Origin of the sequence: Bdellovibrio bacteriovorus (genome assembly GCF_001592745.1) — a bacterium.
Lineage (GTDB): Bacteria > Bdellovibrionota > Bdellovibrionia > Bdellovibrionales > Bdellovibrionaceae > Bdellovibrio > Bdellovibrio bacteriovorus_B.
Genome location: NZ_LUKD01000005.1, coordinates 56,672 through 114,342, shown reverse-complemented (window position 1 = coordinate 114,342; position 57,671 = coordinate 56,672). Strand labels below are relative to the sequence as shown.

At 45.2% G+C, this 57,671-nt stretch carries 53 protein-coding genes (2 of these 53 running past the window's edge); 20 read left to right on the top strand and 33 right to left on the bottom strand.

The genetic code is table 11. From position 1 onward, the window contains the following. Positions 1-600, top strand: partial view of a VC0807 family protein gene (locus AZI87_RS11150; RefSeq protein ID WP_063206855.1) — the 3' portion only. The gene continues 117 nt to the left of window position 1, outside the view; 600 of the gene's 717 nt are visible here — the last part of the coding sequence; its start codon lies off the left edge, out of view; the stop codon is at positions 598-600. Here the strand turns inward: AZI87_RS11150 and AZI87_RS11145 are convergent. Then, positions 597-1,346: a hypothetical protein gene (locus AZI87_RS11145; protein WP_063206852.1), complete on the bottom strand. Its 750-nt coding sequence runs from the start codon at positions 1,344-1,346 to the stop codon at positions 597-599. The two genes, AZI87_RS11150 and AZI87_RS11145, sit on opposite strands and share 4 nt — an antisense overlap. A 107-nt stretch (positions 1,347-1,453) precedes the next feature. Between AZI87_RS11145 and sohB the strand changes: the two genes are divergently transcribed. From sohB to AZI87_RS11115, 6 genes are read left to right on the top strand one after another with little or no spacing between them, the layout of a single operon-like run. Then, positions 1,454-2,473, top strand: coding sequence for a protease SohB (gene sohB / locus AZI87_RS11140; RefSeq protein ID WP_063206849.1), 1,020 nt, complete (start codon positions 1,454-1,456; stop codon positions 2,471-2,473). Between the two features lie 15 nt (positions 2,474-2,488). Continuing rightward, positions 2,489-3,454, top strand: coding sequence for an ABC transporter ATP-binding protein (locus AZI87_RS11135; protein WP_413570732.1), 966 nt, complete (start codon positions 2,489-2,491; stop codon positions 3,452-3,454). Positions 3,455-3,468: 14 nt separating this feature from the next. Beyond that, a complete protein-coding gene (locus AZI87_RS11130; protein ID WP_063206843.1) occupies positions 3,469-4,440 on the top strand; it encodes an ABC transporter ATP-binding protein in 972 nt (323 codons plus the stop codon). Between the two features lie 42 nt (positions 4,441-4,482). Further along, a complete protein-coding gene (locus AZI87_RS11125; protein WP_063206840.1) occupies positions 4,483-6,174 on the top strand; it encodes a peptide ABC transporter substrate-binding protein in 1,692 nt (563 codons plus the stop codon). Between the two features lie 57 nt (positions 6,175-6,231). After that, complete coding sequence (locus AZI87_RS11120) at positions 6,232-7,203, top strand: ABC transporter permease (protein ID WP_063206837.1); 972 nt, start codon at positions 6,232-6,234, stop codon at positions 7,201-7,203. A gap of 11 nt (positions 7,204-7,214) precedes the next feature. Further along, the gene (locus AZI87_RS11115; protein WP_063206834.1) at positions 7,215-8,432 is read left to right on the top strand and encodes an ABC transporter permease; all 1,218 of its coding nucleotides are present in this window, start codon (positions 7,215-7,217) and stop codon (positions 8,430-8,432) included. Here AZI87_RS11115 and AZI87_RS11110 read toward each other — a convergent pair. Next, a complete protein-coding gene (locus AZI87_RS11110; protein ID WP_063206831.1) occupies positions 8,419-9,321 on the bottom strand; it encodes a TIGR02285 family protein in 903 nt (300 codons plus the stop codon). The genes AZI87_RS11115 and AZI87_RS11110 overlap by 14 nt on opposite strands. A 195-nt stretch (positions 9,322-9,516) precedes the next feature. On the opposite strand from AZI87_RS11110, the gene AZI87_RS11105 reads away from it, so the two are divergent. Both AZI87_RS11105 and AZI87_RS11100 read left to right on the top strand, forming a co-directional pair. Then, positions 9,517-9,993, top strand: a complete 477-nt coding sequence (locus tag AZI87_RS11105; protein WP_063206828.1) for a hypothetical protein — start codon at positions 9,517-9,519, stop codon at positions 9,991-9,993. Positions 9,994-10,069: 76 nt separating this feature from the next. Continuing rightward, positions 10,070-10,306: a twin-arginine translocase TatA/TatE family subunit gene (locus AZI87_RS11100; RefSeq protein WP_063206825.1), complete on the top strand. Its 237-nt coding sequence runs from the start codon at positions 10,070-10,072 to the stop codon at positions 10,304-10,306. 19 nt (positions 10,307-10,325) lie between these two features. Here the strand turns inward: AZI87_RS11100 and AZI87_RS11095 are convergent, their stop codons facing one another. The 3 genes from AZI87_RS11095 to greA are packed head-to-tail and all read right to left on the bottom strand — an operon-like array spanning position 10,326 to position 13,639. After that, entirely contained in the window at positions 10,326-11,126 is an 801-nt protein-coding gene (locus AZI87_RS11095) for a glycerophosphodiester phosphodiesterase (protein WP_063206822.1), read from the bottom strand. Then, positions 11,126-13,099 carry a hypothetical protein gene (locus tag AZI87_RS11090; protein WP_253696729.1) on the bottom strand — a complete coding sequence of 658 codons (1,974 nt, stop codon included), beginning with the start codon at positions 13,097-13,099 and terminating at the stop codon, positions 11,126-11,128. The genes AZI87_RS11095 and AZI87_RS11090 overlap by 1 nt, the downstream gene beginning before the upstream one ends. A gap of 51 nt (positions 13,100-13,150) precedes the next feature. Further along, positions 13,151-13,639: a transcription elongation factor GreA gene (gene greA / locus AZI87_RS11085; RefSeq protein WP_063206819.1), complete on the bottom strand. Its 489-nt coding sequence runs from the start codon at positions 13,637-13,639 to the stop codon at positions 13,151-13,153. 127 nt (positions 13,640-13,766) lie between these two features. Here greA and AZI87_RS11080 point away from each other — a divergent pair, with 127 nt between their 5' ends. Next, entirely contained in the window at positions 13,767-14,024 is a 258-nt protein-coding gene (locus AZI87_RS11080) for a (2Fe-2S)-binding protein (RefSeq protein WP_063207862.1), read from the top strand. Here the strand turns inward: AZI87_RS11080 and AZI87_RS11075 are convergent. Beyond that, positions 14,021-14,458, bottom strand: a complete 438-nt coding sequence (locus AZI87_RS11075; RefSeq protein WP_063206817.1) for a (2Fe-2S)-binding protein — start codon at positions 14,456-14,458, stop codon at positions 14,021-14,023. The two genes, AZI87_RS11080 and AZI87_RS11075, sit on opposite strands and share 4 nt — an antisense overlap. A 110-nt stretch (positions 14,459-14,568) precedes the next feature. Here AZI87_RS11075 and gloB point away from each other — a divergent pair, with 110 nt between their 5' ends. Continuing rightward, positions 14,569-15,327, top strand: a complete 759-nt coding sequence (gloB, locus tag AZI87_RS11070) for a hydroxyacylglutathione hydrolase (protein WP_063206815.1) — start codon at positions 14,569-14,571, stop codon at positions 15,325-15,327. A gap of 7 nt (positions 15,328-15,334) precedes the next feature. On the opposite strand, the gene AZI87_RS11065 is transcribed toward gloB, so the two are convergent. From AZI87_RS11065 to AZI87_RS11020, 10 genes are all read right to left on the bottom strand, one after another. Next, positions 15,335-17,482 (bottom strand): TonB-dependent receptor, encoded by a 2,148-nt coding sequence (locus AZI87_RS11065; protein ID WP_063206812.1) that lies wholly within the window; start codon positions 17,480-17,482, stop codon positions 15,335-15,337. 8 nt (positions 17,483-17,490) lie between these two features. After that, on the bottom strand, positions 17,491-18,762 hold the full coding sequence (locus AZI87_RS11060) for a lysine N(6)-hydroxylase/L-ornithine N(5)-oxygenase family protein (protein WP_063206809.1): 1,272 nt from the start codon (positions 18,760-18,762) through the stop codon (positions 17,491-17,493). Next, positions 18,759-20,507 carry an IucA/IucC family protein gene (locus AZI87_RS11055; RefSeq protein WP_063206806.1) on the bottom strand — a complete coding sequence of 583 codons (1,749 nt, stop codon included), beginning with the start codon at positions 20,505-20,507 and terminating at the stop codon, positions 18,759-18,761. The genes AZI87_RS11060 and AZI87_RS11055 overlap by 4 nt, the downstream gene beginning before the upstream one ends. After that, the gene (locus AZI87_RS11050) at positions 20,504-21,493 is read right to left on the bottom strand and encodes a GNAT family N-acetyltransferase (RefSeq protein WP_063206803.1); all 990 of its coding nucleotides are present in this window, start codon (positions 21,491-21,493) and stop codon (positions 20,504-20,506) included. Before AZI87_RS11050 ends, AZI87_RS11055 begins: the two co-directional genes overlap by 4 nt. Further along, positions 21,490-23,247: an IucA/IucC family protein gene (locus tag AZI87_RS11045; protein WP_063206800.1), complete on the bottom strand. Its 1,758-nt coding sequence runs from the start codon at positions 23,245-23,247 to the stop codon at positions 21,490-21,492. Before AZI87_RS11045 ends, AZI87_RS11050 begins: the two co-directional genes overlap by 4 nt. Beyond that, complete coding sequence (locus AZI87_RS11040) at positions 23,240-24,433, bottom strand: MFS transporter (protein ID WP_063206798.1); 1,194 nt, start codon at positions 24,431-24,433, stop codon at positions 23,240-23,242. Before AZI87_RS11040 ends, AZI87_RS11045 begins: the two co-directional genes overlap by 8 nt. Further along, a complete protein-coding gene (locus AZI87_RS11035; RefSeq protein ID WP_063206795.1) occupies positions 24,430-25,737 on the bottom strand; it encodes a PepSY-associated TM helix domain-containing protein in 1,308 nt (435 codons plus the stop codon). The genes AZI87_RS11040 and AZI87_RS11035 overlap by 4 nt, the downstream gene beginning before the upstream one ends. 257 nt (positions 25,738-25,994) lie before the next feature. Beyond that, a complete protein-coding gene (locus tag AZI87_RS11030; RefSeq protein WP_063206792.1) occupies positions 25,995-26,504 on the bottom strand; it encodes a hypothetical protein in 510 nt (169 codons plus the stop codon). A gap of 153 nt (positions 26,505-26,657) precedes the next feature. Continuing rightward, the gene (locus tag AZI87_RS11025; protein ID WP_063206789.1) at positions 26,658-28,022 is read right to left on the bottom strand and encodes a TIGR01777 family oxidoreductase; all 1,365 of its coding nucleotides are present in this window, start codon (positions 28,020-28,022) and stop codon (positions 26,658-26,660) included. 6 nt (positions 28,023-28,028) lie between these two features. Next, positions 28,029-29,339 carry a cryptochrome/photolyase family protein gene (locus AZI87_RS11020; protein ID WP_063206786.1) on the bottom strand — a complete coding sequence of 437 codons (1,311 nt, stop codon included), beginning with the start codon at positions 29,337-29,339 and terminating at the stop codon, positions 28,029-28,031. Between the two features lie 45 nt (positions 29,340-29,384). Here AZI87_RS11020 and AZI87_RS11015 point away from each other — a divergent pair, with 45 nt between their 5' ends. Continuing rightward, positions 29,385-30,785, top strand: coding sequence for an ABC1 kinase family protein (locus AZI87_RS11015; protein WP_063206783.1), 1,401 nt, complete (start codon positions 29,385-29,387; stop codon positions 30,783-30,785). Continuing rightward, entirely contained in the window at positions 30,786-31,277 is a 492-nt protein-coding gene (locus AZI87_RS11010; protein WP_253696726.1) for a TlpA family protein disulfide reductase, read from the top strand. A gap of 82 nt (positions 31,278-31,359) precedes the next feature. Here AZI87_RS11010 and AZI87_RS11005 read toward each other — a convergent pair whose 3' ends face one another. The 5 genes from AZI87_RS11005 to AZI87_RS10985 all read right to left on the bottom strand — a co-directional run bounded on the left by AZI87_RS11005 (position 31,360) and on the right by AZI87_RS10985 (position 38,170). Continuing rightward, a complete protein-coding gene (locus tag AZI87_RS11005) occupies positions 31,360-32,607 on the bottom strand; it encodes a hypothetical protein (protein WP_063206780.1) in 1,248 nt (415 codons plus the stop codon). Positions 32,608-32,624: 17 nt separating this feature from the next. Beyond that, entirely contained in the window at positions 32,625-33,629 is a 1,005-nt protein-coding gene (locus AZI87_RS11000) for a type II secretion system protein (RefSeq protein WP_063206779.1), read from the bottom strand. After that, positions 33,626-34,066, bottom strand: coding sequence for a hypothetical protein (locus AZI87_RS10995; RefSeq protein WP_063206776.1), 441 nt, complete (start codon positions 34,064-34,066; stop codon positions 33,626-33,628). Before AZI87_RS10995 ends, AZI87_RS11000 begins: the two co-directional genes overlap by 4 nt. Beyond that, positions 34,066-37,089, bottom strand: coding sequence for a hypothetical protein (locus AZI87_RS10990; RefSeq protein WP_063206773.1), 3,024 nt, complete (start codon positions 37,087-37,089; stop codon positions 34,066-34,068). The genes AZI87_RS10995 and AZI87_RS10990 overlap by 1 nt, the downstream gene beginning before the upstream one ends. Positions 37,090-37,228: 139 nt before the next feature. Next, entirely contained in the window at positions 37,229-38,170 is a 942-nt protein-coding gene (locus AZI87_RS10985; RefSeq protein WP_063206770.1) for a cation diffusion facilitator family transporter, read from the bottom strand. 88 nt (positions 38,171-38,258) lie between these two features. Here AZI87_RS10985 and AZI87_RS10980 point away from each other — a divergent pair, with 88 nt between their 5' ends. Then, positions 38,259-39,200, top strand: a complete 942-nt coding sequence (locus AZI87_RS10980; RefSeq protein WP_081112204.1) for a COX15/CtaA family protein — start codon at positions 38,259-38,261, stop codon at positions 39,198-39,200. Here the strand turns inward: AZI87_RS10980 and AZI87_RS10975 are convergent. After that, complete coding sequence (locus AZI87_RS10975) at positions 39,190-39,807, bottom strand: LON peptidase substrate-binding domain-containing protein (RefSeq protein ID WP_063206767.1); 618 nt, start codon at positions 39,805-39,807, stop codon at positions 39,190-39,192. The two genes, AZI87_RS10980 and AZI87_RS10975, sit on opposite strands and share 11 nt — an antisense overlap. Before the next feature lie 55 nt (positions 39,808-39,862). On the opposite strand from AZI87_RS10975, the gene AZI87_RS10970 reads away from it, so the two are divergent. Then, positions 39,863-40,273, top strand: a complete 411-nt coding sequence (locus AZI87_RS10970) for a thiol-disulfide oxidoreductase DCC family protein (protein WP_063206764.1) — start codon at positions 39,863-39,865, stop codon at positions 40,271-40,273. On the opposite strand, the gene AZI87_RS10965 is transcribed toward AZI87_RS10970, so the two are convergent. Continuing rightward, entirely contained in the window at positions 40,262-40,669 is a 408-nt protein-coding gene (locus tag AZI87_RS10965) for a (deoxy)nucleoside triphosphate pyrophosphohydrolase (RefSeq protein ID WP_063206761.1), read from the bottom strand. The genes AZI87_RS10970 and AZI87_RS10965 overlap by 12 nt on opposite strands. 79 nt (positions 40,670-40,748) lie before the next feature. Between AZI87_RS10965 and AZI87_RS10960 the strand changes: the two genes are divergently transcribed. The 4 genes from AZI87_RS10960 to AZI87_RS10945 are packed head-to-tail and all read left to right on the top strand — an operon-like array spanning position 40,749 to position 45,071. Beyond that, on the top strand, positions 40,749-41,492 hold the full coding sequence (locus tag AZI87_RS10960; protein ID WP_063206758.1) for a YoaK family protein: 744 nt from the start codon (positions 40,749-40,751) through the stop codon (positions 41,490-41,492). Continuing rightward, a complete protein-coding gene (locus tag AZI87_RS10955; protein ID WP_063206755.1) occupies positions 41,489-43,093 on the top strand; it encodes a Na/Pi cotransporter family protein in 1,605 nt (534 codons plus the stop codon). Before AZI87_RS10960 ends, AZI87_RS10955 begins: the two co-directional genes overlap by 4 nt. Beyond that, on the top strand, positions 43,093-43,437 hold the full coding sequence (locus AZI87_RS10950) for a DMT family protein (RefSeq protein WP_063206752.1): 345 nt from the start codon (positions 43,093-43,095) through the stop codon (positions 43,435-43,437). Before AZI87_RS10955 ends, AZI87_RS10950 begins: the two co-directional genes overlap by 1 nt. A 44-nt stretch (positions 43,438-43,481) precedes the next feature. After that, positions 43,482-45,071, top strand: a complete 1,590-nt coding sequence (locus AZI87_RS10945; RefSeq protein ID WP_063206749.1) for a hypothetical protein — start codon at positions 43,482-43,484, stop codon at positions 45,069-45,071. Between the two features lie 35 nt (positions 45,072-45,106). Here the strand turns inward: AZI87_RS10945 and AZI87_RS10940 are convergent, their stop codons facing one another. Genes AZI87_RS10940 through AZI87_RS10930 form a run of 3 tightly spaced genes read right to left on the bottom strand, consistent with a single transcriptional unit; the run spans position 45,107 to position 50,835 of the window. Further along, positions 45,107-46,492, bottom strand: coding sequence for a sigma-54-dependent transcriptional regulator (locus AZI87_RS10940; protein ID WP_063206746.1), 1,386 nt, complete (start codon positions 46,490-46,492; stop codon positions 45,107-45,109). Next, a complete protein-coding gene (locus tag AZI87_RS10935) occupies positions 46,492-48,591 on the bottom strand; it encodes a sensor histidine kinase (protein WP_063206743.1) in 2,100 nt (699 codons plus the stop codon). The genes AZI87_RS10940 and AZI87_RS10935 overlap by 1 nt, the downstream gene beginning before the upstream one ends. Before the next feature lie 57 nt (positions 48,592-48,648). After that, positions 48,649-50,835, bottom strand: coding sequence for a heavy metal translocating P-type ATPase (locus AZI87_RS10930; protein ID WP_063206741.1), 2,187 nt, complete (start codon positions 50,833-50,835; stop codon positions 48,649-48,651). Between the two features lie 130 nt (positions 50,836-50,965). Between AZI87_RS10930 and AZI87_RS10925 the strand changes: the two genes are divergently transcribed. After that, the gene (locus AZI87_RS10925; RefSeq protein ID WP_063206739.1) at positions 50,966-51,382 is read left to right on the top strand and encodes a hypothetical protein; all 417 of its coding nucleotides are present in this window, start codon (positions 50,966-50,968) and stop codon (positions 51,380-51,382) included. Here the strand turns inward: AZI87_RS10925 and AZI87_RS10920 are convergent. The 7 genes from AZI87_RS10920 to tgt all read right to left on the bottom strand — a co-directional run. Beyond that, a complete protein-coding gene (locus AZI87_RS10920; protein ID WP_063206737.1) occupies positions 51,379-51,945 on the bottom strand; it encodes a DUF366 family protein in 567 nt (188 codons plus the stop codon). The genes AZI87_RS10925 and AZI87_RS10920 overlap by 4 nt on opposite strands. Further along, complete coding sequence (gene queC, locus AZI87_RS10915) at positions 51,945-52,643, bottom strand: 7-cyano-7-deazaguanine synthase QueC (protein WP_063206735.1); 699 nt, start codon at positions 52,641-52,643, stop codon at positions 51,945-51,947. Before queC ends, AZI87_RS10920 begins: the two co-directional genes overlap by 1 nt. After that, on the bottom strand, positions 52,640-54,370 hold the full coding sequence (recJ, locus tag AZI87_RS10910; protein ID WP_063206733.1) for a single-stranded-DNA-specific exonuclease RecJ: 1,731 nt from the start codon (positions 54,368-54,370) through the stop codon (positions 52,640-52,642). The genes queC and recJ overlap by 4 nt, the downstream gene beginning before the upstream one ends. 10 nt (positions 54,371-54,380) lie before the next feature. Next, entirely contained in the window at positions 54,381-55,313 is a 933-nt protein-coding gene (gene secF / locus AZI87_RS10905) for a protein translocase subunit SecF (RefSeq protein WP_063206731.1), read from the bottom strand. Positions 55,314-55,323: 10 nt separating this feature from the next. Further along, positions 55,324-57,018: a protein translocase subunit SecD gene (gene secD, locus AZI87_RS10900; RefSeq protein WP_063206730.1), complete on the bottom strand. Its 1,695-nt coding sequence runs from the start codon at positions 57,016-57,018 to the stop codon at positions 55,324-55,326. Continuing rightward, entirely contained in the window at positions 57,018-57,356 is a 339-nt protein-coding gene (yajC, locus tag AZI87_RS10895) for a preprotein translocase subunit YajC (RefSeq protein ID WP_253696725.1), read from the bottom strand. The genes secD and yajC overlap by 1 nt, the downstream gene beginning before the upstream one ends. A gap of 67 nt (positions 57,357-57,423) precedes the next feature. After that, positions 57,424-57,671, bottom strand: the 3' end of a protein-coding gene (tgt, locus tag AZI87_RS10890) for a tRNA guanosine(34) transglycosylase Tgt (RefSeq protein WP_063207851.1). 868 nt of this gene lie beyond the right edge of the window; 248 of the gene's 1,116 nt are visible here — the last part of the coding sequence; its start codon lies off the right edge, out of view; it ends in the stop codon at positions 57,424-57,426.

Here is a 57,671-nt window from a genome sequence, read left to right as displayed (position 1 = left end):
GCGCTGATCTTAGCTCTGGCATTTCCCTTGGGGTACGGCGCTTATGATTTGATCAAGCGCAAAAAAGCCAATGCATTTTCAGCGTTGGGCCTTCTGAATGTCCTTTTAACAGGCGGCCTGGCATTGATGGGTTTGCATGGTTTTTGGTTCGCGGTGAAAGAAGCGGCCTTCCCGGCACTCGTAGGGCTCTTTGTTCTGGGATCTGCTTTTACAAAGCGTCCTTTTATTGAAACACTCTTCTTAAACCCCTCGATCATGAAAGTGGATTTGTTAGAAAACCGCTTGAAAGAACACGGAAAACAAGTCGAGTTTCATGATCACATGAGGAAGGCCACTATCTGGCTTTCGTTGTCCTTTGCCTTCAGTGCGATTTGCAACTTCGTGCTAGCAAGACGTATTTTTATCAACATCGATTCGAACTTATCGTCAGAAGCGCAATCTCTGGTTTTAAATGATCAGATCGCACAAATGACGACGTGGTCGATGGCCATCATCATGGTGCCTTCTATTATTTTTCTCTTGGGAATCTTCTGGTATCTCATGCGAGGCATCAAAGAGTACTCCGGTCTTTCTACCGAAGAGCTCATAAAAGAAAATTAAAATTCCCCACCCTCATCACCGAACGGTGGCGGCGGCGGAGGTGGTGGTGGGAAGTCAGCCCCCCCCTGGAAACCACCAAAATCATCTCCAAATCCTGGAGGTGGTGGTGGTGGTGGCGGTGGAACATCTCCGAAATCATCCGACATATTTGGAGCCGGAACGTAACCTCCGTCTCCTCCACCAAAATCATCAAATGTGGGCGGTGGTGGGAACGAAGAGCCGCCTCCCCCACCAAATCCACTACTTCCCCCAGAGCTTGAAGAAGAGCCAGGACGACCAAATTTCGATTGAGCCCCAAACATCGCACGCTTGCGATAGTCATAGCGCGGACGCAATTCATCTAAGCCTAATTCAGTCGCTTCTGTGGGCAAATGCAGTGCTTGACGATCAATAGCCGTCAGTTTTGATTTTTGAGCGGCATACTTTTCGCGAGACTCTTCGTATTCTTGGGCAACTTTTCTCTTAGCAGCCGCATCAGCTTGAGCCTCAGGGCCGTCCTCGCTCATACGCACTGAACTTTTTCGAGATTTGTAATCTTCAAGAGCGCGCAATTTTTGATTTTCCCACTGCTCTTCTTCTTCGAGATGCGCCCGTTCCCCTTTGCTGCGAGCAACGTCGAATTGATCGAGATTTTTTTGATGCTGAGCAAAACCGGAAAGGCGTTGGATTTCAGCATTTTGCGCCCACGAATTGGCACAAAAAAGAGCTACAACAATGCTGATGAAAAACGCGCGTGAATGGATCATCTTGGCACCAGCTTATCAGGCTCCCAGAATTTTTTTGAGCAAACAAAAAAGATGCTCGACCTTTGGCTAATTCCTGAATAACGTAAGCCCTTGTTCGAAGGAGCCTCATGAACGCATTAGAACACATTGGTATTTTCGCAGCGCAGACATTTTTGATTCTTTTTGCCATCATCGCCGTCATTTTGGTGATCGCCATGGTCGCAGCCAAAGCCGGCCATAAAAATGAAATCCAAGTCGAACTTCTTCACAAGAAATACAAAAACTTCAAAACCCTTCTTAAAGCGCAAACTTTAACTAAGAACGAACGCAAAGAGTTGCGCAAAAAACTTAAAGAAGAAAAGAAGAGCTCTGAAAACAAATCCCGTGACCAAGAAAAGAAAATCTTCCTGATTGATTTCGAAGGCGACGTAAAAGCTTCTGCGGTTGAAAACCTGCGCGAAGAAGTGACGGCGGTCCTAACTATCGCCACTCCTAAGGATGAGGTCGTTGTTCGCGTGGAAAGCCCTGGCGGCGTGGTGCATGGTTACGGGCTAGCGGCCTCTCAACTTCTACGCATCCGTGATAAACAGATCCCGCTAACGATCTGTGTGGACAAAGTAGCTGCTAGTGGTGGCTACTTGATGTCGTGCACGGCAAATAAAATTCTTTGTGCCCCTTTTGCTATCGTCGGCTCTATTGGCGTGGTCGCTCAAGTGCCCAATCTTCACCGCGTTCTTAAAAAACACGATGTGGATTTCAAAGAATACACCGCGGGCGAATACAAACGCACTGTCAGCCTTTTAGGAGAAATCACTCCGAAGGGTGAAGAAAAATTTAAAGAACAACTTGAGGATACTCACGTTTTATTTAAGAACTTCGTTCATAAATTCCGTCCAAATCTCAATTTGAATGAGGTTGCCACTGGCGAATATTGGTACGGCGAACAAGCCATTGCGAAGGGCTTGGTGGATGAAATTCGCACCAGCGACGATTATCTGCTCGATCTCTCTCATCAGCACCAAATAGTTAAAGTAAAGTACGAACATCACGTGAGTTTTAGTGATAAACTCACGGGAATTATCGGAAAGGCTTTCAAAAAAGGCAGTCTTTCCATTTTGGAAGAATTAGAAACTCGACGCTTTCTTTAAGAAGGACATGTGACGGTGCAAACTCCAGTACTTGAAGTTAAAAACTTAGAAACGACCTTTCATACCAACGCCGGCCCCGTGCGCGCGGTGAATAACATCAGTTATTCCATCCAAAAAGGGCAGACTTTGGGCATCGTGGGCGAATCCGGAAGCGGTAAATCCGTCACCTCTTATTCTTTGATGCGCCTGATCGAAAAACCGGGACAAGTTTCCGGTGGCCAAGTTTTATTAAACGGTCGCGACCTTTTGAAACTTTCTGAAGGGGCAATGGCTGAAGTTCGTGGCGGCGAAATGGCCATGATCTTTCAAGAGCCCATGACCGCCCTAAACCCTGTTCTTACCATCGGCTATCAGATGGATGAACAAATTATGAAACACAAAAAGTGTTCACCAAAAGAGTCCAAAGAACGTGCGATTGAGATGCTCCGTCTTGTCGGCATTCCTTCACCGGAGGAACGCTATAACGCCTACCCCCACCAACTTTCAGGCGGTATGAGACAAAGAGCTATGATCGCTATGGCTCTTTCCTGCGATCCGACATTCCTTATCGCCGATGAACCGACGACGGCTTTGGATGTAACCATTCAAGCGCAGATTCTAGAGCTGATTCAAACTCTGCAAGCGAAGTTCAATATGACCGTTCAGTTCATCACCCATGACTTGGGTGTGATTTCTGAAATTTCAGATCGCGTTTTAGTCATGTACGGCGGACAAACATGTGAGCAGTCTGAAACCCAAGAGCTTTTCTTAAACCCTCGCCACCCCTACACTGCGGCATTGATCTCTTCCCGTCCTAAGTTCGGAGAGAGAGTGAAACGTTTGAATACAATTGAAGGCAGCGTACCTGCTCCTTTTGATCTTCCGCGCGGCTGCCCGTTTGTAAACAGATGCACTCGCGCTAAAGGCGAATGCACGGCGAACAAACCACCTTTGGTGGAAATCAAACCGGGTCACAACGTGGCTTGCTTTAATCCACTTTAATTGCGGGGAAGACAATGAGCGATATCATTCTTGATGCAAAAAACATTAAAAAGCACTTCCCGATCCGCAAAGGTCTTTTGTTGCGTGAAGTGGCCAGCGTCAAAGCTGTCGACGACGTGTCCCTTTATGTTCGTAAGGGTGAAACCTTAGGACTTGTGGGCGAGTCTGGCTGTGGTAAATCCACACTGGGTCGCACGTTGATTCGTCTTTACGAACCCACGGGTGGCGCGATCAGCTTTGACGGCCAGGACTTTTTAACTCTCAAAGGTGAAGCTCTCCGTAAAAAACGCAAAAACATGCAGATGATTTTCCAGGATCCTTACGCCTCTTTGGATCCGCGCATGACTGTAGGACAAATCATTCGTCAGCCGATGGACATTCACGATGTGGGAACTCCCGCGGAACGCAATGCCCGTGTTTTGGAATTGATTGAACTTGTCGGGCTTCGCAAAGCCCACGTCAATCGCTACCCACATGAATTTTCAGGTGGTCAACGCCAGCGTATTAGTATCGCGCGCGCGATTGCTTTAAATCCTGAACTGATTATCTGTGATGAGCCTGTGAGCGCTTTGGACGTTTCTATTCAGGCACAGATTTTAAATCTACTCAAGGATCTTCAAGAGAAACTAAACCTGACTTATATCTTTATCTCTCATGACCTTTCAGTGATCGAGCATACCTGCGATCGGATTGCGGTGATGTACTTGGGTAAAATCGTGGAAATAGCGACCCGCGATGAGCTTTTCAGCAACCCAAAACATCCTTATACACAAGCTTTGATCAGCGCGATTCCTCGCGTAGGTCACGGTAAAAAAATCATGAAGAAGTCCTTAGGCGGAGAAGTTCCAAGTCCTATCAACCCTCCATCGGGCTGCACCTTCCATCCGCGCTGCCCACATAAGATGGACGTCTGTGCTTCACAGATTCCGGTTCTAGAGGGCGAAGGCACGCATCAAAAAGCGTGCTGGTTGACGACGGCAAAATAGTTATTTTTTTGGGGAATTATTATTAATCAACAAGGAGTACGTATGTTGAATAAGTTTGCGAAAGGACTCATGCTGGTAGCGGGTTTTGGCTTTACAAGCCAGGCTTTGGCTGCTCCAACAAACAATGAGCTTAAAATCGGAATCTCTCAAGAATTTGAGACGATGAATCCGCTTATCATGACCATGTCAGCTTCTGCTTACATGTACCGTTTGGTAGGTCGCTCTTTAGTGAACCTCACTCCAGAAGGTAAATGGGTGGCTCAATTGGCTAAAGAAATTCCTTCTTTGGACAAAGGCACAGCGAAGATTATTGACGACGGAGGAAAAAAGAAAGTTGTCGCGACGTGGGAACTTCTTGAAGGCGCAAAATGGGGCGACGGAAAGCCTGTAATCTGCCAAGACTTCATCACGGCTCATACGATTGCTACGAGCAACAATGTCAGCGTGGGTGAAAAAGAAAATTGGACTCAAGTTGAAAAAATCGACATTGATCCTAAAAACCCTAAGAAATGCACTTTCAAGTACGACAAAGCAAAATGGGATTTCTATCAGCTGGCTCAATTCTTCCCGGTTCCAACTCACATCGAAAAAGCGGTGTTTGATAAATACGGAAAACAAAAAGAGGGCTACGAAAAGAACTCAAACTACGTACGTAATGCAACAAATCCAGGTCTTTACAACGGACCTTACGTGATTTCTGAAGTAAAATTGGGTTCGCATGTGGCATTTGCACCAAATCCACATTTCTATGGAAAACAACCTCAGATCAAAAAAATCATCGTGAAGTTGATTCCTAATACAGGAACAATGGAGGCAAATCTTCGTTCTGGTACGATCGACATGATCTCTACGTTGGGTTTGGATTTCGACCAGGCTTTGGCTTTTGAAAAGAAAGCTAAAACAGAAAACCTTCCGTACGACGTTCACTTTGTTCCTTCAGTGACTTACGAACACATCGACCTTAAATTGGACAACCCTATTTTGAAAGATGTGCGTGTACGTAAAGCTCTTCTTTACTCCATCAATCGCGATGACTTGGTAAAAGCGCTTTTCGAAGGCAAACAACAAGTGGCAATTCACAACGTATCTCCGAAAGACCCTTGGTTCACGGCCGATCCAAAAGTTGTGACAGTGTACCGCTACTCAAAGCGTGAAGCTGGTAAACTTTTGGATGAAGCTGGCTGGAAAATGGGTGCAGATGGATACCGTGCAAAAGATGGCAAACGCCTTTCTTTGGTATTCCAAACTACGGCGGGTAATAAAACTCGCGAGCTTGTTCAGGTTTACCTGCAAAACCAATGGAAACAGGCTGGTATCGAAGTTCTTGTGAAAAACGAACCGGCGCGTGTGTTCTTTGCTGAAACTATGACAAAACGTAAGTTTGACGGCTTGGCTTTGTTTGCTTGGGTTTCTTCTCCTGAAAATAGCCCTCGCTCGACAGTTTCTTCTAAAGCGATCCCTAACAGCTCTAACGGTTGGTCGGGGCAAAACTTCCATGGCTGGGCAAATCCGGCTGTTGATAAAAACTTGGATGCTTTGGACGTTGAGTTCAACGCTTCAAAACGTACAAACCTAGTTCACGACATTCTTAAAGCGTACACAATGGACGTTCCAGTGCTTCCGCTTTACTACCGTTCAGATATTTCTGTAACACCTAAGAATTTGAAGAACTACAAAATGTCAGGCCATCAATTCTACGAAACAAACAACGTAGAAGACTGGTCATTGAATTAAGATATTTTTTAAAGCTCTGTTTTGAAACCAAGACAGAGCTTTGAGTGAGGAACCATCATGACTACATTTATTACCCGTAGAATTTTACAAACACTCGCTGTGATTGTTGTGCTTTCCTACGTGTGTTTTTATTTGATGAGCTTAATGCCCGGGGATCCTGTAGACATGATGGTCGCTTCGAATCCTAAAATTACGGCTGAAGACGTAGCCCGTCTGAAGTCATTGTACGGTTTGGATCAACCTGTTTATAAAAGATATGCAAATTGGGTGGCTTCCATTGCCCAGGGCGATTTGGGTTACAGCCGTACCTACCGTGTTCCTGTTCAAGAGCTTATGGGACCTCGTCTTTGGAATACATTTATTCTTTCTTTTGCGTCACTCACGCTTTCACTCTTAATTGCAATCCCACTAGGTGTGATCTCGGCACTTAAACCAGGAAGTAAGACAGACTACTTCGTGAATCTTTTCTCTTTTGCCGGCATCTCCATTCCCTCCTTCTGGTTGGCGATTGTTTTGATTATTATTTTCGCCGTGAAGATCCCTATTCTTCCTGCGGGCGGCACACAAACTATTGGTGCAGGCCCCATGGGATTTTGGGCTGATCTTGCGGATCGCTCGATTTACTTGATTCTTCCGGTCCTCAGTTTGGCTATTCAACAGATTGGTCGTTTTTCTCGCTTTACTCGTTCTGCAATGCTTGAAGCCATGAGAAATGACTTCATCCGCACAGCACGCGCCAAAGGTCTTTCACGTCGTCGCGTGATCTGGCAGCACGGTTTCCGAAACGCTTTAATTCCACTGATCACGATCCTGGCTTTAAGCTTCTCGGGTCTTTTCTCGGGTGCGATTCTAACAGAAACAGTTTTTGCTTACCAAGGCGTTGGTAAGTTGGTTTACGACTCTATCATCGGGAACGACTACAACGTCGCGATGATTTCTTTTGTTATCTCTGTCAGCATGGTTCTTTTGGCGAATCTACTGGCTGACATCTTGTATGGATTTGCAGATCCAAGAATTTCGTATCAATAAGGGCTAAGACGATGAGTTCAAATGAAATCACTATGAATGAGATTGAAATCGACACTGGCCTTTCTCAAGAGGAACGCGCCAAGATTGAAAAAGCCCAACCTATGTGGAAGATGGTGCTGACTCAGTTTATGGAGCATAAAGCGGCTGTTGCGGGCGCCGTGGTTATCAGCTTCTTGATGTTTATCGCTATCTTCGCCAATCAGATCCAAAGCCTGACAGAACTGGATCCGGATGCACAAAACGTCGGAAATCGCTATTTAGCTCCGATGACAACTGCTCAAGTCGGTCAAGACGTTCGTGAAACTGACATCGAACGCTACATCACCGTAAACCCAGAGATTGCTGACAAAATTCAAAAAGCCCTGGTTGAAAAAGGTGTTGTTCAAGTTGCTGAAGCCGATGCGATTTATGAATTGGCCGCTCAAGATGTTAAACAAGCGGTTTCTCATCTTGAGTCTTTGAATGTCGCGGAAGCGACGGGCTTGATTTCTTTGTTTAAAAACTTTGAGACTTTCCATCTTTTTGGAACGGACGAACTAGGTCGCGATGTATTCATCCGTCTTGTTTACGGCACACGTGTTTCCATGGGTGTGGGCGTTCTTGTGGCGATTGCCTCTGCGCTGGTCGGACTTCTTATCGGAAGTATTGCCGGCTTCTATGGAGGATTGATCGACACCGTCTTGATGCGCGTGACAGATGCGCTTCTTTCTTTGCCACACATCCCGGTTCTTATCGTGATTGCCGCTATTGATTTGACCAAGATCCCATGGCTGAAAGCCTTGGTAAGTACATCGAATGAGAGTGTCTTTAAAATGATTATCATTCTTTGTATTTTCTCTTGGATGACGGTGGCTCGTTTAGTACGTGGAAGTATTCTTTCGATTCGTGAGCGCGAATTCGTTTTGGCTGCAAGAACCTTGGGTGCGAAAGACAGCACCATCATCGTTCGCCACATGTTCCCGAACGTGATTGCTCCCATTCTTGTTTCCATCACATTGGGAGTGGGTGAATCCATCCTTTTTGAGGCCGCTTTGAGCTTCCTTGGCTTAGGTATCATGCCACCAATGCCAAGCTGGGGTAATATGCTGAATAATGCGCAAGAACTTATTTACCAAGCTCCATTCCTAGCAATTCTTCCCGGCGTGATGATTCTTATTACGACGATCAGCTTTAATTATCTGGGTGACGGCTTACAAAACGCCATCGATCCAAAAGCTATTCGTCGCTAAGAGTATTCCAAGGTCCTTGAGCCCTGCGATGATAAAACTCTTGCAGGGCCTGTTGATTCTTCTTTAAAGTCTGAGGCTCCATCCATGCCTCAACGGCCTCTTGATATTCCTTCGTGAGCGCGATCTTCTGCATGGCTTGATCGACTTTTTGTACCATATCCCGTCCCCACTCGTTTTTCGTGCACGCAAAATGAAGAGGAACATAACTCGTTGATTCAAGAACGGGCTTCATCATTAAAGCAGGTTCCGTGATATTACGTGCGTTGTAAGCATTGACTACCGAAGAATACTCGAGCGTAAAATCATATCTTTTTTTGGCAACCATTTTAAGAATGCTCCCGAAATCAGCAGTCAAAATCCGAGGATCTTTGGTATTCGTAGGGACATAGTTCTCTTTGATGATTTTATCGATGACCTCTCCGTAAGATCTTTCCATAGGGATGAAACCCTTCCAACGATTCTCTCGAAGAAGTTTCTTCAAAGACACTTTTTTTGCGGGAGTTTCTAACAGAGCGCGGTTCATGGTCACAAGCATCAGCTCACTGCCCGGCTGAAACGCGGATACTGTAAAGTAAGCCCAACGCATGCGTTCTTTGGTTTTCAGTGCCGCTCCATAACAGACCTCTTTATTCATCTTCCATAGTTCTACAGCGCGACCAATACCAATATTCATGTCAACGAACTGAATTTCTGGCAGCTCTTTCTGGATCAGAACACGGATTCGATCTATGCGACCTTCTCCGATATGGGGTCCCGACAAAATATAAAAGGGAGGAAGATCCACCACAGCCCAGGGAATAGCCGGCCGATTACTTCTTTGCACAAAGGTGTCTTGGGCATAGGAGCCATTTATAAACAGACAAATAAGTAAGGTGAGCAGCACTTTCACGGCGACCCCCTTCGTCCCTTAATTTTAACTGGGCCGCACCCACATGCCATATGTAATTGAGCAGTCCCCCAGGACGACGCCAATTGTCTGTACAGCAGTGTAAAAAACACAAGGGACTTAACCTCTTAACGCCTTCTGCGCCACAAGGGAACGGCACGGATCTTGGATTAGGAAGATGATTGAATGGGGTAACTTATGAAAACGATTCTTTCATTTTTTGCGACAATTTTGTTTGGTGCGAATGCTTTTACTCAGCAAACTTCGGCGGAACTCACATGCCGAGCTTCCGCTAAAGAAATCGCGATGCAAACTTACTCTGCTTGTATCACTGAGGCTCGCAATAACCAGGTCGAAGAAATCCGAAAAAACTATCAAAAAGAGCTTTCTGAGCTGAAAGCCAAATACGATAAAGAGTTGAAAAAGATGGGCGGTAAGAAATCCGCTAAAAACTCAGCTCCGACTGTTAAAGAAGTTCAAGCCGCTCGACCAGTTAAAGGTATTGCTAAAGAACTTCCTGGCAGAACCGCTGTTACAACGGAAACGGCCCCGGTACAGAACGTCTCTGAAGGTACAAAAGTCGTTGCTGTGGGCTCTGAAGACGCTCCAAACGCTTTAGAACAAGAAGCCTCTGACGCGGATCAGGTTGAAATCGTCGAAATGCCCGTGGAATAACCGCCGTTCTCGTTGATTTTCCTCCCAGACAGGTCTAAAAAGTGTATTCTTAAAGAAATTTCTGGGAGGAACCCCCATGGGTGAGTTTAGCCTTACACACATTCTACTTCTTGCAATTCTTGGTTTGATTTTCTTTGGACCAAGCCGTCTTCCACAGTTAGGACAAGGTTTGGGTAAAGCCATCCGTGGTTTTAAACAAGGTCTTAACGAAATCGACGTGGACCCTAAAGACATCCAGGATCACAAACAAGTGAACCACACATCACAGCAAGCGACTCAATCACAAAAACAAACAGAAACACAGAATTCTTAATTGTTTTATCGGGAAGCCTTCACGAATTTGCTGAAGGCTTTTCTCCCAATGTGTCTGAAATAATACTCAAAGCTCCTGCTTTTAGATAAGCTTCCGCTTTTTCTTTATCATTCACTGTCCAAAGCGCCACGGGTACTTTTCTATTCAGCCACTGCTTTACATTTTCAACGCTCACGTAGTGATGATCCAAGTGTAAAGCGTGAATGCGCACGTAAGGTGCAAACCAAAGATGTTTTAAATAAATTTTATTTTCGGGCTCGTCTTCTTGAGTCGCTAACAAAGCACGCGGTACATCAGGCAGGAGATGACTTAAGCGCCATAAGGATAAGGGATTGAAGCTTGAAAAGAGCACCCGTTTTTCCATCTTGTATTTCTTAATAAGATCAGCGACGGCCCTTTCCAGGGTTCCATCCCACATGGCTGATGTCTTTAGCTCGATATTAATAAACGACGGAACGAGCTTCGATTGAAAAACTTCTTCCAAACTGGGAGCATCCGCTTCGGCTCTTAATTCGGCAGCCGACATTTGCGCAACGATCTTTTCGATCTCTTTAAGACGTTTTAAATCTGTGTCGTGAAAGACAACCGGCACTCCGTCTCCCGACAAGCGAATATCCAATTCGATCATCATCAAGCCGCGCTGTTTGGCTGCCTCAAAAGAGGCCAGAGTGTTTTCTTGTGCTCCTCCTTTCCAGTAACCACGATGGCCCTGATAAGGAGGCGGCTTCACTGCTCCGTCAGGCCATGGCAAAGCCTTCCAGGTGAGATGCTTATAGAAAAGAAAAAGTGCGAGTAGTAAAAGAACGACAAGAAAAATCATCACTTCCTCTTGTCTTCAACGAATACCGGCGTTTCCCGCGTTCCTTCAATCACCCAACGACGATGAACTTTACCATCCCGATTGTGCACATGTCCCTTTAAACGGCCTTCTTCGTTCCAAGATCCATCCGTTACCAAGCGGCCGTTTTTGCCGGTCTGTGCCTGAAAGTTCTTCCAGGTTAAATTCTTAAGACTTTTGAATTGAAACTGCCCTGTCAGATCCGACATAGTTAACGCGTTTTGATTCCACCAAGAAGGCTCAGTCACTTGTTTTAAAATTCCTGCCCCTGCAGAAGCGGAACTAACTTTCAGACTGCGCACTTGGGTATTCAATTGAACTTCACCATGGGACCAATCCAAAGTAGCTTTGGTTTTATTAAACTGCATGCCCTCAACATTCATCGCATCAACACGCACCAGGCCTTTGAGGAAATCCAGCTGTCCTTTTTTCAAACGGATATCTCCGTCGATACTGACCAGACCGATTTCTCCACCATTGGTCATCAAGCTTTGCACAGGGGCCGCAAAAGAAATTTCATCCACTCCGGCTTTGATATTTATTTCTTCAAAGTCGCGGTCAGCTTTGACTTTCACATCGCCAATAAAAACACCGCCGCGTGGTTCAACCCGCTTTACTTGAAAGTTCCAAGTGTCACCATCAAGACTGATGTCGCCGACCATGTTTTCGATAACTTGAGTTTCTCTTTGACCCTTATTTGAAAAAACAAACTCTAGTCCGCGATGCTCGCCAGACATTTTCATTTTTCGATCCGAATGAATTTCGGCGCGCCCCGTGAAACTCCCGAGCTCGCCAAGAACAGAGGTATCCTTAGGACGATTGAGCAACACCAAAAGTTTCGCGATATCCAATCGCTTTACATCGACGATGATCGGAGTGTACTTCAAGGGTTCCAAAGCCGTGATATCGATCTTATCGACCTTCATTTCACCTAAGTCGCCTTCCAATCTTAGATCACGCACTTCCAAGGGGATTTTATAAAGATCATCCACGGCCCCCATCATACGGGCTTTAGAAGAAATCCAGACTTGGCGTCCATTTAAATCTTTCGAAGCCAGGTTGTATTTCTGAAGAATGCCTAGGATTTGACTTAACGGAATGTGTTTTAAATCGGATTCAATCGCCAGCATGCGATCGTCGATGGTGTAATTTGCAATGATACTATAGTGACCCTCACGCCAGTTTCCGAAGAAGTGCGTTTGCACAGTGGCCTCCGGAGACTCTTTATATTGCATGTACAGATTAGCGTGAGAAAGATAGTCCCCCACTTGATCGTCTTTAAGAAGATGACTCTTTGCTGTGAGTTCAATCACGCGCGGCTCAAAGGATTTTACTTTCACTGCAAAATTTAGAAGCTCAGAATAATACTGCGGATACTTTTCAGCGGTGATACGCAGCTTTTGTACGTAAACTCCACTGATGTCGTTGCGGTATTTTGTAGATGGCTCTGACGGAGTGAGTGTCACTAGCGGCGCAGACACCGCTCCGCTCCCTTGCTGTTGCTCTATCTCTTCGGCGGCACAGTCTTTGATACTGTTGCGAAGGTTCAACTGAACAAGATTTGCTTCAATGTTTTTAATCGGACCACGACCGCGCAAGACGTTTAAGAATGAAAATGGCAAACGCAGTTCATCCACTTCCAGGACCGGAGCTCCCCAACATTCTTTCGCGGATTCCATGCGCACACCGGTGATGATCACAGCGATACGAGGCAGAATGCCATCAGCCAAGCTGAAGTGAGCTGAATTGAATGTGACTTTAATGTCTTTGTGGATGTGGCTTGCTGCTTTTTCAATTCGTGTTGCCACTCGCGATGGTGACAACAATGATTTGGTTGTGTAGCCGATGAAAAACGCCAATAAAAAACCTGAAATAAGAATGACCATTCCAGGCTGTTCTGCAATGAGATGTTTATCAGATGCTGATCGAGAGTAAGAGCGTTTGCGCGAGTCCATGACCTATTGTCTCTTGGAGGCCATGGACCGACAATGTCTTTTCAAAGAAAATTACTTATAGTGGAAGTTAAGAACTTCGAATTCCTTGTCACCTTTGGGACTTTGCACCGTAACTGTGTCACCGACACGTTTACCGATCAAAGCACGCGCTAAAGGAGAAAGGATGGAAATCAAACCAGCTTTCACGTCAGATTCATCGACTCCCACGATTTGGTAAGTCACTTCCTCTTCGGATTCCGTGTCCACAATCTGAACAACCGCACCAAAAACGATGCGATCTGCTTTGATTTGAGCTGTATCGATAACTTCAGCACCGGCAAGTTTGCCCTGAATTTCAGCAATACGTCCTTCAATCATAGCCTGGCGCTCTTTTGCGGACTCATACTCTGCATTTTCAGAGATGTCGCCTTGAGCACGGGCTTCTTCGATCGCGCGGATCACAGAAGGTCTTTCTTCCAACAGAAGTTTCTTGAGTTCGGCCTCAAGCATCGCTTTTCCGCGAATTGTCATGGGAAGTTTATCAGTAGTATTAGTGGCCATTTCTTCTCCGTTGTTAGAAGGACACTTGTTTTACAGGATTCTCCTGGACTTATCAACGCAATATAACGCACCGCACTTTAGGCTTGTAGCCATACCCTTTTGCATTGCACGGCATTACAATCGTGAGATGGGCGCTAAAAAGAAGAGCGAAATCATCTGTCGCTGCAACAATATAAGCCGGGAAACCATTGAAGAAGCTATTCGCAATGGCGCTCATACATTGAACGACATATTCGATACGACCTCAGCCGGTGTTGGCCCCTGCGGAGGATCGTGCCGTCGCAAGCTGGGTCCCCTCTTAGAATATTACCTAAAAAATGGGACATTCCCCGATAAAATAACCGAGGACCTGACCGGAAAAGGCCCCGGCCCTAAGAAAGACTAAGCCGTCTTTCTTCCTAAACGATAATCAATGATTTTTTGAACATTGGGACGACAAGTACCGCAATTAGAACTTGCTGACGTCTGACGAGTGACGACCTCGGGAGAATGTGCCCCAGCAACGATGGCTTGATCCACCGTATGAGCGGGAACACTTCGGCAGTGACAAAGTTCTTCTTCGTCATAGGGAAAATTCCATTCTCCCCGCAATTTTAAAATCATTTCTTTGAGCAAAAGACTGGAGTGATCATGACCGTCTGGCACAGGCCATTTACTAAGATCGTTTCCAAAATGGCGACGCATCTGTTGCATCATTCCCATAAATTCAGAACAACCTAAAATAGAGACTTTTTTAATAGCTCCCGGTTTCTGAAGATCTTCACCTTCACAGTCCACTTCAATTAAATCTCGGCCTTCGAGTTCCACTTTGATTTTCATAGGAATACTTATTTTAGAGGGAAGTCGGTGATCGTCCAAGGCCAGTTATTGTTATCAATCAATCCCACCTAGGTCTTGTCCTCCCCGAAAATAAAAGGGACAATAGAGGGATGAGCTCAGGCCTACTGCGAGTGGAACTCGTCCCCATTTTTGAAGATAACTACGTCTTCATCTTACTTGATGAAGACGAGCGCAAGGCTTTGATTGTGGACCCAGGCGAAGCGGCGCCTCTCGTTCAGTACTTAAAAGATCGCGACCTCACTTTAAACGGGGTGCTACTGACTCATCATCACAATGATCATATTGGCGGAGTGAAAGATCTGGTGCAGGCTTTTAAAGCCCCCGTCTATGCGCCTTTAAAGAATAAAAATCAAATTCCTTTTGCCTCTGAATATGTACAAGAGGGCGACAAGATTCAACTTGGAAACTTTTCCTTTGCCGTGATGGAGCTTCCCGGTCATACCTTGGGACATGTCGCGTATTGGTGCGCAGATAAAAAGTGGCTTTTTTCTGGAGACGTGCTGTTTGGCTTAGGCTGTGGACGTCTTTTTGAAGGTACCTACGATCAGATGTATCACAGTTTGCAACGTATTAAAGCGCTACCGCCAGAAACACTGGTTTATTGCACTCACGAATACACGGAAACCAATCTGCAATTCTGTAAGATGCTTTCAAGTTTAGATGATTCTCCCATCACGGGCGATGACGAAGATTTAGAACTTTACGAAAATGAACTGACCAATAGAAGAGGACTTGATATCCCAAGTGTGCCGTTAAAACTTTTTATCGAAAAAAAGGTCAATCCCTTTTTGTTAGCGCGCAATGTGCAGCAGTTCACTTACTTACGTGAACTGCGCAACAAAGGTTGATTCTAGATTATAAGTACCATGACAAATTCAGGCCTAGCTCTTGAGGTGAATTGACTTGCTTGTAATTCACCGTCTGGCCACCGATAGAAGACGTGCGGTCATAAATCACATATTGCGAATTCAGAATATTTCTTACGTATAAATCCACACCCATATTCCACTGGCTGAGAGCATATTGAAGGCTGCCATCCCAATAGAATTGTTCTGGAGAGTCGATCGTATTTTCGGCATTACCGTAAGATGTTCCCAAGTAACGAAGTGTACTTGTTACGGTCCATTCAGCACTGACCTGATAACCATAATTAATTTTACCGGTCCAGTTAGGGGCAAAAGGGAATTCGTTGTTTGAGTAGTCCTTGGTTCCGCTGACGAAGTCCTTGAAACGCGTTTTTACATAACCCGCGCCGACCGTGACTTGATGTCGTACGGCCGGAGTCATTGTCAACTCGACTTCCGCACCATAAAGTTCAGACGAAGCTGCGTTAACAACTTGAGTATCAAAAATGTCGCTGGAAAGTTGCACCAAAACCTGTTGATCTTGCCAGTCGGTATAAAAGACATTTGAACTTAAAGTTCCAAAACTTTCAGCGAGCTTGTAAGACAACTCGTAGTTATTCGTTTTTTCGGGATCGTACTTATCCACCTGAGCGCGCTTACGATTAATGCTGAGGCCCCCCGTTCTGTAGCCTTCAGAATAGGTCAGACCGTAGGTATGCTGACCTTGAGTGATCGTGTACGCGACCTTTGGAAGAAGAATAGAGTTATCATCCGTGTCTTCGTATCTTCCAGAAACGCTGTTTAAGTAATTATCGATAACGGCATTCACGCCGCCACCTAAGTTCTGAGTTCGTTTAGCGTCAACCAGGGCACCGTATTTGTTTTTTACAAACTCATAGCGCAGGCCTAAGTTGATAGATTGATTTTCTGAAAATTTCCAAAGGTAAGAATCAAACAGGGCAAAAACGGTGCGGTACTTCTCTGTCTCCTGAACAGAATCAATCGGCGTATAGACGTTACCACCTAAAGGATAAAGAATATTAAAGTGAGCGTAGTCTTTCAGGTAATAGTCGTGAGCATGGAAACCTAAAACATTTTTCACATCGGCACTTTGGTATTTCAAAAGGTTCTCAATGCTGAAAAAGCGGTCGTTATGCTCTTCAGTGCGCACGCCTGCCGTCGGGTTGCTCGTACCGTCAGCATCGCTGGTCTCGTCATTTTTTGCCATCGAGTAAGCCGCGATGGTTTCGTTTCTCCAGAATTCATTGATTTGTTTTGAGTAAGTCAAGGAAGTCTGTTGATTGTTTGTCTTACTATCAGAATCAACATCTTCGCTCACTTCATAATCAAACGGGTTGGTGCTTTGCACGTAATTTCCGCCCGTTTCGTTTTGAAATAGTTTTGTATTCCAGCGCAGGAAGTCGGTGGCATTCAGGTCGTAAACCAAATCCACAGTAAGAGCGTCTTTTGATTTTTTGCCCCATTTTGAATTATTTGTCGTAACGTTTTTGATGAAGCCATCGTCTTGATCGTGACTATAAGAAATACGTCCCTTAAGGGCGCCTTCAAGCCATGCCGTATTTCCTAAAGCTGCAAGATTGAAGCGATTGTAGCTGCCAAAACCTAAACGTCCTGCCACCTCGTTTTGATCCGAAGGTTTGTTATGAAATAGCAAAATGCTTCCGGCTAAGGAATTCACGCCTTGAGTCGTCGACTGAGGTCCACGGTAAAGTTCCAACTGTTCTGTGTCCCACAATTCGAAACTTCCGGCTTTGATGGCAAGATCTGTTTGAAAAACGCCATCGATAATAACTGAAGATAAATTGTCTTTCTGAAATCCCGTTACGCCCGTATTGTTGATACCGCGAATACTGAAGCTGTCGTCATTTTTATTCACAGTGACATTCGGAGCCGCATTGATGACTTGTAAAGAATCTTTCTGCACGGGAGCATCAACTTCATTGCTTTTTAGGACCGAAATACTTTCTGTACTTTCTTGATAACTTTTATTTTCTTTATTTCCCTGAACCTGAATACCTTCGATGCGGCTTTCTGCCGTCTCGGTGGCTACGGGAGTTTCCACTGTGGGAACGGTCTCTGCGTCTTGGGCAAAAACACTGATTGGAAGAAGCAATAAAATGAGTGCAAGTCTATTCATAATGTCACCTAGGTGTATGTCGTAAAGTTGGGTACGGCTCTGTTGATAGGGAAAACTTCTTTTTGCATTAAATCGTTGATAATTTTCGCCGAACGCCAAGCCATCAGACTTGTCTGTGGTTCAGAGATACCATGACCATGACGGCTGAAGTTCAAAGCGTAGACTTTGTTTTTTTCAGATCCCTTCCACGATACTTGGAAGTTTTCTTTCATTATGAAACGGCCATCGCCGTCAAAATCAATCAAGGTGCGCAAAGGCTCAATGATGTTGGGAATGTTGACTCGGAATCCCGTGCTCAGGATGACCGTATCGGCATTCGATGTTTCTTCGGCTTTGTTGAAGCCGTTTTTGATGTTCAGGGTGTAGCGCTCTCCCCACTTTTGCATGCTTGTCACGCGACGGTATGGAAGAATCTGAATATCTCGAGAATCACCCCACACATGCTTTAGCTGATAAAGATCGCGATACAAAGTATCCAGGTATTCAGGCGTATTCCCATCGCTCGCAAGTTTTTGATATTTTACGATAGGATCTTTTAACGACTGATCCAGTTGCAGAAACTCATGCACGTAAGAGGGTGCAAAGTACTCATTCACAAACGGTGAATTGTCCAACGGCTCTAAATTGGGACGGCTGGCAATCAACTTCAAGCTTTTCGGATGCCCCCATTTACCTTGAAGACAATTACGGAAAATCTCTAAGCCCGTTTGACCGCCCCCCACAACAACCACATCTTTATTAGTCGCATCTAGAATTTTGATGTAGCTGGATTTAGCGTGGAAAACGTCTGGACCTTCTAATTCTTTGGCAAAGTCTGGCAGATGCGGAACAAGGCCCGTCCCAATACAGATATTTGTCGCCGTATAGATTTCGTTATTGATTTGCAAAATGAACTTTTCACCATCGTAGCGCACAGACTGAACTTCACTGTCGAAATGAAGATGCTCCGGCATATTTTGACTGACCCACTGACAGTACATTTCAAATTCACGGCGTGTGATAGTTTTACGATTCGTATTGATGAAGGAATAGAACAATCCTTTTTGCACCAAGTAATTCATAAACGTGAACGGATTCGTAGGATCTGCTGCCGTGACAAGGTCCTTCAAATAAGAAGTTTGCATCTCGGAATCAGCGAACATGATTTCTGAGTGCCAATCAAAACGGTGCTTACGATCAAAAAACGCAAACTTAATGCCCGGAGTTTTGTGCAGCAGAGCCGCTACACTCAAATTAAAAAGACCGATACCGAGTCCGATTAAGTCATAATGTCTGTTCATAAACTCACCTTTTTCAACGCCTGGGCTATCGGATTTACTAAATCATCACCCAGTATCGGCAGCGGACGCTCGGCAGAATCCGCATAACCGATCTTAAATCGCACCTTATTCACCAGCACGCGGTGAAACTTTTCCTGCAAAAGATCTACGCTCTTAAAGTCTTTCGAGCTCACGAGCGTAGGATTTTTCTGCAAATAGTCTTGCAAACATTGTCCGAGAACTGCGTAAAATTTGTCCTCGTGATATTTATCGCATTCTTGCAAAGTTTCGGAGATAAATCGTAAGACCGTGACTAAATGACCAGTCAAAAGATCATGGATCAAATAGTGCTTCGGTAAACGAGTTAGATCAAATCCAGAAAGCGCCTCGGAATCCTGGCTCAATCTCAAATCACCCTGAAAATCTTTTAAGAAAAGACCTACAGGCGTGTGATTTTTCATACGCACAACGACGTTCTGACCGTGAGCCACCAACCCCACCCCGTGTTGAACTTGAAGATGGTAAAGTGGAATGAACACACTCTTAAAATAGGCCTTAAGCCATTCGCAGATGCTTAAACCCGAATTTTGGATGTAAGCGCCTATCAAGGAACGGCCGCTTTCATCCACGTGGAACAGACTGCCCGCGATTAAGGCTTTCTCACCGTCCTTTAAGTGTGAGGAAGAGCTTTGGCGCCACAAAACACCTAAGAACTCGTTGTAGCGATAAGGAGCTTGTCCTACCTGTTTATAAAGGGGATGCGAGACAGAGATGCCTGCTTTTTCCTCTAAGACGGTGACTGAGCTCAATTGATTATCGCAACGGCAAAGTTCACTCAAAGCGTGGCTGAGTGCGGGCCCCTGCTTCATGTACTTACCGGGAATCCCGCGAATCGCTGATGTATTTAAGATGGTTATCGGCAGTTTGACGTCTAATTTTTCAGGACGTGAAATATTTGAGAAGGTGCGAAGACTGATCTGGGGGATATACTTGTCGCCCCAGGTTCCTAAATAATACGCCTTCCCTGCGTGCAGATATTCGGCGAACTGAATTTTTATGTAACGTTCCCACTGCCAAGGATGAACCGGCACGAAATAGAAATCCTTTTCTTGGAGCGACTTTTTAGCAAGTTCCACCTTGAATGCATTTAATTCTTGAATGCATTCATTCAAAAGGGCGTCACCCTCTAAGCTTTTATCGATCCCGGCAAGACACAAAGATTTATCCACCGCAAGCCAAGCAAACTGAATAGGCTTTTGAAATTCGGGTCCAAACTGATCTTGATCGTCAGCACTCCAGCCGATGCGCCCCTTATTCAGCAAGATCTTTGGGTGACCTTTAAGAACAGTTTGCACGGCTTCTCCACTCATTTCAGTGATTTGTTCTAAACTGAAACTACGGTTTCTTTGCAGAATGTGAAGGTCGGCATAAAGCGTGTTATGCATTTCTTCCAAGAAATTTCCTAGGATGATGTCATCCATTCCGGTTTCTTTTTGTATATCAATGAAAAACTGTCCCGCACTTTCCGCTTCTTCACCGTTGCGACGGATGCTCGCGGCTTGAACTTTCAAATCGGTCCAAACACCACGCCAGGCGTGAAAGCTGTAAGTGATACCAGAAGCAAGTTTTAATTGATACCGACCGACGGAGGATTCATCACGCACCTCTGCTGCCACAGGGCTCAGAACCTGTTCATAGGTCAATTCTTGCAAACTTTTTGCGATCATTTGCAAATTGATTTTTTTCCAGTCGGTCACGGACATCATAGGTAGTTATTCCCAAAGAAAAGTTCGCGCTTACATTCAAGCAAGGCCGCGCGCTTATGAGGGAAGTCAAATTCCTTAACTTTTCTCCATGCCTTAAATGTTTCAAGATACTTCAACACATTTGTATTATCAGAGCGAGGTTCCGCCATGATCTTACGAGTGCGAGGTTCTTCAAGGAAAAGATAGTGACAAACGGCTTTTAAAATCGCGTCTGTGTTTTTGAAACCCAAAACTTCGATGTTTCCGATCAGAAAGTGGAAGCCGCGATCAAAAGCCTCAGAGTCGTAGTAAGGCCCCAAACGGTCTTCCTTCGTCCAATACATTTCGAAATAGCCAATGGGTGTTTCATCAAATTCCAAGATCACGGGGAATTGATGCGGATCTTGAAGGCCTTTTTTCAAGTAATCACGCAATTCTTCTTTCGGCTTATCAAGCTCCCAGAATTTCAGTACGCGGGGCTGATTGTGCCACTCGTGGAAAATATCCAGGTCTTTTTCAATGTCAGCCACTCTGAAGCGCAACACTTTGTCGATACCCGGAATGCTTCTTTGGTAAAGCACTTGGCCTTCTTGAATGCGTGGGCGAATGGGATGCTTCACTTCTTTAGTTTCAGTCCAGCGCTCCGGAGTCACATTCTCAAGACCGTTATGAACCCATAAAGGACGAAGCTGGAAAAAATCAGTGCGTTCGACTTCGAAAGAGTCCGCTTTCGCGCCCAAAAGATTTTTAAGTTCTGAAGGGCCTGCCGGTAAAGAGATTTTTTGGCAAGCCGGGTCCAAACCAAAAAGCGCCTCTAAAGTCGCTAAGGCTCCTGTTAAAGTGATCTTGCTATCTAAAGCTAGGACCTTTGTTTGTTCCGTTTGATCGAGTTTAAAATTCCAGTTTTGCGCACCAGAGCTCACGGTGCCGCCAGCCGATTCTAAAGAGACTTGGAAGTTTTCGGCCGTAGCGCAGGCAAAGGTTTTAAATACTTGTGTCGTGCTCATAGAACGGTCTCCGTTTTCTTTGTCGCAAGAGGATTATCAATTAAATTATAAATCGCTAAAGGATTGGCAGCCGTGTTTTCATTCAAATTCTGCAGGCTGCAAATGAAGTTGCCCTTTTGATAGATACGGGCTTCTTTAAGGACATAATCCAAAAAGCTTGAGTCCGGCAAAGAGGCCTTATTCATGCTTGTCATAAACTCATTCAGCATTTCTAACAGACGCTCTTCACTCACACCCTTTTGATGCGATAAAGCAGCCATCACATTCCAGGTCGAGTTCACTAAAAGGTAATAAGCAAAAAGAATATTTCCTTTGTTATCAAGAACATTCCCATTTTCACGCGTTAAAGAAGCCACATCTTGGTGGAAAAGCTGATAGCCATGCTCACTGTATCCCGTTCCCTGACAGTCACGGAAGTAAGCCTTTACGGGTAAGCCGTCTTTGATTTGTAAAATCATGTTCTGTTGATGGGCGCCCAACAAAACGCCGTACTGAGACTGCGCAACAACAAAAGGCTTTAGAGCAACTTTAAGATATTGTTCGAACCACTTCTCACTGGCCTCTGCTAATGATGTCTTTGCCAGCGCCGCGTATTCTTCAACCTTTTGCCAGATCAAAGTTTCACCGCCCAGCGGGTTGTCTTGAGCCAAAGTGGAAACAACAATATTCTCCTCGAACGCTTCTTCTTTTTGAAACGGATTTTCGCGGCAAACCACAATGCTTTCAGAAATAATGCCGCCATCAGTATTTTTGAGAGCCGCAAAAGCCGGTTCAAAGATAATTTCAAACTGCGGGTGTTCTTTGCGGAACTGTTGGCCCGCCGCCGTGTTCATGACATCATAAACTTGCAGACCTCGAACAACCTCCACATCTGTAAGATGTCGAATGGAGTTTGTAAGTCTTAAGGTCAAAGAAAACTTCAACATATAAGGACTTTGCCGAGAATACACCGAACGCAAAGACGACGTTGGATACCAGGTGTTTGGCGTCGTTAAACTGGCGTCCACGAGGGCTCCGGATTTCAGGTAGCTCTGCACGTCTTGGTTCTTTAACAGATGCTGGGCTTGCCAAGGATGCACGGGAAATGGAATCATTCCTTCTGGAATAGATTTCTTCACATCAGAATTAAAAAGAACTTTCGTCCACTCCTCTGTGGCAAAAGAAGCTGCTTTTTGCAGATGTACAATTTCTGGTTTGGCAAAGAACCAGTGCAGACCGAAATGCCCAGCCATTTCTGGAGAGTAGATTTCAAAGTCTTTATCATCAAAACCTTCGCGCATTTTAGGATACGGATGAAAGTTGTGGCCAATCATCAATCCCTGCTCCGCTTGTGCAAAAGAAATTTTTTGACTGTAAAGATTTTGAAGATCTTGATGGCGTGCTTTTAAAGAAAGCTCCATGTTATGCAGACTATTTTTCAAGCGTTCGACAAAAATTCTTTTCTTTTCTGAAGGCTCATTCCAATGCTGACATAGAAGTTCCAATAAAAGATCTACTGTCGCATCAAAGCTCAAGCTCTCAATGGCGTTCGCAGATTTTAAATAAAAATCACCTTGGTATTCGTGTCGACCTAACAGTGACTTCTTCGTCAGTGGAATAAGGACGGATCCTTTTTGCGGAACTTCAACGGCAATGGCGACCTTAGCTCTTTCAAGACGGACGTCCTCGAAAGAATAATTCTGGTATTCCCTGAATAGAGAATTAAAGAAACAGGAAATCGTGTGTTTTAAAGCCAAGTTTTGGAAGTTAGACATACTTCGCCTCGCGATTTCTATTTTTATATAACAACGCAATACACGCGATCATAAGAACAGAAACAAGTGTCATGACCATTTCAATACTGATCAGATTTATCTTAAATGTGAAAGAAGCAATAGCGCCTCCCACAGCATAACCGATCGTGTTTGCCGCCGCCGCCAGCCCGGCTCTGCGGCCGAAATGATCTTGAGAGCCCCGCGCTGCCATGAGAGCCAGATAACAAGGTGGTATAAGAGAAATCCCCACAGACAAAAAGATGATTGCAATTCCAAGCTCAGTCTTATTTGCCATGTATTGTAAAACAAGACTTCCTAACAAAAGACTGAACGCCCCCAAAACCATGGCACCTTGCCAAGGATTTTTGAAAAGCATTTTTCCAATTGCTTGAGTGACAACAGCAAGAATGGCACTTCCCAATAAAACTTGAGCCATCAGAACACTTGAATCCGCACTGGTCAGTTCGAAGGTTTTCTTTAAAAGAGATGCCAAAGAAAAGTTCAAAATGCCAATATAACTTGTGAAAAGCAGAGCTAAGATAACCACATCCTGAACACGCACAACATCCGACCACCAGCTTTTGAACAGACTTTGCTCAGAAGCCACCGTACGAGTTGGCGGAGAATGCCTTATCCCTACCAAGTTCAGAATTAAAAGAATTAAAGACCACAGTGTTGCAAGTTGCAGGATGCCTAGCATATTGCTTGCTCCCCCCAACAACAAAGTTAATGGGCCCAGTGCACGCCCGATATTTAAACTCATCGAGTTGCTAAGCATGGATTTTAAAGCGGTCTGCTCCGGATGAAGATCAATTTGCAAGGCTTGCGCAACCGGCACCGTAGCAGAGGCCGTAAGTCCATAGAGCAAGCGACTGCCCCACATTAAAACTTCGTTTTGTAAAACAGAGCCCGGATAGGCAAGAAGGTACAAAATTAAACCTGACGAAACAAATAGGCCCAACATTCCCACAGCCAGTATTTTCATGCGACCATGTCGATCACTCTGTGACGCCCAGAAAGGACTGGACCACAAAAAAAGAAACGAGCCGAAGCTAAAACTTAAGATCACGGAAGAGACACTCAATCCCCCCTTTTCCGACATCAGGGGGATGAAGGTAAAGGTCATCATCTGAATCGCGCTGAAAGTCGCGCTATTGAAGTGTCCTAGCAAGCTTCTTAAATTCATACCGATCCTTTACGAAGCCAGCGCACGAACAAATGAAGAACAAAGTAAGCCGGTAAGGCTAAGAATAATGCCAAGAGCGTATTCACAATACCAGTCGTTAAGAAACTTCCCACCACCGCAGTCACTGAAGCCATAGCGATGATTGTCGGCATCAGATAAGGACGCTTAAAGAAATCGCCCCTTCCGATACTCAATGAAGATTTCGCTGAAGCAGAGCTGACTTGCGACTTCTTTCTGCGGCGATCCCACCAGATATAAAGGCCTGAGATCGGTAAGAACAAAGAAATCACGGAAAGGATCAACCAAACGATTTTTAAAAACAGACCGCCATAATTACCAAAATGCAGTGGTTCTGAAAGCATCGCTGCTTTTAAGTACCATGGCAGGGAACGCACTTCTGTCAGTTTTCCAGAAACGGCATCGACAACAACAAGCTCAACTAAACGCTCCGTCCAGGCGGTATTTCCATGCATCAAAACCAAGAAGTGCCCTGGTGGAGAAAACTGCGAATTCGGAAATGCTAGATAATCAAAGCTTGTACCAGGAAGAGCTTTTTGAGCCTCGGATAAAACAAGATCTAGCGAAGCGTAAGGCGCCTCCGGGGCTTCAGGATACTGAGCCGTGAGTTTTTGCAACTCGCTGTACTGAAAAACTTTGATAAGAGTCGAAGACACTCCTAAAAGAAGACCTGTCAGTGCAATCATCAATCCCCAGGCAAAAATACTCATTCCTAAAAAGCGATGAAGATCACTATTGAAAGTGCGAGACGTGTTTTGTCGAACTTCTCCAAATTGAGTTTTTTTGGCAAAGTTTCCATAAATAAAAAATCCAGAGATCAGAACAAAGGCATAAAGAAGCCCAACAAAACCGACATAGATTTTGCCGTTAGACCCCATAAGAAGCTCGCGATGAAGGCGTAAAATAAAATCCATCAAAGAGCTGGTCTTTTGCGGGGCCGCGACTTCTTCACCTGTGTGAATATTGAAATACACGCGACGAGACTCACGAAACATTTTCGAGCCGTTAAGTCCCATGCGTATTTGCGCTACATCGGGATCAGACTCTTCGATATTGAAGGCCAAAGGTCGATCCGAAGGATAGCGAGCCAAGATTTTTTGGAAGTGGGCATCCAGTGAGGGTAAAGTCACCGCTTCATGATGTTCAGCGTGAGACTCCCCACCTTCAATTTCATCTTTGAATAAAAGAACCGCACCCGTGGTGATAAACACGAATAAGTGAATAGCGACAAAAAAGCCGGCATAGATATGAATTTTATAGAAGAGTTTAAATAAGCGACTTTTCACGAGCTACCTGCAAATAGGAATCAATACGGATCAAAGCTTTTATCACGGGGAATACAGTGGAACAAGGTGGTTTGTCCCTCGAGAGTATCACTGAAAGCCTATAGAGAATTTGTTGCAAACGTATTGAGAGAGACGCGAGGGATTTTCCTTCTAGAGCCCCTCTACGGCGCCTAGAATGGCAGAGAGCAAAAAGAACGAGATTTACTCTAAAAAAGAAGGGGTCTTGCGACCCCTCTATTTGCTGTACAAACGAGCAATTATTTCACGCGACCAGTAACTTGGATATGGATACCTACTTTGTCAGAAGAGCAAAGTTTAGAAGCATCTGCCACTGGAACATAAAGAGCTACGCGACCGTGAAGGTACTTGTAAGCGTTGAAAGAAAGAAGATTATCTAGGAAAGCTTTGCCAGCTGCACAAGTCGAAGTGCCTGCAGTTGCATACGCGTTCGATTTTTCCAACTTAACGGTCCAAGCTGCGTTGTCAGCGAACAAAATCGCGCTGTAACCGCAAGTCGCGCCGTCTTCAGAGAATGTGGCTTTCAACAAGATGTTGTCCAAAGAGTAATCTGCAGATGCTGTTGTGAATTGGATTCCTTTAGCTGCGATTTCTTCAGGAGTAGCAACTTGAGTGTTGCCATCGTCGCAAACATAACCAGTAAATTTAGCCAACCATCTTTCGCCATCAAGAACCAAGTCTTGGTTCACTTGTGCATGAGCTTGAGCGAATGCCAGAGTCGTCAATAGAGCTAGAGCAAATTTTTTCATTTTATCTCCTTGTTGTTTTTAAAATCGAATGCAGCGATTTCTAAAAACAAACCCACCGGGGGTCAATAAATATCGCCCCCATTGTCTTTGGGTTTTCATTTACACGGAATTTCCCGTTTGTTGAAAACCTAATGATAAGATGGGAGCAAATACTCAGCCCTTCTTAGGAATTTCCAGAGTGGAAATGAAGCGTTTTCGAAATGCAAAGATGTTCTCTACGTCCTTACGAATCCATTTCCCGGCGACCAACCATCCTAAGTGTCCCATTGGCAAGCGGTAGCGGACGCGATCAATCATCAAAGTGCCACCACAAAACGGACGGAATTGATGCGTGTGGTGCCACATACGATAAGGCCCTTTAAGTTGTCTGTCGACAAAACGATGAGGTGGTTGCCATTCGTCGATCTCTGTCCGCCATTTCACCGGCACACCGCGAATTTTAAGCTTATAATCGATCAAAGTGCCCTGCTGGACTTCGGGAGTTGAAATATTCTCGATATGAAAATTCAACGTCGGCGGTGTGATTTGCTCTAAATTGTACGCGTCCTGGAAAAAATGAAAAATCTTTTCCGGAGGTTCTGGAAGAAACTGTTCAGAATAAAATATATCTTCGCCTGTTCGGTAAGGTTCGCAGATTTCCTCAAGAGCTTGATCAACAGTCCGGTATTGAAACTTATATCCCAAAGACTCACTTTTTTCAGTCGATCCACGCATCGAAGAAAGCATCACGGTCGCAACTTCTCCGAAAAGAACTTTGAGCGCCGCTGTAGGCACCGACGGTCCCAATTTTTTTCCTAATTTACTTGCAAGCACCTCTGAAAGCTCGCGATTAGAGACCGGCACCGGCGCTACGCCATTAAGCGGGCCGCTTACTTGTGTATTTTCTAATGCAAAAACGTAGAGGCCCACGATGTCTTGAAGATGGATCCAACTCATATAGTGTTTTCCCGAACCTAGGACGCCCCCAACACCGGCACGGAAAGGGAACATCATTTGTTCCAAAGCTCCACCTTGTTGCGAAAGAACAATACCCGTGCGAATAAAAACTTTTCGCCCTGGAGCTTTCTCTGATTCCGCCTCCCACGCCACGGTAACGCGTGCTAAGAAATCACTTCCTGCTGTACGTTCTTCAGTCAGAATCTCATCACCACAATCCCCGTAATATCCAATCGCCGAACTTGAAATAAAAGTTCGAGTGGATTCAGGAATACTTTGAATCAGGTGACGAGTTCCTTGAACACGGGAGTTGTAGATCCTGCGTTTTTTTTCTTCAGACCATCGCCCCTCGACGACGGGCTCCCCCATCAGATTGATGACCGAGTCGATGTGCAAAAGTTTTGCGTCCTTAACCGGGCCGTCCATCAAATCGCCGACAACGACCTCGCAAGGAAAAGGCAAATTTTCACGCGCTTTGCTTAAACTGCGACTGATCACAACAATTTCGTGACCTTTTTCTGCCAAGACTTTTCCTAATTCTTTACCGATAAGGCCTGTAGCCCCCGTCATCAGAATGCGCATCACTTCCTACTTTCTTAGAGCTTTTGTATAGGTTTGCAAACAGCGGCCGCGGGCCTCTGCATGATCTATCATGGGTTCAGGATATTTATCCGTACCTAGTTCGGGAACCCATTTTTTAATATATTCTTCATCAGGATCAAACTTCTTTGCTTGGGCTTCGGGATTAAAAATTCGAAAGTAAGGAGCGGCATCGCATCCCGTCCCTGCGGCCCATTGCCAGTTCCCGTTGTTCGCGGCCAAATCATAATCTAATAATTTCTCGGCAAAATATCTTTCGCCCTCATACCAATAAGTCAACAGATGCTTACACAAAAAACTGGCCGTTACCATACGAACCCGGTTGTGCATATAGCCAGTAGCATTCAGCTGTCTCATACCCGCGTCCACCAAGGGATACCCGGTCTTTCCTTCGCACCAACGTTCGAAATCTCTTTTGGATTTTCTCCATTCAATTCTATCGTATTCGGGGCGAAAGCTTTGTTTTTCAACTAAAGGAAAATGCCATAGGATTTGCATAAAAAAATCGCGCCAGATCAGCTCGCTCAACCACACTTCAGAGTGCTTTTTTCCGATTCTAGCGAGTTCACGAATGCTCACCGTTCCGAACCTTAAATGAAGACCTAATCGAGTGGTTCCATTTTCCAGCGCCGGAAAATCGCGGGTCTTTGCATACTCTTTTATTATCTTTGTTGAGACCGTCGCTGGAGGAAAATCCAAGTTTGATTTCTCAAAACCGATGTCCATCAAAGATGGCATCTTTTCCGGACGACTGGATTTCAAGTAGGCTTTTTCATATTTTTTGTTCGGGTACGATTTCAGATAAAAGTCTGTTAGCCTGGAAAGAACTTTCTTTTTATAAGGCGTAAATACCGTATAAGGCTTTTTTGCGTCCGTGAGAATTTCATCCTTTTCAAAAAGTGTTTGATCCTTGAACGTTTTAAAATCAATATTCTGTTGGGCCGCCCAATGCGACACCTTCTCATCTCTTTCGCGTGCGGCGGGTTCATAATCGTGATTCGTGTAAATCGCCGTCACATCTTTTTCTTGAGTCAGTTGTTTCAAGACATCCAAAGGTTTTCCGTGGCGCACCAAAAGGTCAGAGCCCTTCTCATTAAGTGCCTTCTTAATTTCCGTGATGGTCTGATGAATAAAAGTCACACGCGCATCACGTCGATCTTTTAATTTCCCTAAGATTTCGGTGTCGAAGATAAAAAGAGGAAGGACATTTTCCCTCTTCTCTTTCAGTGCGGCATAAAGTCCCGCGTTATCATGGAGTCGTAAATCACGGCGGAACCAGAAGATCGTCACATTTGCCATAATAAAAGTTTAATATTTCTGTGAGTTAAGGTAAATTTGGTTTCCATGGACGACAAGAAGTCTGACAAAAAACAAACTAAGAATCTCGACAAGATCAAATCTTCGATGTTTTCGCGTAGTTTGTCTTTGGCAAAATTGACCATTCAAGCCGGCGCATCCCTTGCCTCTCATGGTGTCACATCCGCCTTAAAATCCAAAGAAGATAAAGAAGAAAATTGGAAAAAGCTTTTGCAAAACCAAGCCTCCTTAATAAGTTCTGAACTCGGAGAACTTAAAGGCAGCCTGATGAAAGCGGGCCAGATGTTGTCTATGTACGGCGAACACTTTTTGCCGCCAGAAGCCAACCAACTTCTTCGCTCCCTTCAATCAGATTCCATCCCACTTACATGGGAAGCTATTGAACCGACGTTGAAAAAAAACCTCTCGCCAGAAAAGCTTGCTGAACTGGAAATTGAAAAAGAGGCTTTGGCTTCCGCATCGATGGGTCAAGTTCATCGCGCCCGCGTGAAAGCCACTGGCGAAAGCATTGTACTTAAAATTCAATATCCCAATGTCGATAAAGCCATCGATAGTGACTTACGCGCGATCCGCACTCTTCTTGGTACATTGAAACTTCTACCGAAGGATTTTGATTTAAATCCTCTTTTCGCCGAAGTTCGAGAAATGCTGGTGCAGGAAACCAATTACGAAATTGAAGCTCAGCTCACCGAAGATTTTTATGCTCGACTGAAAGACGATGCTCGCTACATCGTCCCTAAAGTAATTCGTGAGTATTCAGGTCCTAAAATTTTGGCGACGACCTTTGAGCGTGGCATTCGTGTTGATGATCCATTAATTCAAAGTTTACCGCAAGATCGTCGTAATAAATTGGCGATGAATTTCTTGGAACTCTATTTTAAAGAAATCTTTGAATGGGGTGTGGTTCAGACCGATCCTCACAGCGGCAACTATCGCATTCGCCTGAATCCTCAAGGACATGATCAATTGGTGCTTTTGGATTTTGGCGCCACACGTGAATACGACGTCGAGTTTTTAAATCCTTACCGTCGCATGGTGAAGGGCTCACTATTTAACGATCGTGAGTTATTCCAATCTTCTGCATTGGATTTACGTTTCATCCGCGAAGGTGACGCGGACGAGCTGAAAAAACTTTTTGAAGAGTTCTGCTTTGAAACGGTAGAGCCCTTCATTGCTCCAGAAGATCCGCGCAATCAGCAAGGTCGCGTTGATAAAGAAGGTCTTTACGATTGGAAGAATACGGATCTGCCGCAACGTCTTTCTAAGAAGGCCTTTCAGATTATTCGACATTTTTCATGGCGAACTCCTCCTAAAGAAATGATCTTTCTAGACCGAAAAACGGGCGGCGTATTTATTTTCTTATCTATCCTCCGCGCAAAGATCCGCGGGCGGGATCTTTTGCTGAAATATATCGAGAGGATTTCTTAGGTGCTAGCTCGTTTGTTTTTTATTTCTCTTTTCTTTCCTATAGCTGTTTTAGCTGCGACACCTACGAATTTCGATGTGGATTTTAAAAAGATCACAGCGACACCGTTATCCCCTGCTAAAGGAATCGACTTTGAGAAGCTCAAGGGCAAAGTCGTCCTGGTGGACTTCTGGGCTTCTTGGTGTACGCCCTGCAAAGAGGCTTTACCGCACTACAACCGGCTTTATAAGGCTTATAAGGATAAGGGCTTAGTTGTCATAGCCGTGAATGAAGATGACGATCTAAAAGAACGTGATGCGTTTTTAAAGGGTCAAAGTTTTGATTTTTATATCTATCAAGATCACGATAGAAAGATGCTTGGTGAATTTAAGGTCCAAGCTCTGCCGACGTTGTATGTATTTGATAAGAATTTAAAGCCGGTGACTTTCTATCGCGGATTTGGTCCGGATAAACCAGAACTATTAGAAAAAACGATTCAGGATTTGTTGAAGTAGTTTTTCTACGAGGACAATAGGGTCTATTTTACTTCCACGGTGGAAGTGAAAATAAAAAAGGCGGGGTTCACCCGCCTTTTTCTTATCTTTGACTCAGCTTTGTTTCCGCTGGCGCAAGCCAGATATCCACGATATCTCCTTGCTTCTCTTTGCCTTTTTCTTTGTACCAAAATTTCGCTCTTTCACGAGCCTCGGCGTAGCGGCCGATCGGTCTCACAACACCTTTTTCATAGTTCAAAGAAATCTTCGTGATCTTGTCAGAAAGCTTCACGACTTCTTCTTTTTGCGAAAGACCATCGCCGTTCGCATCATTCCAAAGAACTAGCTTTTTAAACTCTTTATCTTTTTTATCGATAAAGCCGTCTTTGTTCGAATCGAATTGCTTCAAGACTTCAAAGCCATTCACTTTGTCTGCGTTATCACCAAAGAGCTCGTTACGTTGATCAATCATACCTGACTTATCGCGATCCAAAGCCACGAACCAACCTGGGGATTTTGCTTCTGGCCACATCGTTTTACCGAATGGGTTCAAAGGGAAATCACTGATCGCATCAAACTTCGGTCTTTCATCATCCCAGAACACCATCAACGGCGACCAGTAACCACCGCAGAAGCCTGTTTGTCCTGGGAAAGAGACGTTGATGTCGATGTTGGATTTATCAGAGGATACGGAGATGCCGCCGAAGGAGGCGGAAAGTGCGCCATTTTTCCCCATGTAATCACCGCATGGATAAGTGGCATGACTAGATGAGTGTCCGTAAGCACCATAAACAGCCGAACCGCTACAAGATGTGATTTCCTGATTGAATGCATAACTTTTCAGATATACATCCCCTTTCGCATTTTCCTTTACGTTACCTTCATCATCAATCGTAACACTGGTTGGAATTGGCGTTTTCAAGATAACGCTGTTTCCGAAAATCCCTGCAGATCCACCACCAGGGATGGAAAACTTATCAGTAGACATCGGAGCTACAGTTCCACCGCCGGACATGCCCGCCGCCGTTACTAACATCGCTGGATATTCGACTCTGATTGGATATTCTTTCCCACCAATCACCATAACAAAACTAGCTTGAATAATGGAGCTTGGGGCTAATGGATTTCCCACACCACGAAGGTTGGTCCCGAAGCACGAGTTGTTTACTTTGATCATGACTTCTGTTTTTCCAGATCTCGTCACCAATCCTGAGGCCGGCGCCGACACGACAGAGTCACCCGATGTCGCCGAGTTGACCGACATTGGAAAATCTTTATCAGCCGCCAAGGACGGAATACTGAAAAATACAAGCGCCCCCAGAGCGACGGTGTTTTTTGATAACGTACCCATAATTCCCCCTGAAACCTTTAAAGACCGGCGGTCTTCGTCGGGTCCTTTTTATCCATTTTCTTAACTTTAAAATAAATCATTCTCTTCAAAACTGAATCGCGGCGAAGATTAAACTCTGCCACCGCATCGGCCATTAAGAAGGGCTCTGACCATCTCCCATCTTCATAAACAGATTTATAAAGATTGGCAGGCTTACCAACGTAACGGGCATCCTCTTGAGGCTGCAGGAAGTAGCGAATCAATCTTACAGCACGCATACGCACGATCGACTGCCCCCCGCCAATGGACGGCGCGGCCCGCAAGAATTTATCTACCGAATCCAATGTGCTTCCAAACTCTGGCTCTTTCAGGTCAACAAGCCCCTTAATTGTCGCATCTATTTTTAAGGAGTTTTCATCAACATATCCAATAAATATTGGACTGCGAGGAGCGACCTTCATATCAACAGAACCATCCGTTCTAATTGGACGCAAACGCGCTGGAGTATCTAACATCAAAGCTCTTCCACGAACCCAAAAGGCAGGTCTTTGCTTTTCGACCCATTTGCTTTTATTCAGTGAGGAAAAAGACAGCGTTGCCGATTTGTTGAAATCCGACGGAATAGCTCCAATATCATAAGCCGCCACCGGGTCATAGTTCATCAACGCGCCCGCATTCAGGTCTTGAAGCAGAATAAACATTTCTGTACGGCCGCCCAGCTTCAAAGTAATATTTCTTTCTAGATCTTCCTTTTTACCCAACAAGTTTGCCGGTACATCCGGATAATAATCGAAGAATGGAAGACCTCTATCGTCTTTCACCGTCAGATTATTGTACGACGGCTCGACCGCATTCAAATCAGAGAAGACCACTCGTTCGGCCAAATTCGTATCAATGGAATCTTCAAGCTTGGTTTGAAGTTTCACCTGCTCTTTAGTGACCATCAACTGAGTCGCAAGCACGGCCGTTGTGAGGATTGCGACCACACCAATACCAATTGCAACTTCTATGGCTGTGAAGCCTTTTTTATTCATCAACATCATTTTGCACTCACCACGAAAACGTAATCTTTATATGGCTCTGTCCATGACTTGTGAGTCATGCGTAGAGTCACTTTATAAAGACCACGGAATTCTTCATAAGGTTGAATCGTATATCCGTAAGTCCCTGCGCACTCTTTACAGTCCTCGCGCTTAGCCACGCGTCCGGTATCCCACGCCATTGGCAATTTATCTAAAGCCAACACTGAAGATGTTCCCGACTCATAGTCAAAGTTCACTTGATAGTTTTCAACGCCGGCCTTGATGTTCTCCGCGATGTCATTGATTTGTTTATCCGATGACGAAAGCTGCACGGTCTGCGCCGTTGTTTTTCTTAACTGCGCCATACCACCTACGAAAGCCGTGCCTACGACAGTCAATAGTGCAAATCCCACGATCGCTTCAACTAGTGTCTGACCTTTGTTATTCAATGTTTTCATTATAAGCCTCCTTCGCGGGACTGTTCTGCCACGAAGAAACGCACCAGACGACGTTTACATGTCGTATTCGATGCACCTGAAATCAGACCACAATCTGGATCAACCGATGTCCACTGGAACGGATCCGCTTTAGCTCTCAAACTGATGGTGTTACATGCCATACGATCGGCGACTCCTTGGACCGAAGGGATTGGATGCCAAATCGGGTCAACAATCTTGCTATTACAGTCCTCTTCTCCTCCTCCGGAAAGTGGCTTCAGAATTTTAGCAGCGCGCAATTCTTTGGTCGATTGCGGATGATAGATAGTACTCCACGTGATCCCTGCACGAATCGCATCCGGGTGTAAACGTAATTTTCCTACGATGAAAGTGCCAATGATGCGCAAAGGTTTAGAGCGAGCTTCAATTTCCAATTCATCACAAGCAAAGAAACCTGTGACAAAGTCAGATGTTGCATCGATCAGACACTTACCCACGATAGAACGGACCTGGAAGGTCGCTGTACTTCGTGTTGAATTCACGATTTCAAGACTTGGAAGGCCCGGGTCTTTACCCACTTCTTCGCCACCCGCAAAATTCCATGATGTTCTTGTGCTTGGAGCAAAGCTGGTATTCCAACCCGCACCACCGAAGGATTGTGACGATTGCGCATTACGGGCATTTTCACAGTCCTCAGCAAGTTTCGCCCAGTCCGTACCACCTTCATTTAAACTTTCAGCCGTACTTGCAGGCGTACGTGATACCGCATTGGGAGGATTGAGGTTCGAAGTCGTTCCATCAAACTTAAAATTCAGATAGCCAAGAAGGTTCGCATTGGCTGGATTCACGATAGGATTACTTCTCCAGTACGTACCGTCGTAAGCCTGAACTCCGACGACAGGAGCGATCTTGGTACCATCTTTTCCAATCAAACTTCCCGCATTTTTAACGCGCACTTGGAAGTCCAATTTATCGTAAGATGTAAAACCCCAATAAGATTTTACTTTGTCAGTTTCAATCTCAATATAAGGAGGGTTTGCTACCAAGTACTCGTAGTTTGAAACCGCACTTTTTGCGACGCTCACTTGATAGTTGGCGTCTTCAACAACCTTCTGCTGATCTACCAACTGAGTGTTAAGGCTCGTGATGGTTTTCTTGGTTTCTTCAATCTGATCTTCATAGTAAGCAATCTTCGCTGGGTCTTGGTATTCCACTTTGCCACCAGAAGTCGCGCCACTGGAAGTACCACTTGAAGTGGAGCCTTCGGTGGACGGTGACGTTTCAGTCACCGTCGTGCTGCTTGAAGAAGAGGAACTGCTAGATGACTCCGTCGAGGTAGATGCCATCTCCGTTTCTGTTGTGCTAGATGGAGCACTTGCACCACTCGTCGAAGTGGAAGTGGAAGTCGTGGAAGGTGCGGTTGTTCCGCCACCTGAACTTGCTTTTTTCTCAGGTTTTGCTTCCTCAGAGGCAAGCTTTGTTTCCCAAGACGCTAGACTTGCGCGTGCCGCTTCAAGGTCATCCTCTAATTTATCATATTTGGCAACGGCACTAGTGCGTGCATACTCTTTCGCCGAAACCGCAGATTTGAGGCTGTTGTAATATGTTGAGGAGCCGACTTGAACTTTTAATTTCAATGTCGCATCTCGCGGCATCTGAGCCTCAACCCATTTATCACCGATGTCGACGCGCACCTTAACGACAGCGTCATTGTAGTCATCAGAAACCAGCTCTGCTGTTCCTGTGCCCCAATTGTCCTTATTCAGGGTCAAGGAATCCGTTTGCTTACTGAAATAGTTCCCGTTAGACAGGAATAAGCGATAATCGAAATTGTTGTTTTCCGATGAGTTCAGAGTTACGCCTAGCTTTGATTGATACATGTATTCACGACTTGACTGTTTTTTCGTGAGCTCAATACACTGGCTCATCAAATCACTTTTAGGCACGGTGCCTGATAAGATTTTCGCAAAATAGTGAAGACCTAAATCCAGACCACCATCATTTTCAATACCCTTTAAGAACCCCCCGAATGTACGAGCGTCAGCCCAATAGCGGTCGCTCATTCCACCTGACGTTCTAGGTGTATAATTAGAGCCGTTTGATTTCACCCAACCGTTTCCAAGATAAACGCGGTCTGCAAACGTGACGGCAGAATATTGAATGGCACCAGGGTCCGTTTCTTCACTACCGTTATCCACGGCAATATGAATATTCTTATTCACAAAGACAGGACTTAAAAAGACCAAGCCTTGGCTGTTTCCAAGCTCGGAACGATTATTAAATTTATGAATTGAAAGATCGCCTTTTTCCATTTGCGCATCCCAAGTTGAATCCAAATGCAAATCATTCGGAACCAACAGAGCAAATGAACCCACCTCGCGTGGATACACTACGATCTGAGAACTGATGCTTAAATCTTTATTACCTATACGAATAGGCTCGGTTTGGTCACGATGAGTTTTCAAGAAAACCGTGATCGTCGCGTACACTTCACGGCCGGAGCGCGGAAGAAAGGCGCTATCATCGCGGGTGATCTTCACCCCTACACCGTCAATAGCTACAGGTTTTCCATCTGCACCCTTCACCATCTTCAAGCTTTGTAATACTGGAAACAGAGGATGGTTTGTGGATGCAGCACTCACGCGGATATAACGATCGATGGTTTTTAAACGAATGTTATTGGGATCCACATCCCCTACACTCTGACCGTTGGCGAGCAGTTGACGAATGAAGTTTTCCTGCTCTACCGACATGATCAGACGTTCAACGCTGCCCGTGTTCGTGAGGTTGCATTTTTCAGCAGGCTCAGCCAAGAGCATGTCATCATTAGAAAAACAATACTTCTGACGAACACCGAAAATCACATAGTCCATCGCGCTATTCAGCGCAAAGCGGACATTCACGAGGTTCGCGGTTTTAGTGACTTGTTCTTTTTGGCCAATCACGTAGTTGGTGAGGAAATAAAAAGAGGTACTCATCACAGCGGTGGCCGCCAAGATTTGTAACAAAACGTTACCTGCAGAGTTACGTACCGTATTTCGCATAATTTTTCCTAACGTTTCCTTAACGTACTTATCGGACTTTATTAGGAAAAACTTTTATTAAACCGAGGGAATAAATAGATTTTTGTGCCTAAAACGTTTCGTCATGAGACGCAAACATTGCACATTTTAACTTCGTTTTTTACTTGTGTTCCGGATCGAGACAACTGAAACCGGCAACTTCGGTTTCGATTGTGGCCTCGACAATCCCAAAATCCTTCACAAGTTTTTTTACTTTGGTCTTCACGATTTCCATATCTGAAACAGTCGCGTCAGGCCCCAGGACCACGTGGCCCGTGAAAATATGATTTTCTCCATCCAAGGACCACAAATGTCCATGATGCACGTCCTGGACTTTTTCAATTTTACGAATCGCCTGCTCTACTTGTTCAACTTCGATATTCGTGGGCGAAGCCATCAGAAAAACTTTTAAAGCTTCACGCAGATTTTTAAAGACGTTGTACATAATCCATAAAGCCAAAGCGATGGCCATGCCGGCATCAAGTTGTGGTAGGTCAAAAAACTTCATCACGATGGCGCCGGTTAATACCAACACCCATCCCATGACGTCTTCGATCATATGCCACATCAGCATTTTTTCATTCAAAGATTCGCCCTTAGAAATGCGATAGGCCGCAAAGCCATTCACGCTCACACCCAAGACGGCCAACAAAATCATTCCGTCCGCGTGTGGTTGTTCTGGATTCAAAAGTCTGGGCACTGACTCGATCAAAATTAAAATGGATCCGACGATCAAAATAATTCCGGTAATCAACGCCCCCAACGTAGAAAAACGTCGGTAACCATAGGAAAAACTTTCGTCGCTTTTTTTATGCGAGAACTTTTCAAGCACGATAGCCAAAGTGACCGCTAAGGCGTCCCCGAAGTCATGCAAAGCATCACTCAGAATTGCCACACTGTTCGTCCACAATCCACCCGCAAGCTCAATGCAAGCAAAACCTAGATTCAATGCCAAAGCCCATTTCATGCGACCCATAACAGCGCCATGAGAGTGATGGTGATGATGCCCATGGGCATGTGAATGATGATGATGGTGATGAGCGGACTTTGATGTTTCTGACATGCCCTATTTAACTCTTTTCCTTGTCAGGAAGTCAATCGTCACCCCTCGAGATTGACCGCATTTTAGGGGCGTGATACTTCTTTTTTCTATGACGAAACCTACTTTCAAGAAATTTGCATTTGGCCTTCTGTTTTACACGATTTTGGTGATTCTTTGGGGCGCTTGGGTGCGCATTTCTCATTCAGGTGATGGCTGCGGAGACACCTGGCCTTTATGCCACGGGCAACTTATTCCCGAAGCAGAACGCGGAAAAACCTGGGTGGAGTACGGTCATCGTTTGATGTCGGGTATTTACGGTCTTGTCGTCATTTACTTCTGGTGGGTGGCCCGCAAGATTTATCCTAAAACTCATTTTGCTAGAAAAATGGCTTTCGCGACTTTGATTTTTACAATCACAGAAGCTTTATTGGGAGCCAAACTCGTTTTGTTCGGACTTGTGACGACTAATGATACTCCTTATCGCGCCTTTGTGATGGCACTTCATCAGTTGAATTCATTTATGCTGACGGGGTCGGCCGCTCTGGCATTTTCTGCAGCAACTTTGCAATCGGAATTGCAAGCTCCCTCAAAGGAAGACAGACGTTACCGCTATTTGCCATGGGCTATCGTCATTATTGGCATCACAGGGGCTTGGGCTTCGCTCTCAAACTCACTTTTCCCGACGGAAAATCTGTGGGATGGTTTTTTAGCGGACTTTGATTCAAACTCTCACTTCTTAGTTCGACTGCGCGGCTTGCATCCCCTACTAGCACTTTTGGGTGGCGGAAGCTTGGCCATTTTCTTTTGGATCAAAGCGCAAACGGCCGAATCTCTTTTAGTAGAACGTCGATCCTACCAAATGAGTCTCACGCTGATCACGGCGATCGTGTTTGGAATTTTGACTTTACTTTTGCATGCCCCGGTGTGGATGAAAATCGTGCATCTCGCTTTAGCTCACACGGTGTGGGTGATTTTATTGCAATGGGTTTTCTTTGTTCGCGCAGAAACTGTGCATTTAGAAAACTTGGAGGCCAGCCCGGTTAAGTCGTAAGCTCGTTGGACTCAATCAGACGGTGCAGAAAATGCACCTTCTCGTTGATGTCGTCATACTCGAGCACCATTTGCTGTAGATCGTAATCACGAACAAGATAAGAAGCGAAACTTCCGATGATTTCTTCGGGATGGACGAGATTACGCATGAAGATGTCTCTTTGCTGTGGATCTGGAATATGTGTCTGGATCCAGCGCACAAGAATGCGATGAATAGCGTTGAGTTCCGTCTGATAGTTGGGTTCAAGAACAGTTTTCTCAGGAATGATATGGCCCTCGCAAATGATGTACGGAGTGCCGCGATCAAGGACCTTTCCCAAACGTAACTTGCCTTGCCCTTGCAAAAAGACCAAAAGAGTCCCGTTCAATCTTTCCTCTACGATTTGCGCGTATCCATAACCTGCAATTTCGCGAACAAAAGGGACGTTTTCACCGGGACGAACCGACGCGACCTTCGACGGGTCTTCGATAAACCCCAAAGCCACGGGCGTCTGCGTAGCCACGGCTTCTTTGATCATGGAAAGATAACGAGGTTCAAAAATATTGAGAGGTTTCGTCGTTCGCGGAAACAAAGTGACGTTAACTAGAGGAAATAAAAAGACTTCCATGAACAGGACTCCTCAACTTGAAGTTTCATTATAAAGACTGTAGCCTGGAATTGCTATGGAAAAGGTGGATTTAAAAATGCGAAACGTTGTCTTTTTTGATGGTGTTTGCCACCTTTGTAATGGTTTTGTCGACGCAGTGATCAGTCGTGATAAAACTCATCTTTTTCTTTTTGCTCCACTTCAAGGAAGCACGGCTGAAGAACTTCTGCCAACTCAAGATCGGACCAATCTTGATACAGTGATCTACTTTGAGAAAGGTAAGATTTATCGCCGCTCGGCTGCGGTTATTAAAATATTATCGGGCCTTGGTGGCTTTTATAGAATCTTCTCTTTAGCGCTGATTATTCCAGGACCTTTGCGTGATCTCATTTACAAATACGTCGCAAAAAACCGCTACAAGTGGTTTGGCGAACGAGAGTTTTGCCGTCTTCCAACTCCGGAAGAACGCTCTTACCTACTTCCCTAAGATCTTCTCAACAAAAGGCCGATCGGCCTCGGAAAGCTCGTCCACCTTTATTTCATGAGGCAAGCACCACTTAAAGGCATCGTGTTCACTTAATACCAGATCACTTTGCAAGGTTTCGGCCCAGTACAGACGAAGACGTATGAGCTTTGTTGGATAAGAAAAATCGGCTTCACCAATAAGCTCTCCAACGCGGATAGAGATCCCCAACTCTTCATCGATTTCACGCTGCAAAGCTTGTTCGGGCGACTCCCCTAATTCCACTTTTCCACCAGGAAACTCCCAAAAGCCGGCACCACTTTGTTCTGGTCCCCGACGCACAATCAGAATTCGCTTTTCGGCGTCAGCAAAACGGCGGATCACCGCCGCAACGACTAAGACCGGTGTCTTTGCTGTCATGAATCTTTCCTCTTTCTTAGGTCTAAGTATATAGGGGTCTTTTGTCTTTTTAGAAGAGTTGTTTTACCCTATTTTTAGAATGTTCTCGTATCACCAGACCCTTTCTCACTTCAGTCGCTCTAACGTCACGATTTGGCTTTCGATGGCCTTTCAGGCCGGAGCCATTAATACGGGCGGATATCTTGCCTGCCATCGCTTTGTTTCTCACGTCACAGGTTTTGGAACATTGATCGGCACCGAAGCAGCCCAAGGAAAGTGGATGCAGTCTTTGGGAATGCTGACCGTACCTGGTTTCTTCATAGGCGGAGCGATGCTTTCAGCCTTCTTCGTCGACCGTCGCATTCAAACAGGACGAAAACCCCTTTACCCTTTCGTGATGCTTTTGATTTTGTTTTTAACCATCATGGTGGCGACGTTAGGAAACCTCGGGGTGTTCGGTGAATTCGGAGCTCCGCTGGCTCGTCATGGCTACATCCTGCTAGCCGCTTTGTGCTTGGCGTGCGGAATTCAAAATGCGACAATCACTTCCGCCTTCGGTGCTATTATTCGAACGACTCATCTGACAGGCATCACGACCGACCTCGGAATCGGCTTAGTGCGCGTGATCACGCATTCGCACAAAATTCAACCTCGTACGAATGAAATTCGCGCCAATTGGATGCGCATAGGACTGATTTCATCTTTCATTCTAGGATCACTCGTCTCTGCCTACGTTTATCTTCACGCACAGTATTGGGGCTTCCTTATTCCTGGTATCATTGCTACAATCCTCTTCTTTTGGAGCTTAATTCACTTTAATGAGCACAATGGAACTACATCATGATTGATACGCACAACTCCTATTTCATCATCCTGATCAGCGGGGTGGCTCTCTTCTTGTACGGGATGGGACTGGCTTCTTCGTCTTTAGAAAAACTGATGGCGGGAAAAATCACGATTCTTTTGAATCGTCTGTCACAAAGTAAATTTCTGGCGATTCTTACGGGTGTTGTTCTTACGACGTTGATGCAAAGCTCAGGCGCTGTAACATCCATGCTTGTAGGCCTGGGCTCGGCACGCGTGATTAATCTTCGTCAAGTCATGGGTGTCATTATCGGAACTGCTATTGGTACGACACTGACGGTTCAGTTCATCTCTTTGGATTTAGGTTCTTACGCCCTTCCTGTCTTTGCCATTGCATTTGCCTTTTACTTTAAGTCAAAGAAAACCGTTTTCAAAAATCTGTCCTTGGTTTTCATGGGCTTTGGCCTTTTGTTCTTTGGTTTAAATTTGATCTCTGTTTCGTCACACCACTTTGCTGAAAATCCGTTGTTGACGGATCTTTTCCAAAACGTTCGTGATAACCCAGGCTATTCACTACTTATTTCGATTGTCTTCTGTGCCTTTGTTCAAAGCAGCGCCGTGACCATCGGTCTGGCCATGAGTTTAGCCGCAGTAAAAGCTATTACGTTCTACGATGCCATGATTTGGGTTTATGGTGCCAATATCGGAACCACTTCTGTTGCTTTGATCGCCGCTGCGGGTGGAAACTACATTGGTCGTCAAGTGGCCTGGGCTCACTTTTTCTATAAAACAATCAGCGTTGTGATCTTCTATCCATTCACTCACCTCTTTATTGATTTCTTGAATACTTTCGACACAACAACGTCGCGCCAAATCGCCAATGCTCATTTGATCTTCAACGTCCTTTCCGCTGTGATCTTCTATCCATTCATCAACAAAGGTGCGGAACTGATCGAAAAAATGTTCCCAAAACAGGCTTCTGAAGAATTCGGCACGGAGTTCGTGAAACTGGATAACTATCAATCATCGGCCCTCGCCGTATCTTATGCAAATCGTGAGATCATGCGCACGGCAGATATCGTCTTAGGCATGATCAAAGACTCGATCCGCCTTTTTGAAACCAACGATCCTAAAGACTTTGATTCCATTAAGGACCGCGACAACAAAGTCGACTTTCTCTATCGCGAAACGAAAATGTTTCTTTTGGATCATGCCAATAAATCAAACACCGTTGTGCATCAGAATGTGATGAATATGATCATGTTCCTAAGCGACTTGGAAAGAGCTGCTGACGCCATCGACATCAACATCCTGGCTTTGGCGATTAAGAAAAATGCTTTGAAGCTTGAGTTTTCAACTGAAGGCTGGTCCGAAATCTGCCAAATGCACCAACAGGTCGTTAAAGTGGCTGCGATGGCTATCAATGCCTATCAGAACAAAGAGCTTTCCGAAGAGGCCATTCAGTTGAAGCGTGATTTGGCAAAAACAGAGATCACTCTTCGTGAAAATCATATCAGCCGCTTGAACCGGGGTATGAATTCTTCCATCAATACCAGCTCCATCCACTTGGATCTTTTAAGTGAATATCGTCGTATCGCGAGCTTATTGTGCAATCACGCTTATAACCAGAGGTCTTCGTAATGACTCAAGCCATTCTGCCTATCGGACTTTTATTTCTTTCCAATGTATTTATGACCTTTGCCTGGTACGGACATTTGAAGTCTTTCAAAGAATCTGCCTTGTGGGTGGCTATTCTTGTTAGCTGGGGCATCGCCTTTTTTGAATATCTGCTACAAGTTCCTGCCAATCGCATCGGCTACACTCAGTTCAGCCTACCCCAACTGAAGATCATCCAAGAGGTCATCACCATGGTGGTCTTTGCGGGCTTTTCCGTTCTCTATATGAAACAGTCACTGAAGCTAGATTTCTTATGGGCTGGATTGTGTTTGATTGGGGCTGTTTATTTTATTTTTCGGTCCCCTTAAAAATAATTTTACTTTCATGACTCATATCAAGATATAATAAAAGTATGAAGTTCATATACATCCTTGAAGATGATGAACGTATCCAGAAGGATCTCTTCGACACCTTAAGAAGTATAGATCCAAAGCTCCATATTCGCTTTTTCTTAAACCTGGCAGAATTTCATGAATGGCTCAAAACGGCTCTATCCGCCGGACCTCTGGCATTAGCCCCGGGCGGGCGCAAACACAAAGACGACACCAGTGAAGATATCACCCCGGCGGCCACTCACGAACTTCGCCTGGTGATCGCGAAAAATGAGTTTTTAGGAATTCAAAACATGGGCCTGATAAAACGGGCCCGTGATTTTTTTATGCGTAAGAAAATGTGCTCTGAACAAGAGCCCACGGCTTTAATACTGACCGCATTTGATAGTCCTGACTTCAATATTGCTTTGGCCGAAGAGCGCATTATTAATAACGTCGTCTTCAAACCCTTTGATAAACTGATCTTAAAACAGCATCTAGAATACGCACTGACGGGCCACCACCCCGTCACTTCCACAACTGTGGCCTCGATGAACATCAGCTCGACAATCGAAATGCTCAAAGAGGTGTCGCTAAATTCGATCTCTGAAATCGGCTTTACGACAATGAATAATCACGAAATCAAGATCGGTGCGATGACGAAGTACTATAGTGACTCGTTCACTTCCGGCAATATTAAGAGCGTTCTGGCTTATTGCAAATCTTGTATGCCCGTCAGCGACAAGGACTTTCTATGTGAGTTTCATTTCTTTGGCGCCGATAATAAACAAGTCAGCCAGGTCCGAAGAAACATCCTTCAGGATAAAGACCATCAGACGACCGAACTATTAAACACCCATGGTCGCCAGACACGAATTTTAATTCTTGATGAAGATGCAGCCTTGGGGCTTGAGGTAAAAAACTTCTTCACGGATAAGTTTAAAAATGCCGAAGTCTTCCAATACAGCCTTTTGGGTCAGCTTCTTTCAGATCTTTCTGACAAAGACACGGTCCACCGCCAGCAACTTCCTGAAACCTTTGATATGGTTTTTGCAAATTACGATATTTTTGAAGTCGAAAAGAAAAAACGCTGGGAGCAAATTCAACAGTATTTAACAGATCGCGCGGCTAAACACGGAGTTCCACTGCAGAACTTCCCGGATCTTTACTTGGTTTCTAAGCGCAAACTCAGCTTCGAAGTTATGAAAGACCTCTCTGAGTGGGTGAAAGAAATTTACTTCACTCCACTGGATAAATCTTACATCTTAAAAAAGACCCTAAGTCTAAATCCTCACCTCTTGAATAAAGAAGCGACAACTTTAGGAAGCGTTAAAGACTCTGGGGCCCTCAAGGTGGCGAATCCGGTGCAAATAACACAAATCTCCGAAGCAGGCTTGGTCTTAAAATACTATCGCGCCATTAGCATCGGAGCCTTCAGAGAGTTTATCCTATGGCGTCCGGAGGAGCTGGATACACCAGAGATTATTGGCACCGTGAACTTCAACGAACCGAATAAATCCGGTGAAGGTTATTTAAATCACTTCGTCTTTTTTGGAATGAAAGACTATTATCTTAAGCACATTCGCAAATGGCTTCTTGAAGCGTATATAAAAACGAAAGACAAAGAGTAGCCACTTGCTTAGGGTGCAAGTGGCCCTTTACAGCACTACTTCTTAATCCCCGCCAAACGACGACGTAAATCACCCAGGGTGCTTCTTGGAATTCCCAGATAGCGAGCCGCTGCAGACTCCGATCCTTTTTTCTGCATGGCAAAATCAATCAGCTTTAATTCAAACTCTGAAACCAAGTGACTGAAACGGCCTTCTAGAGCTTTCTCGTCAATTTCCGTGATCGAATGATTCTTAAGAACCTCTTCATAAACTGGAGCTGACTGAACAAGGTGGGGTGTAATATCCCCCGGTTGCAATTCATTTCCATCCGCAAGTACAGACGCCACTTCAACGGCCGATTTCAATTCACGAATGTTGCCCGGCCAAGAGTAGCTCAACAATAAAGCTTCAGACTGCGGACTAAAGTGCTTGTCACCATAGTTGCCTTTTCGTAAAAACTCGTGAGCTAAATCTAAAATGTCTTCCTTGCGCTCACGCAGAGGCGGTAAAGTGATCGTGAAGTTTTTAATTCTAAAGAAGAGATCTTCACGGAACTTTTTCTCTTTAATCAACTCTTCCAAATTTTCGTTCGTTGCCGCAATCGTACGGCAATTTACTTTCTTACCAACATCCTGCCCTACAGGATAAATGTCTCCACTACTAAGTACCCGCAGGAGCTTTACTTGAATGTCCATATTCAATGTGGCTAATTCATCTAAGAAAATATCGCCACCATCAGCACTTTCAAATTTTCCAGAACGACTTTCGGTCGCCCCCGTGAAAGCTCCTTTTTTGTGTCCGAAAAGTTCTGATTCCGCCAGTTGCCCTGAGATCGCTCCACAATTTACGGCGATAAAGGGACGAGAGCTGTCATTTTCAAGACTCCATAGATACTGAGCCATGATCTCTTTACCGGATCCACTTTCTCCGCGAATCAAAATTGATTGATTGGCGCCGCGAATTTTTTTAGCCGTGTCTAATACGGCTTTAAAGGCCGGAGACTTCGTATAAAGATTGATGTGCTGAACAAGCTTAGAACCCGCCTGATGCTTCAAAGTTTGATTGCGGCGGAGCAGACGATGCAACACCGGGGCTTTACGCAAAACTTGCGTCAACGTATGACGATCAAAAGGCTTCAACAAATAGTCGACAGCGCCCGCTTTCATACAGGCTTCAACAAGGGGCCCCTCATCATGACCCGTCATCGCCACTACGACTGTCGTTGGATGACTTTTAGCGATTTCCTGAATTAACTGCAAACCAATACGATCCGTGGATTCATCCAATGACAGGTCCACGAAGGCAAGATCAATCACTTGCTTATCCAAAATATCTAAGGCCTCTTCCAGGGAATCCGCAAGCGAAACCACGTGCGGTGATTCGATCTGTGATTGCATGGTTTTTCTTACTAGCGTTTCGTCATCCACAATCAAAACACGCATTAGGAACCTCTCACTTTAATCTCAAACTGAGTGACCAACAATTTTGGAATCAAGAAGCCGTTGATTTTCCGCACTTGATCTTGAATCCATTTCTCGTCAAAATCCGTAGTACAAAGATAAGCCCTTTTGCCGATGGCTAAAGCACTCATCACCTCAAGCCCTTTTTTAGTCTCACTTAAATTCTGATCAATCACCAGCAATGCTGTTGAGGGCCATTCAGATAGTGGGAACGCCTTTTCAAAAGCTTCGATACTTTCAAAGAAATGGGCCTGTCTTAGGGAAGCTGCTTGAGCCTTGGCTTTCCAGCTTTCTAAAATTTGAGCATCGTCATCTACAAAACAAATGGTTTGATCGGCGTCTAATTCGATCGAAGAAGGCAGCCAACCGGGCGTTCTCTCTCGAGGAATGCATATAGAAAAGGTCGTCCCCTTGCCTTCTTCTGATCGCAGCTCTAAAGTTCCGCCACTCCATTCGATGGCCGCTTTTGCCTGAAAAAGTCCTAGGCCCGTCCCGGCCGTCTTTCCAAAAGTAAAGCTGCGTTCAAAAATCTTATCGATAATTGCCGATGGAATACCTTTTCCATTGTCTTTCACTTCCAATGTCCAAGCTTTTGGTTGCTCGGAAAGAGTCAGATGTACTTCGGTCGCTCCCGCTTCAAAAGAGTTGTTAATCATATTGGAAAGAGCGGTTTGAATTTCGTTCACTTGAACTACACTCCAAAGATGCGGAGTCGCGCTCATCCCTGTAAATTTCAAAGTTTGATGATCAGCCTTACGCACGCGGTGTTCATTCACCACCGTTGCGATCAAGGGCTCCATCAATGTTAATTTCGGCTCTTCCGTTTTAGCGGACTCATCGGGTTTGGCCGACAAAGAAGACAGCTTTTGTACGATACCTGCCACCCGTGCGACGGCACTTTTGATGATCGCTAACGACTCTTTTTGCGGACTCTCGATTTGGCTGAGCGCCATATTCATACTCATCAGCGGACTGCGAATATCGTGAGCGACTTGCGCCGCGATTTGCGCACGTGCCTTATCACGCTCCGCCCCTAGAAGTTGGAGCTGGTGCGCTTGCAAAGTCTGTAACATATGGTTCAGATTTCCGCCCAACTCATCTAACTCATCTTTTGACTTTTCAACAATAGACACACGTTTTGAATAATCCTGGTCCCGCGTGATTCGCGACAGCAGCGAACGGATAGATTCTACCTTAGCCAATAAAGTTTTAGTTAATGCTTGCGACAACGCCCAAGAAATCAGAATTAAAATAAGGGCGGCGACTGCCAAGGTCATTTGTATCTTCTGCAAGCCTTGTCGCAAGAACCGATCTGATATCACCGCAACCAGACGATAAGTCTTTTGGTTCGCATTGGTCGAAGAAGTCAAAACAATCAGGCGTCCTTGATCCCAGTGAGCTCCGTCTGGCAAACTCAAAGCTTTTGAAAGGTCCATCGCTTCGGTGGCGGCGTCTTCTTTTTGGATCCGCCCTAAACTTTTACTGTCGGGCCCGAACATCTCGATGACAAGATTATCAACATCGTGTTCGGCCATTTCCTTCAAAAGCAGTGTGACTGCATCAAAATAAAGCGCCGCCTCAATATACCGATTCAAATCTTTCGTGCGCAGAATCGTGTGGTGGCGAACCTTAGTGTCAGAATCACGCAAAAGATGGGTTTGATAAACAAGTGAGCTGATCGAAAGCAAATCCGGGAATTCTTTAAATAAAGGCTCCGGCAAATCATGGGAATAAGCCAAGGCTTTGCCATCTTGATTGAAAACGTTCACTTCGCTGACACCCAGTTCATCAGCTAAAGCTCGAAGATCTTTATTCGTCCACTTTCCTTTAACGTCTTGATCACGAAGCTCCACAGCTTTAGCCGCATTCAGAGCAATACGCGCTTGAGCCGCTTCAATCCTCCCTAAAGCTTTACCAAAAAGATTCATATGATCGACGTAACTGTCTTCAAAATCAATGGATTGATAGCGGGAAAGGGTCGCATAAAGCGAAAGACATAAGACCAGAGCCGAGAATGAAGCCGTGCCAAAGATGGCTAAAAAGATCTTCTGCGAAAACTTCATTCTTGAAAAACGCGTCATGTCTTAATCCTAAAGCGCGGCCTTTTGAAGTCAACGCTTTAGGAGGGCGTCATCGTTTTAGCTTAAGCTCTTCCTTTTCAGAAGTAATGAATTACTTACCACGGACACCGAACTCATTGCCATAGCCGCGCCGGCAATAACCGGATTCAGCATACCCATTGCTGCGAGCGGAATTCCTAGAACATTATAGAAAAAGGCGAAGAACAAGTTCTGGCGAATTTTCTTTAAAGTCATCTCGGAAAGCTCAATGGCTTGAACCACAGACTGAAGATCGTTTTTCATCAATGTCACATCGGCCGTTTCAATGGCGATATCAGTCCCTGAAGACATCGAAAAACTCACATCTGCGACTGCTAAGGCAGGAGCATCGTTGATCCCATCACCCACCATGGCCACACGGTTTTTCTGACGCTTCAATGCAACAATCACACTCGCCTTATCCGCAGGCTTCACGCTGTGCTTGAATTCTTTAATTCCCGCTTGAGCAGCGATTTCTTTCGCGGTGCCTTCATTATCCCCAGTGAGCATCATCACGCGGATGCCTTTTTCCTGAAGTTCGGCGATGGCCTTTTTCGAAGTTTCTCGAATCTTATCTGCCACAGCAATGTAGCCAAGCACGCGAGAATCATCGGCTAAGGTCATTACTGTCTTCCCTTGCCCTTCGAGAAGGGCAAGGGTTTCTTTATTTAAAGAATATTCCGGAGCCACCCAATGCGGACGACCTAAGCGCATCTGTCTCCCTTCAATCACGCCCTCAACCCCTTGTCCCGCAACGGATCGGAAATTCGTCACTGCAGGTAATGACGAACCGTGCTTTTTTGCTTCATCAACAATAGCTTGAGCCAAGGGATGTGAGGAACCCATTTCAAGACTTGCGGCCCAACGAAGTAAATCCTCTTGAGAGCCTTGAGTTACCACCACATCCGTCACCTGTGGCTTACCTTCAGTGATAGTTCCCGTTTTATCTAAAACCAGGACTTTGATTTTTTCGGCAAGCTCCAGAGCTTTGGCATCGCGGAATAAAACTCCGGCTTGAGCTCCCTTACCAATTCCGACGACGACTGCTGTCGGAGTCGCTAAACCCAGAGCACAAGGACACGCAATGACTAACACAGAAACTGACGCAATAAATGCGGAAGTCAGATCCCCTGCAAGGAACCAAGTCGCGAAGAATGTAATGATACTTATAAGAACAACGACAGGAACAAAGACGCCTGAAATTTTATCAGCCATTCTTTGAATCGGTGCTTTCGATCCTTGGGCCGTTGTTACGATCTTAATGATCTGAGCTAGTTGAGTTTTACTTCCAACCCCTGTCGCTTTTATTTTAAGTGTGCCTTCCTGATTCAGTGTCGCCGCATAAACGGCGTCGCCCGCGACTTTCTGCACGGGAATGCTTTCACCCGTCAACATAGACTCATCGATGGAGGATTCCCCAGAGGCCACGATACCGTCGACTGGAACACCTTCTCCGTTCTTCACCACAACAATATCGCCGGCTTTCAAATCAGACGTCGCGACTTCGATAATCTGCCCATCCTTTTCAACGAATGCTTTCTTTGGCTGCAAACGAAGAAGACTTTCCACGGCCTCGGAAGTTTTTCCTTTAGCTCGGCTCTCCATTAATTTTCCAAGAAGAATCAAAGTGATAATCGCGGTGCTGGCCTCGAAGTAAACGTGTTGATCCTTCCAATTTAGAACTGTCACCACGGCACTTAAAAGATAAGCCATAGATGTTCCTAGCGCGACTAAGACATCCATGTTAGCGCTCTTAGATCTTAGAGCAAAGAAGGAACCCCGATAGAATCTCCAACCGATCCAGAACTGCACCGGGGTCGCCATAACCAATTGCACCCAGCGCGGGATAAACTCGTGATGTGCTCCTGTGAACATCCAAACCATTTCGATAAGAAACGGGATCGTCAGAACTAAGGAAATAATAAAATGACGAAGTTCTTTTTTGTATTCCGCCGCCGCTTCCTCTTTAAATTTGGAGGATTCTATTTCGTTACTGACTTCATAAGCTTGATAGCCAATATCCTGAATGGCTTTTAAAAGTTGAGAAACATCGGTATTTCCTAAGAACTCGACGTGCGCTTTCTCGGTCGCAAAATTGACCGAAGCTTTAATATCTGGAAAAGAATTGAGGGTCTTTTCCACCTTGGCCGCGCAATTTACGCAGGTCATACCCATAAGTTGAAGTTCAGTTGATTTTTCAGTTTGATCTAGTTTTTCAGCATCCATTTTAAACCTGCCCGCCTTCTGAACTGTATTAGGAGACCACCCTGGTTTTAGTGACAGAAATAAATATTTAGATTTATGTCACAAAACCCACGTCTCATTCCTAGAAAGACTGATAAATAAGGAAAACACTATGAAATTACTATCTCTATTGATTCTGACACCATTTATAGCCCTAGCCCATGGCGAAGACAAGGAAGGCCCTCACGGCGGACATATTCGCATGCCCGGAGCCTTTCATACCGAGCTTATGTTAGATGAAAAACAAGACGCCCACATTTTTCTTTTAGACATGGAATTTAAGTACCCTACCGTCAAGAATTCTAAAATCGAGGTTTCTGCCGTGAATGGAAAAGACAAAGTGGATTTTAAGTGCTCCGTCATGGGAGGAAATCACTTTCACTGCGCGCCTACGAAGAAGTACCCATTAAAAGGCGAACTGAAAGTAAAAGCCGTGCGTGATGGCGCTGTTGGAAACGAAGTCAGTTACAAGCTTCCGTTGCCTAAACTCGCAGAAGAAAAACCTTCTTCCGCTCACGACCATCACTAAGAAACGGGGCGCACTTTCTGCGTCGCCACGACTATCGAATCATATTCTTTCTTAAATTTCGCCATGAGGTCCTCGGAAACTTTTCGAGGATCTAATTTCAAGTCCTGCAAAGACAAAGTTTTTACCGGTGTTCCGTCATTAGTGATATTCATCGCAAAATGCACCATCACCGATACGGGCGATTTCGTAGCAATGCTGATACTCAGCTTGCGATCATCCAGGTAAATATCATCCCCCTCACGCACCAACGACTTACCCACCAAAGCAGAAGATGCAGCTTGTAAGTAGTCACGCGTGATCGAAGCAAAAAGCCTTTGCAAAGCCACGCCTGAAAACAAATCACGATCAAAGACTTCGATGATGAAATGAAGCATTTCATCGCCTTTGATCTCCGCTTGTTCTAAAAGGTCTTCTCCATCCACCATGTGATCAAAAGAGATAGAGCAAGCTCCCTGCCAAGAAACAATCGACGGTCCTAAAACCTTATGATCCAGATACGCAAATAGGGAATGCAGTTGAGTTCCATCGTAAGGAAATTTCTTTTCTATAAAAAGTGTTTTCATTAGTAATCCTTAAACAGATGTTTCACATCCACATTCGCCGACGCGAACGCGCGCTTAGAACGTTGGCAAGATTCACACTGCCCACACCACTGCTCTCCAGAGAAGTAACAAGGCCAGATCATCTCCCAAGGAACTTTCAATCCATGACCTAAACGAACAATGTCCGTTTTTTTCAAGTGAACTGTATAGCAACCCACCGTCACATGATTTGATGTCGAATAGTGCAGAGCTTTCGTCGCCGTATCCATGAACTCTTTGGAGTTATCCGGGAAAGTCGCAGCTTCTTCGACGTTGAATCCCGGAATCACGGCTGTTGCCCCTAAAGCCTCCGCGTAAGCCGCTGCAATATTCAAAAAAATGCCATTGCGATTAGGAACCCACACGGACTTCGCTGATTCCGCCGATTTTTGCATATTATCGATTTCAACTTGAGCCCCGACTGGAACCGCTTGATCTTCAACTAACAAAGATGATGTGTTAAAATCTTTGAACCAAGGCAAATCCACCACTTTATGCGGAACCTTTAAGTGCGCCGCTAGTTTTGCGGCTGATTCGATTTCCTTTTGAGCGGCTCGCTGGCCATAGTTGAAAGTCAAAGCCAGAACAATTTCATGGCCGTGCTTAACGGCATCAAATGCATTCACCGTCGAGTCTAACCCCGCCGATAAAAGAACAACGACTTTTTTTGCTGGTTTCATGTGCTAGCTACCTTTAAATCACGAATAAGAATCTGCACGGTTTTTTGACCGGCATAGTAGTTCCACTGAAGCTCGCCCAGAATATGGTAAAAGCCGGGAACGTTTTGTAAAGTGTCCAACTGACGAGGTGTCGGCGTGAATAACAGCGCTTCTGAAGAGGAGCGACCATCCGGATCTGCGATTCTTAAACGCAGGTGACCACCCTTTAACTCTCGTTTGGACAAAATTTGAATATTTGAAAAATGAATCAATGGAATTGCAAAGCCAGTACCGAAAGGCCCCACGAAGTCATACCACTTCATTAACGGCGCCCCGACTTCAGAAAGCTTCGCCTCAACATCATAGAAGATTTCTAAAGGCTTCGGTTTTTCACGAAGATCAGAAAAATGGCCACTCAGTTTTTCAATGAAATGAGCTACGCGAGTTTCTGCGATTTCAAATCCTGCGGCGGCCGAGTGCCCCCCGAACCGGCTTAAGAAATCTTGAGCGCTGGACATCGCCTCGACCAAGCAAGCTTCCTGACCTTGCGGCAAACGCGCACTTCCCACGATCATGCCGTCATCACCCACCGACCCCACAAAGGCCGGCTTGTTATAAACTTGCGTGAGCTTCGTTGCGATAAGACCTACGACGCCGCGATGGAAGGTTTTTGAGGCGACAAAAACGAAATCCTGATGAGGCCACTCTTTAAGTAAAGCTTGAGCTTCGATCTCGGCGTCATTTTGCAGTTGCACACGGGTGGAGTTATTTTTCATAACTTCACGAACCATGTTACGCGCCTTTGCGGCATCATCTAAAAGGAAAATATCAATAGGCAGTACGCCCGACTCCATACGCGAAAGCGCATTGAGTTTAGGGGCAAAGCGGATCGCGACGTCTTGACTTGTTAAAGGGCGATCCACAAGGTCCAACTCTTCAAGTAAAGCTCGAAGGCCCGCTTTTTTGGTTTCCGCTAGTTTAACCAAACCATGTTTCACTAGGACACGATTGTCGTCCACCAAAGGAACCATGTCCGTCAAAGTCCCGATCGTGAAATAATCGAGAACTTCTTTTAAATCCCAATTGTTTTTAGGGAGTTGTTCATGATCTTGAAAGTAGCGTTTTAACCCACGTAAAAGATAGAACGCCACACCCGCGCCGCAAAGATAACCCATCTCTGAAGGGCAATCACCTTGATTCGGATTCACAACGACGTAGGCATTAGGGATCGTGTCAGCCGGCAAGTGGTGGTCCGTAAGGATCACATCCACGCCCAATTCTTTGGCGCGATTGACGGCCGCATGGGCGGTGATACCGACATCGACCGTGATGATAACACTCACACCCTGCTTATGAAGTTCTTCGACGGCCGCTACGTGAAATCCGTAGCCTTCAGAAAGGCGCTTTGGCTGATAGTGCAAAACTTCAGGGAAACCTAAAGCCACCATGCCGGTTTTAAGCAAAGCCAGACCTGACGTTCCGTCCAAGTCAAAGTCCGCATAGATACAGATTTTTTCTTTATTGAGATACGCCCGACCTAGGCGCTCAAGAGCTTGAGACATCCCCTTTAACAAAAGAGGATCTTTCAAGTCCGCGAGCTTCGGGAAAAGAAGCTTCTCCACTTCGGGAGAAGCCGCGAACCCTCGAGCCGCAAGAATCTTACCGATGAGAGGCGGCCATTGCCCTTCGACTGTCGAGGGCACTTCCGCTTCTATCGTTAAATCACGCGACTTCCATAAAGGGTTCATTCCGTCCTTATTACGCTCTGGCTTTTTTAAGGTTCAACTTTTCCATCAAAAGTACCAGCGGAGCTGCTACGTAGATAGAAGAGTAAGTTCCGAAGAAGATACCCACGCACATAGCGAAGGCGATATCTTCAACAGTTCCGTCTGCAAAGATGTACAAGCAGATCGCAGATACAAACGTCGTTCCTGAAGTGATCAAAGTACGAACCAACATCTCATTGATAGATCTGTTGATAACGAAGCCAAAACCTTTATCGTGATAGTGACCTTCAGTTTCACGGATACGGTCAAATACGACGATCGTATCGTTCAGAGAGAAACCAATCAAAGTCATGATCGCCGCAAGGATAGCTACGTTCACTTCTTTACCTACCGCCACGAAAACAGCCAATGTGATGACCGCATCATGGAACAAGCAAAGAACTGCGCCCGGAGCAAACTTATAGTCGAAACGAAGTGCAACGTAGATCAAGATTACCAGCAAGCAGTAGAATACCGCAAGAACACCATTACGTTTCAACTCTGCACCCACCTGAGGTCCCACCGTGTCGACACGACGGATGTCAGGGCCTTGAGAAGCAAACTGAGTTGTGATCACGTTACGGATTTTACCAAGATCCGCATTTAAGATCTCATTCGTCTCTTTGTCTGTTTTACCCACACGGCCTTGGAAACGAACGATGTATTCATTGCCCTCACCGAAAGATTGAACACCGACTTCACCTAACTTAAGGTCATCGATAGACTTACGAAGATCCTGGATCGTCACTGCTTGAGCGAACTTTACTTGGATTTCAGTACCACCTTTAAAGTCGATACCATAGTTGATCCCGTTCACCGCAAGGTAGATCAAAGAAACAATAGTCAAAATCAAGGAAATGCCACCAAACAACCAGGCTTTTCCTACAAAATCAAAACGTCCGAAAGAATCATTTTTAATTGTCATGCTGTACCTTCTACACTGCCAACTTTTTAACTTTAAATTTATGAACCAAAAGATCCACGATGACTTTCGATACAAACACGTTTGCAAACATAGAAGTCACGATACCGATCAATAGAGTCACTGCGAAACCACGCACGGGACCTGTACCGAAGTACAATAACACAACCGCAGTTGCCGCCGTCGTCACGTTGGCATCGATGATCGCCGACATCGCACGGTGATAACCTTCTTTAATTGCGACAGCCATACTATGGCCTAAACGGAGCTCTTCCTTAATACGCTCATTAATAAGAACGTTCGCATCAACCGCAAAACCCACCGTCAAAGCAATACCTGCAATACCTGGCAACGTTAAAGTGAAGCCCATGCTTGTCATCAAAGCAAACAAAGCAAGAACGTTGATCCCTAATGAAATGCTCGCCACCACGCCCAGCGCTCTGTAATACGCCAACATGAACAAAACGATAATTGCAGCACCTACATAAGAACCCAATTTCGCTTTATTGATAGCGTCAGCACCCAATGTTGGACCTACACGACGCTCTTCCAATTGCTCTAAAGACGCTGGCAAAGCACCCGCGCGAAGAGCCGTTGAAATCATTTTCGCTTCTTCCATCATGCCATTGCGGTCACGACCACCACCTAAAGTGATCACCGCTTGGCCACCAGCAATACGGTCACGAATGCTTGGAGCTGATTTCACAACTTTATCTAAAACAATCGCCATCTGTCTGTTGACGTTGTTGCCTGTTAGGTCCGCGAATTTATTCGAGCCTGCAGAGTTGAAGTGCAAAGAAACTTGAGGAGCACCATATTGGTCGTAACCAACGAAAGCGTCATCCAAAGAGTCTCCACCCAAATCTGTGTCTGTTTTAAGAAGGAATGGGATTGCGCCCGCTTCCATTGTTGTCGCGTTGGCAGACTTTTCGAAGTAGATCACGGATTTCGCTGGAAGCTTTGAAGCAAGGTCTGCATTCAACTTCGTCACGTAATCAGAGTACTTCATCGTCGTCATGCTGTAGTTCCCTGCTTTTTCAGCTTCAGCGATCATCGCTTGAAGTTCTTGCGGGGATTTTTCGTTAGAAACGATCATGAAATCCAATTTAGCCGTTGTATTGATCAACTGCTTTGCTTTTTCTGCATCTTCCATACCAGGAAGTTGGATCAAGATGCGGTTGGCACCTTGTTGAGAGATTGAAGGCTCCGCCACACCGAACTCATCGATACGGTTGCGGATTGTTTCAATCGCTTGTTGAATCACGCGGTTTTTATAGTCATTCAAGTAAGCATCAAAGTAACGAGTCGTGATAGATGTATCTGTGGAGCTCATCACTTGAAGTACTGTTGAGTACTTGTCTGCCAAGAATTTTTCTACGGCTGCTTTACCCGCAGCATCGTTCACGTCGATAGTCACTTCACCCAAATTTGGGTTTACGGACTTCACGTCTTTCACAGCGACATTTTCTTTTTGCATGTCCGCTTTCATTGACGTGATAAGACGGTGCGTGCTTTCAGAAACTACGCCATCTACGTCCACACCCATAACCAAGTGCAAACCACCTTGGATGTCCAAACCGTAGTTCAGCTTTTGTTTCGAAGGCCACCATGCCTTTTCACCGAAATTAACAACGTTTGGTAGTACCCAAACGATGGCTGCCGCCACTCCTAGTGCTGCGAGAATAGATCTCCAACGAAGTCCTTCCATTATTTCTTTTCCTCTGCTGTTGCTGCCTTCTGAGATGTTGCAATCTGACTGCGAAGCATTTTTACTTTAACGCCGTCAGCGATTTCCAAAGTTACGAATTGGTCTGTGATGCCTTCCACGCGACCCAAGATACCAGATGAAGTGATCACTTCATCGCCACGTTTAACTTCTGACAAAAACTTCTGGTGATCTTTTTGTCTTTTGGCTTGAGGACGGATGATGAGGAAATAGAAAATAACGAAGATGAAGATAAATGGCACAAACATTTCAAAGGCTGAGGGTTGAGTGCCTGTTGCTGTTTGTGCATGAGCTGTGGATGCAAGAAGTCCGAATAACATGATTCCTCCAAGTTAATAACTGACAGTAAAATTCAGCATTATTCTTGAGAAGAATCAATATTTTAGTCTAGCTGTCCTTCTTTGCGAATCGCGTCAAGCAGTCGTTGCGGAACTCTTCCCAACGGCCTTCCTCGATGGCTTTACGGGCACGTTCCATCAATTTCATATAGAAATAAATATTGTGAATCGTGTTCAAGCGAGAGCCTAAAATTTCACCACTTAAGAATAAGTGACGAAGGTAAGCCTTCGTATAATTGCGGCAAGTATAACAATCGCATTCTGGATCTAGAGGCGAACTGTCCTCACGGTATTCAC

Bases quoted from the DNA above. Each gene is read 5' to 3' on its own strand.
- AZI87_RS11145 (WP_063206852.1), bottom strand. From the start codon at position 1,346: ATGATCCATTCACGCGCGTTTTTCATCAGCATTGTTGTAGCTCTTTTT.
- sohB (WP_063206849.1), top strand. From the start codon at position 1,454: ATGAACGCATTAGAACACATTGGTATTTTCGCAGCGCAGACATTTTTG.
- AZI87_RS11130 (WP_063206843.1), top strand. From the start codon at position 3,469: ATGAGCGATATCATTCTTGATGCAAAAAACATTAAAAAGCACTTCCCG.
- AZI87_RS11125 (WP_063206840.1), top strand. From the start codon at position 4,483: ATGTTGAATAAGTTTGCGAAAGGACTCATGCTGGTAGCGGGTTTTGGC.
- AZI87_RS11120 (WP_063206837.1), top strand. From the start codon at position 6,232: ATGACTACATTTATTACCCGTAGAATTTTACAAACACTCGCTGTGATT.
- AZI87_RS11115 (WP_063206834.1), top strand. From the start codon at position 7,215: ATGAGTTCAAATGAAATCACTATGAATGAGATTGAAATCGACACTGGC.
- AZI87_RS11105 (WP_063206828.1), top strand. From the start codon at position 9,517: ATGAAAACGATTCTTTCATTTTTTGCGACAATTTTGTTTGGTGCGAAT.
- AZI87_RS11100 (WP_063206825.1), top strand. From the start codon at position 10,070: ATGGGTGAGTTTAGCCTTACACACATTCTACTTCTTGCAATTCTTGGT.
- AZI87_RS11095 (WP_063206822.1), bottom strand. From the start codon at position 11,126: ATGATTTTTCTTGTCGTTCTTTTACTACTCGCACTTTTTCTTTTCTAT.
- AZI87_RS11090 (WP_253696729.1), bottom strand. From the start codon at position 13,099: ATGGACTCGCGCAAACGCTCTTACTCTCGATCAGCATCTGATAAACAT.
- greA (WP_063206819.1), bottom strand. From the start codon at position 13,639: ATGGCCACTAATACTACTGATAAACTTCCCATGACAATTCGCGGAAAA.
- AZI87_RS11080 (WP_063207862.1), top strand. From the start codon at position 13,767: ATGGGCGCTAAAAAGAAGAGCGAAATCATCTGTCGCTGCAACAATATA.
- AZI87_RS11075 (WP_063206817.1), bottom strand. From the start codon at position 14,458: ATGAAAATCAAAGTGGAACTCGAAGGCCGAGATTTAATTGAAGTGGAC.
- gloB (WP_063206815.1), top strand. From the start codon at position 14,569: ATGAGCTCAGGCCTACTGCGAGTGGAACTCGTCCCCATTTTTGAAGAT.
- AZI87_RS11065 (WP_063206812.1), bottom strand. From the start codon at position 17,482: ATGAATAGACTTGCACTCATTTTATTGCTTCTTCCAATCAGTGTTTTT.
- AZI87_RS11060 (WP_063206809.1), bottom strand. From the start codon at position 18,762: ATGAACAGACATTATGACTTAATCGGACTCGGTATCGGTCTTTTTAAT.
- AZI87_RS11055 (WP_063206806.1), bottom strand. From the start codon at position 20,507: ATGATGTCCGTGACCGACTGGAAAAAAATCAATTTGCAAATGATCGCA.
- AZI87_RS11050 (WP_063206803.1), bottom strand. From the start codon at position 21,493: ATGAGCACGACACAAGTATTTAAAACCTTTGCCTGCGCTACGGCCGAA.
- AZI87_RS11045 (WP_063206800.1), bottom strand. From the start codon at position 23,247: ATGTCTAACTTCCAAAACTTGGCTTTAAAACACACGATTTCCTGTTTC.
- AZI87_RS11040 (WP_063206798.1), bottom strand. From the start codon at position 24,433: ATGAATTTAAGAAGCTTGCTAGGACACTTCAATAGCGCGACTTTCAGC.
- AZI87_RS11030 (WP_063206792.1), bottom strand. From the start codon at position 26,504: ATGAAAAAATTTGCTCTAGCTCTATTGACGACTCTGGCATTCGCTCAA.
- AZI87_RS11025 (WP_063206789.1), bottom strand. From the start codon at position 28,022: ATGCGCATTCTGATGACGGGGGCTACAGGCCTTATCGGTAAAGAATTA.
- AZI87_RS11020 (WP_063206786.1), bottom strand. From the start codon at position 29,339: ATGGCAAATGTGACGATCTTCTGGTTCCGCCGTGATTTACGACTCCAT.
- AZI87_RS11015 (WP_063206783.1), top strand. From the start codon at position 29,385: ATGGACGACAAGAAGTCTGACAAAAAACAAACTAAGAATCTCGACAAG.
- AZI87_RS11005 (WP_063206780.1), bottom strand. From the start codon at position 32,607: ATGGGTACGTTATCAAAAAACACCGTCGCTCTGGGGGCGCTTGTATTT.
- AZI87_RS11000 (WP_063206779.1), bottom strand. From the start codon at position 33,629: ATGATGTTGATGAATAAAAAAGGCTTCACAGCCATAGAAGTTGCAATT.
- AZI87_RS10995 (WP_063206776.1), bottom strand. From the start codon at position 34,066: ATGAAAACATTGAATAACAAAGGTCAGACACTAGTTGAAGCGATCGTG.
- AZI87_RS10990 (WP_063206773.1), bottom strand. From the start codon at position 37,089: ATGCGAAATACGGTACGTAACTCTGCAGGTAACGTTTTGTTACAAATC.
- AZI87_RS10985 (WP_063206770.1), bottom strand. From the start codon at position 38,170: ATGTCAGAAACATCAAAGTCCGCTCATCACCATCATCATCATTCACAT.
- AZI87_RS10980 (WP_081112204.1), top strand. From the start codon at position 38,259: ATGACGAAACCTACTTTCAAGAAATTTGCATTTGGCCTTCTGTTTTAC.
- AZI87_RS10975 (WP_063206767.1), bottom strand. From the start codon at position 39,807: ATGGAAGTCTTTTTATTTCCTCTAGTTAACGTCACTTTGTTTCCGCGA.
- AZI87_RS10970 (WP_063206764.1), top strand. From the start codon at position 39,863: ATGGAAAAGGTGGATTTAAAAATGCGAAACGTTGTCTTTTTTGATGGT.
- AZI87_RS10965 (WP_063206761.1), bottom strand. From the start codon at position 40,669: ATGACAGCAAAGACACCGGTCTTAGTCGTTGCGGCGGTGATCCGCCGT.
- AZI87_RS10960 (WP_063206758.1), top strand. From the start codon at position 40,749: ATGTTCTCGTATCACCAGACCCTTTCTCACTTCAGTCGCTCTAACGTC.
- AZI87_RS10955 (WP_063206755.1), top strand. From the start codon at position 41,489: ATGATTGATACGCACAACTCCTATTTCATCATCCTGATCAGCGGGGTG.
- AZI87_RS10950 (WP_063206752.1), top strand. From the start codon at position 43,093: ATGACTCAAGCCATTCTGCCTATCGGACTTTTATTTCTTTCCAATGTA.
- AZI87_RS10945 (WP_063206749.1), top strand. From the start codon at position 43,482: ATGAAGTTCATATACATCCTTGAAGATGATGAACGTATCCAGAAGGAT.
- AZI87_RS10940 (WP_063206746.1), bottom strand. From the start codon at position 46,492: ATGCGTGTTTTGATTGTGGATGACGAAACGCTAGTAAGAAAAACCATG.
- AZI87_RS10935 (WP_063206743.1), bottom strand. From the start codon at position 48,591: ATGACGCGTTTTTCAAGAATGAAGTTTTCGCAGAAGATCTTTTTAGCC.
- AZI87_RS10930 (WP_063206741.1), bottom strand. From the start codon at position 50,835: ATGGATGCTGAAAAACTAGATCAAACTGAAAAATCAACTGAACTTCAA.
- AZI87_RS10925 (WP_063206739.1), top strand. From the start codon at position 50,966: ATGAAATTACTATCTCTATTGATTCTGACACCATTTATAGCCCTAGCC.
- AZI87_RS10920 (WP_063206737.1), bottom strand. From the start codon at position 51,945: ATGAAAACACTTTTTATAGAAAAGAAATTTCCTTACGATGGAACTCAA.
- queC (WP_063206735.1), bottom strand. From the start codon at position 52,643: ATGAAACCAGCAAAAAAAGTCGTTGTTCTTTTATCGGCGGGGTTAGAC.
- recJ (WP_063206733.1), bottom strand. From the start codon at position 54,370: ATGAACCCTTTATGGAAGTCGCGTGATTTAACGATAGAAGCGGAAGTG.
- secF (WP_063206731.1), bottom strand. From the start codon at position 55,313: ATGACAATTAAAAATGATTCTTTCGGACGTTTTGATTTTGTAGGAAAA.
- secD (WP_063206730.1), bottom strand. From the start codon at position 57,018: ATGGAAGGACTTCGTTGGAGATCTATTCTCGCAGCACTAGGAGTGGCG.
- yajC (WP_253696725.1), bottom strand. From the start codon at position 57,356: ATGTTATTCGGACTTCTTGCATCCACAGCTCATGCACAAACAGCAACA.